This is a genomic window from Desulfurobacteriaceae bacterium (assembly GCA_039832905.1).
In the GTDB taxonomy this organism is placed as follows: Bacteria; Aquificota; Aquificia; order Desulfurobacteriales; family Desulfurobacteriaceae; genus Desulfurobacterium.
In genome coordinates, this window is the sequence record JBDOLX010000112.1 from 806 (window position 1) to 42,131 (window position 41,326).

47 protein-coding genes are annotated in these 41,326 nt (G+C 36.7%); 32 read left to right on the forward strand and 15 right to left on the reverse strand.

Annotated features, from left to right (window positions below; translation table 11 throughout):
- Positions 1-112: 112 nt before the first annotated feature.
- Genes ABGX27_08510 through ABGX27_08525 form a run of 4 tightly spaced genes read left to right on the forward strand, consistent with a single transcriptional unit; the run spans position 113 to position 2,835 of the window.
- Complete coding sequence (locus tag ABGX27_08510; protein MEO2069529.1) at positions 113-619, forward strand: hypothetical protein; 507 nt, start codon at positions 113-115, stop codon at positions 617-619.
- 14 nt (positions 620-633) lie between these two features.
- Positions 634-1,434 carry a hypothetical protein gene (locus ABGX27_08515; protein ID MEO2069530.1) on the forward strand — a complete coding sequence of 267 codons (801 nt, stop codon included), beginning with the start codon at positions 634-636 and terminating at the stop codon, positions 1,432-1,434.
- Between the two features lie 2 nt (positions 1,435-1,436).
- Positions 1,437-2,162: a hypothetical protein gene (locus ABGX27_08520; GenBank protein MEO2069531.1), complete on the forward strand. Its 726-nt coding sequence runs from the start codon at positions 1,437-1,439 to the stop codon at positions 2,160-2,162.
- Positions 2,155-2,835: a hypothetical protein gene (locus ABGX27_08525; protein ID MEO2069532.1), complete on the forward strand. Its 681-nt coding sequence runs from the start codon at positions 2,155-2,157 to the stop codon at positions 2,833-2,835. Before ABGX27_08520 ends, ABGX27_08525 begins: the two co-directional genes overlap by 8 nt.
- Here the strand turns inward: ABGX27_08525 and ABGX27_08530 are convergent.
- Genes ABGX27_08530 through ABGX27_08540 form a run of 3 tightly spaced genes read right to left on the reverse strand, consistent with a single transcriptional unit; the run spans position 2,832 to position 6,507 of the window.
- The gene (locus ABGX27_08530; protein ID MEO2069533.1) at positions 2,832-3,680 is read right to left on the reverse strand and encodes a CoB--CoM heterodisulfide reductase iron-sulfur subunit B family protein; all 849 of its coding nucleotides are present in this window, start codon (positions 3,678-3,680) and stop codon (positions 2,832-2,834) included. The two genes, ABGX27_08525 and ABGX27_08530, sit on opposite strands and share 4 nt — an antisense overlap.
- Entirely contained in the window at positions 3,673-4,794 is a 1,122-nt protein-coding gene (locus tag ABGX27_08535; protein MEO2069534.1) for a succinate dehydrogenase/fumarate reductase iron-sulfur subunit, read from the reverse strand. Before ABGX27_08535 ends, ABGX27_08530 begins: the two co-directional genes overlap by 8 nt.
- An 18-nt stretch (positions 4,795-4,812) precedes the next feature.
- Entirely contained in the window at positions 4,813-6,507 is a 1,695-nt protein-coding gene (locus ABGX27_08540) for an FAD-binding protein (protein MEO2069535.1), read from the reverse strand.
- A 197-nt stretch (positions 6,508-6,704) separates the two neighbouring features.
- Here ABGX27_08540 and sdhA point away from each other — a divergent pair, with 197 nt between their 5' ends.
- The 16 genes from sdhA (at position 6,705) to hypB (ending at position 22,107) form a co-directional block, all read left to right on the forward strand.
- Positions 6,705-8,405: a succinate dehydrogenase flavoprotein subunit gene (gene sdhA / locus ABGX27_08545; GenBank protein ID MEO2069536.1), complete on the forward strand. Its 1,701-nt coding sequence runs from the start codon at positions 6,705-6,707 to the stop codon at positions 8,403-8,405.
- A gap of 12 nt (positions 8,406-8,417) precedes the next feature.
- Positions 8,418-9,383 (forward strand): succinate dehydrogenase/fumarate reductase iron-sulfur subunit, encoded by a 966-nt coding sequence (locus tag ABGX27_08550; protein MEO2069537.1) that lies wholly within the window; start codon positions 8,418-8,420, stop codon positions 9,381-9,383.
- A complete protein-coding gene (locus tag ABGX27_08555; protein MEO2069538.1) occupies positions 9,383-10,252 on the forward strand; it encodes a CoB--CoM heterodisulfide reductase iron-sulfur subunit B family protein in 870 nt (289 codons plus the stop codon). Before ABGX27_08550 ends, ABGX27_08555 begins: the two co-directional genes overlap by 1 nt.
- A 64-nt stretch (positions 10,253-10,316) precedes the next feature.
- Entirely contained in the window at positions 10,317-12,578 is a 2,262-nt protein-coding gene (gene hypF, locus ABGX27_08560) for a carbamoyltransferase HypF (GenBank protein ID MEO2069539.1), read from the forward strand.
- A complete protein-coding gene (locus ABGX27_08565) occupies positions 12,562-13,734 on the forward strand; it encodes a nickel-dependent hydrogenase large subunit (GenBank protein ID MEO2069540.1) in 1,173 nt (390 codons plus the stop codon). Before hypF ends, ABGX27_08565 begins: the two co-directional genes overlap by 17 nt.
- An 18-nt stretch (positions 13,735-13,752) precedes the next feature.
- Positions 13,753-14,493 (forward strand): 4Fe-4S binding protein, encoded by a 741-nt coding sequence (locus ABGX27_08570; GenBank protein MEO2069541.1) that lies wholly within the window; start codon positions 13,753-13,755, stop codon positions 14,491-14,493.
- 12 nt (positions 14,494-14,505) lie between these two features.
- Entirely contained in the window at positions 14,506-15,408 is a 903-nt protein-coding gene (locus ABGX27_08575; protein MEO2069542.1) for a Coenzyme F420 hydrogenase/dehydrogenase, beta subunit C-terminal domain, read from the forward strand.
- 1 nt (position 15,409) lies between these two features.
- Positions 15,410-15,700, forward strand: a complete 291-nt coding sequence (locus ABGX27_08580) for a metalloregulator ArsR/SmtB family transcription factor (GenBank protein MEO2069543.1) — start codon at positions 15,410-15,412, stop codon at positions 15,698-15,700.
- Positions 15,701-15,925: 225 nt separating this feature from the next.
- The gene (locus ABGX27_08585) at positions 15,926-17,005 is read left to right on the forward strand and encodes a hydrogenase small subunit (protein MEO2069544.1); all 1,080 of its coding nucleotides are present in this window, start codon (positions 15,926-15,928) and stop codon (positions 17,003-17,005) included.
- A gap of 34 nt (positions 17,006-17,039) precedes the next feature.
- Positions 17,040-18,770: a nickel-dependent hydrogenase large subunit gene (locus ABGX27_08590; protein MEO2069545.1), complete on the forward strand. Its 1,731-nt coding sequence runs from the start codon at positions 17,040-17,042 to the stop codon at positions 18,768-18,770.
- A 45-nt stretch (positions 18,771-18,815) separates the two neighbouring features.
- Entirely contained in the window at positions 18,816-19,457 is a 642-nt protein-coding gene (gene cybH, locus ABGX27_08595; GenBank protein ID MEO2069546.1) for a Ni/Fe-hydrogenase, b-type cytochrome subunit, read from the forward strand.
- 78 nt (positions 19,458-19,535) lie between these two features.
- A complete protein-coding gene (locus ABGX27_08600; protein MEO2069547.1) occupies positions 19,536-20,069 on the forward strand; it encodes a HyaD/HybD family hydrogenase maturation endopeptidase in 534 nt (177 codons plus the stop codon).
- Complete coding sequence (locus tag ABGX27_08605) at positions 20,070-20,318, forward strand: HypC/HybG/HupF family hydrogenase formation chaperone (GenBank protein ID MEO2069548.1); 249 nt, start codon at positions 20,070-20,072, stop codon at positions 20,316-20,318.
- Complete coding sequence (locus tag ABGX27_08610) at positions 20,311-20,667, forward strand: hydrogenase maturation nickel metallochaperone HypA (GenBank protein ID MEO2069549.1); 357 nt, start codon at positions 20,311-20,313, stop codon at positions 20,665-20,667. Before ABGX27_08605 ends, ABGX27_08610 begins: the two co-directional genes overlap by 8 nt.
- Positions 20,664-21,362, forward strand: a complete 699-nt coding sequence (locus tag ABGX27_08615; GenBank protein MEO2069550.1) for a class I SAM-dependent methyltransferase — start codon at positions 20,664-20,666, stop codon at positions 21,360-21,362. Before ABGX27_08610 ends, ABGX27_08615 begins: the two co-directional genes overlap by 4 nt.
- A gap of 1 nt (position 21,363) precedes the next feature.
- A complete protein-coding gene (gene hypB / locus ABGX27_08620) occupies positions 21,364-22,107 on the forward strand; it encodes a hydrogenase nickel incorporation protein HypB (protein ID MEO2069551.1) in 744 nt (247 codons plus the stop codon).
- 15 nt (positions 22,108-22,122) lie between these two features.
- On the opposite strand, the gene ABGX27_08625 is transcribed toward hypB, so the two are convergent.
- Genes ABGX27_08625 through ABGX27_08680 form a run of 12 tightly spaced genes read right to left on the reverse strand, consistent with a single transcriptional unit; the run spans position 22,123 to position 31,515 of the window.
- Positions 22,123-22,479 (reverse strand): NifB/NifX family molybdenum-iron cluster-binding protein, encoded by a 357-nt coding sequence (locus ABGX27_08625; protein ID MEO2069552.1) that lies wholly within the window; start codon positions 22,477-22,479, stop codon positions 22,123-22,125.
- A 10-nt stretch (positions 22,480-22,489) separates the two neighbouring features.
- Positions 22,490-24,319, reverse strand: a complete 1,830-nt coding sequence (locus ABGX27_08630) for an HDOD domain-containing protein (protein MEO2069553.1) — start codon at positions 24,317-24,319, stop codon at positions 22,490-22,492.
- Between the two features lie 17 nt (positions 24,320-24,336).
- Positions 24,337-25,380, reverse strand: coding sequence for a hydrogenase formation protein HypD (gene hypD, locus ABGX27_08635; protein ID MEO2069554.1), 1,044 nt, complete (start codon positions 25,378-25,380; stop codon positions 24,337-24,339).
- Position 25,381: 1 nt separating this feature from the next.
- Positions 25,382-26,140, reverse strand: coding sequence for an ABC transporter permease (locus ABGX27_08640; protein MEO2069555.1), 759 nt, complete (start codon positions 26,138-26,140; stop codon positions 25,382-25,384).
- The gene (gene hypE, locus ABGX27_08645) at positions 26,140-27,129 is read right to left on the reverse strand and encodes a hydrogenase expression/formation protein HypE (GenBank protein MEO2069556.1); all 990 of its coding nucleotides are present in this window, start codon (positions 27,127-27,129) and stop codon (positions 26,140-26,142) included. The genes ABGX27_08640 and hypE overlap by 1 nt, the downstream gene beginning before the upstream one ends.
- Positions 27,126-27,878 carry a phosphatidate cytidylyltransferase gene (locus ABGX27_08650; protein MEO2069557.1) on the reverse strand — a complete coding sequence of 251 codons (753 nt, stop codon included), beginning with the start codon at positions 27,876-27,878 and terminating at the stop codon, positions 27,126-27,128. Before ABGX27_08650 ends, hypE begins: the two co-directional genes overlap by 4 nt.
- Positions 27,875-28,558 (reverse strand): polyprenyl diphosphate synthase, encoded by a 684-nt coding sequence (gene uppS / locus ABGX27_08655; GenBank protein ID MEO2069558.1) that lies wholly within the window; start codon positions 28,556-28,558, stop codon positions 27,875-27,877. Before uppS ends, ABGX27_08650 begins: the two co-directional genes overlap by 4 nt.
- Positions 28,559-28,567: 9 nt before the next feature.
- Positions 28,568-29,455, reverse strand: a complete 888-nt coding sequence (locus ABGX27_08660; GenBank protein ID MEO2069559.1) for a methylenetetrahydrofolate reductase — start codon at positions 29,453-29,455, stop codon at positions 28,568-28,570.
- Entirely contained in the window at positions 29,452-30,096 is a 645-nt protein-coding gene (locus tag ABGX27_08665; protein MEO2069560.1) for a methylenetetrahydrofolate reductase C-terminal domain-containing protein, read from the reverse strand. The genes ABGX27_08660 and ABGX27_08665 overlap by 4 nt, the downstream gene beginning before the upstream one ends.
- A 3-nt stretch (positions 30,097-30,099) precedes the next feature.
- Positions 30,100-30,966 (reverse strand): peptidylprolyl isomerase, encoded by an 867-nt coding sequence (locus ABGX27_08670; GenBank protein MEO2069561.1) that lies wholly within the window; start codon positions 30,964-30,966, stop codon positions 30,100-30,102.
- Entirely contained in the window at positions 30,966-31,214 is a 249-nt protein-coding gene (locus ABGX27_08675; protein ID MEO2069562.1) for a hypothetical protein, read from the reverse strand. Before ABGX27_08675 ends, ABGX27_08670 begins: the two co-directional genes overlap by 1 nt.
- Entirely contained in the window at positions 31,165-31,515 is a 351-nt protein-coding gene (locus ABGX27_08680) for a SurA N-terminal domain-containing protein (protein MEO2069563.1), read from the reverse strand. Before ABGX27_08680 ends, ABGX27_08675 begins: the two co-directional genes overlap by 50 nt.
- 114 nt (positions 31,516-31,629) lie before the next feature.
- On the opposite strand from ABGX27_08680, the gene ABGX27_08685 reads away from it, so the two are divergent.
- The 12 genes from ABGX27_08685 to ABGX27_08740 form a co-directional block, all read left to right on the forward strand.
- Positions 31,630-32,157: a DUF177 domain-containing protein gene (locus ABGX27_08685; protein MEO2069564.1), complete on the forward strand. Its 528-nt coding sequence runs from the start codon at positions 31,630-31,632 to the stop codon at positions 32,155-32,157.
- A gap of 3 nt (positions 32,158-32,160) precedes the next feature.
- Complete coding sequence (rpmF, locus tag ABGX27_08690; GenBank protein ID MEO2069565.1) at positions 32,161-32,340, forward strand: 50S ribosomal protein L32; 180 nt, start codon at positions 32,161-32,163, stop codon at positions 32,338-32,340.
- On the forward strand, positions 32,341-33,354 hold the full coding sequence (plsX, locus tag ABGX27_08695) for a phosphate acyltransferase PlsX (protein MEO2069566.1): 1,014 nt from the start codon (positions 32,341-32,343) through the stop codon (positions 33,352-33,354).
- Complete coding sequence (locus ABGX27_08700) at positions 33,344-34,285, forward strand: beta-ketoacyl-ACP synthase III (protein ID MEO2069567.1); 942 nt, start codon at positions 33,344-33,346, stop codon at positions 34,283-34,285. The genes plsX and ABGX27_08700 overlap by 11 nt, the downstream gene beginning before the upstream one ends.
- Positions 34,286-34,303: 18 nt before the next feature.
- On the forward strand, positions 34,304-35,251 hold the full coding sequence (gene fabK / locus ABGX27_08705; protein ID MEO2069568.1) for an enoyl-[acyl-carrier-protein] reductase FabK: 948 nt from the start codon (positions 34,304-34,306) through the stop codon (positions 35,249-35,251).
- Between the two features lie 18 nt (positions 35,252-35,269).
- On the forward strand, positions 35,270-35,731 hold the full coding sequence (gene ribE, locus ABGX27_08710) for a 6,7-dimethyl-8-ribityllumazine synthase (protein ID MEO2069569.1): 462 nt from the start codon (positions 35,270-35,272) through the stop codon (positions 35,729-35,731).
- Positions 35,728-36,150 (forward strand): transcription antitermination factor NusB, encoded by a 423-nt coding sequence (gene nusB, locus ABGX27_08715; GenBank protein ID MEO2069570.1) that lies wholly within the window; start codon positions 35,728-35,730, stop codon positions 36,148-36,150. The genes ribE and nusB overlap by 4 nt, the downstream gene beginning before the upstream one ends.
- On the forward strand, positions 36,147-36,941 hold the full coding sequence (gene lpxI / locus ABGX27_08720) for a UDP-2,3-diacylglucosamine diphosphatase LpxI (protein MEO2069571.1): 795 nt from the start codon (positions 36,147-36,149) through the stop codon (positions 36,939-36,941). Before nusB ends, lpxI begins: the two co-directional genes overlap by 4 nt.
- Before the next feature lie 75 nt (positions 36,942-37,016).
- Positions 37,017-37,889 (forward strand): nitrate- and nitrite sensing domain-containing protein, encoded by an 873-nt coding sequence (locus tag ABGX27_08725; GenBank protein ID MEO2069572.1) that lies wholly within the window; start codon positions 37,017-37,019, stop codon positions 37,887-37,889.
- Between the two features lie 114 nt (positions 37,890-38,003).
- Positions 38,004-39,314: a sigma-54 dependent transcriptional regulator gene (locus ABGX27_08730; GenBank protein ID MEO2069573.1), complete on the forward strand. Its 1,311-nt coding sequence runs from the start codon at positions 38,004-38,006 to the stop codon at positions 39,312-39,314.
- Positions 39,311-40,426 carry a HAMP domain-containing sensor histidine kinase gene (locus ABGX27_08735; protein MEO2069574.1) on the forward strand — a complete coding sequence of 372 codons (1,116 nt, stop codon included), beginning with the start codon at positions 39,311-39,313 and terminating at the stop codon, positions 40,424-40,426. Before ABGX27_08730 ends, ABGX27_08735 begins: the two co-directional genes overlap by 4 nt.
- Positions 40,427-40,645: 219 nt before the next feature.
- The coding region (locus tag ABGX27_08740) for a DUF2202 domain-containing protein (GenBank protein MEO2069575.1) at positions 40,646-41,326 on the forward strand (681 nt) is incomplete at its 3' end.

The window sequence follows — 41,326 nt, forward strand, 5'->3', positions numbered from 1 at the left end:
ACCCTTTCTGGAAAAGTAACAATGTGCAAATGTAAAAAGTGTGGTCATGAATGGGAGTGTGTAAAAGTTTCTTCCGTTTAAAGCTTAGATCTTTAACCACAAGGAGGTAACGGTGAAACAAAAAAATCATGATGATATCTACCAAGCAATAGAAGAGATCATTTCAGAAAAAGAAAAAGAGTGTAAAATCTTTGAAGAAGCAATAACTAAGAAAAACCCGACAATCATCGTCGGAAACGAAGATTATAAGAAGAAACAGAAAGCCTCTGAATTCCTAACAGGTCTTTTGTCTGCAGAAAGCATTCAAGGAGCTAAAGAAGTTGTAGAAATTTACAAGGGAATTAGAGAAGCTGATGCTAAGCTTGCCCAGATTTACAAAGAACTAGAATTGGAAACTAAAAAATTAGAGGTTAGAAAGTATTCCATAGAAGAAAAATCAAAAACTTTTAGAGAACTAATTCAAAGCCATCAAAAACAGGTAGAGTTTCTTATTCAGTTTATCGAAAAGCTTCCTGTTGAAAGTGAAAAAGATTTTGAAAGGCAGTTAGAACTTATTAACCGTTTAACTAATCTTCTAGATAAGATGTTATCACTTACGCTCAAATACCTTTCTATCTAAAATGGGGGAAGTAAATGCCATTAGCTACTGAAAAGGTCGAAAATCTCTTTAAGGGAGAACTGAACGAAATAGATGAGTTTATGGATCAAATTCGTGAAGTTATAGATAACAATTTGGAAATTCTTAGAAATAGTGTAGAAAACGTTCAAGGGGAATTTTCAGAAGTTATAAGGGAATATAATTACTTAATAAATAGGTCAAAGGAAATGTTAAATGAAGCTTTAACATCATTAGAAAGTGCTGCTAAAGGTGAGAAAAGTTTAATTTATGCTGCTGGAGAATCTTTTCTCAAATTAGTTGGTTCTGGTTGGAACTTCGTAAAGGCATGGTATACAAAGAAAACGGGAATGAGTGCTGTTATAAGCAAAATTGAAGAAATAAAAGCTTTAAGGTTAGAGATAATCGCTGAGAAGGTTGAACAGTTCAAGGAAGTTAGAGAGGATATCCTTCCTGAAATAAGAAAAAACATATACAGAATTTTTATTGTCTTAAACTTCTTAACAAATAAAAGCGAACAACTTGCAAAGAGAAGACTTATTAGGAAGGAAAATGTGGTTCCCCTAATAAAAGAAAGGATAGAAGATCTTCTCCTACTTTATTTGAAAACGGAAATGGTGGATTTTCTAGTATATCAACTGTTTTGCGCCTTTGAAAACGCTTTAGAAGGGAAGCTTTTTCTCTTCAATGAAAATATTACAGAGGATCTTCTTCTCGTTCCTAAGAAGGTTAGAGATGATATAGAAAGGTACGGTTGGATTAAGAATCCAATAGTGGCTTCTATTGTGTCCCAATCTTCCATTTTTGGAGGGAAGTAACAATGGAGAGTAAGCTTGACAAATTTTACAGAGAGGACTTTTCACAACTTTACGAACTTTTCGATAGAGAGGAAAAAGAAAGAAACAAAACAATTGAAGCTTTAATTTCTTCTAAAAAGGAACTTGATTCTCTCTACAAACACCGCTTTTTCTTCATGCCAGCTAGTGAGATACCAACATGGTTTGAATATATGAAAAGTTACGTTCACAAACTATTAAACAGTAGCAACTTAAAAATTGAAGATGGAGTTCTTATTAAACAGCTAAACAGTTTTTCTATTGATACAAACCAGTATAAAAAACTTGTGGATGAGAATCTGCAAAAGTATTCTTTTTCAATCTTATTGATGATCCCTATACTTTTCTATCTAAATAAATACCTCTTGTTGCATGGTCATTTCACTATCTTCCTAGTAATCAATGCTATCCTGTATTTCTTTAATCTCCAATCTCCTCCTCTACGAAAACTCGTTTTCTGGATGTTTACATTAACATTTTTGGCGTTTCACTTTCCGCCTACTTCAAACTCAGAAAATTTTTTGATAAAAAAAACCTTTGAATATTGGGAAAATCTAAGTATTGCCTACAAAGTAGTTTCACTTATAGGTATTTCTATCATTTACGCTATAATTTCTGCATTTAGGGAAGCAAAATATGACGCATTATCTTTAAAATATCAATTACTTTACAACTGGTTTAGGGAGTTAAAGGAAAAAATAAATGGCTGAAAAAGAAGCTATTCTCAAGAGTATAAGAGAGATCGATACTGAACTTAAAAAACTTTTCCCAATTCCACACCGTCCAAGTAGAACTCCTTTGGAACAGATGATTTTTACAATACTTAGTCAAAATACTACCGATAAAAATGCAGAAAAATGTTTAGAGAACCTAAAAAAAATTACTGACAATGACCTTCGCAAACTCTTATCTATACCGAAAGAAACACTTATTTTGGCAGTCCGTTCATGTGGAATGTACAGACAGAAAACACAAGCTATTTTAAATGTGCTGAAAGACTGGGATAGTTTAGAGAGAAAACTACATAAACTTTCTCCTAAAGAGGGAATAGAACTTTTAAAGAGTTATCCCTATATTGGTTCTAAAACGGCAAGGGTTGTTCTAACTTTTGCTTTTAATAAAAATACTTTCCCAATTGATACCCACTGCTGGAGAGTTTTAAATAGGTTGGGGATTTTTCCAAAATCTTGGAATAAAGATAAGATTTCTGAGTTTATGGAAGAAAATTTCAGTTCTGAGTTTAACCAAAGATTTCACTACAACCTTATAAGGTTCGGAAGAACTGTGTGTAAAGCTATTAAACCTAAATGTTCAGAATGTCCCCTCATAAAGAAATGTTCTTTCAATAAAGAATGGGAAGCTAACGCTTCCCAAAAATCTTAATCTTTTTTAACTTCAACCAAGTGGTGAGAAAGGCCTGAAACTTCCTTACTTAAACCAAAAGCGTAAGCCATTAGTTCTGGTAAAAAGCTTGCAGGTATCATAGGAGGTTTTTCCATCTGTGGCTGATAGATGTCAAAAGCTTTAAAACATAGAGGACAAGGGGTTGCTATTATGTCAGCTTGAGTTTTTTTAATGTTGCAAAGAATTCTACTGAGTTTCTTCATTGTCATGCTTTTATCTGTAAAGAAAGAGTGGTAACCACAGCAAGCATCCCTTTCTTCGTAATCATCAATCACCTCTGCTCCAAGAGCTCTAAGTATCTCTTGTAATGATGAGGGGTTATCGCTATTGTCTATTGCTATTTCTTTAGGATACAGGACATGACAGCCATAAAATGCAGCTACTTTCCAACCTTTAAGTGGTCTTTTAACGGCTTTCTTTATTTTTTCATAGCCAACCTTATCCCTAAAGAAATCTAAAAGATGCCATATTTTGGAGGTTCCTCTGTATTCTAAGCCCTCTTCTTTTAAAAGTTGATTTATTTCATCTCTTAGTTTTTTGTTTGTGTCGAGTGCTTTCTTCGCTTTAGCTATTACCATGTAACATGTATTGCAAGAAATTAGAAGGTCTAATTCTTTACTTTCTGCAATTGCAATGTTTCTTGCATTTATCGTATAGGAAAGTTTTCTGCTTTCCTCATCTATTGTATTTCCGCCACAACATGTGGTCTCTTCAAGTAAAAGAAGATCAACATCTATCATTTTAAAAGTTTCTTTCATTGTTTCAAACATGTGAACATCTTGTCCTTGAAAACAGCATCCTTGGTAAAAACCAACCTTAATCATCTTTTCCCCCTGAGATAAGCTCCTTCAACTTGTCAATGAGCCCTTTGCTCTTTTCACTTTCGTGAGCTTTATCAATAATCGTACATATATCAGCTTTGAAGATTTCACTAACTTTCTTGTCTATTCTTCTAACGTGGGAGAAATCGAGTTCTAAAGGTTTATCCTCTTTTGAGAGAACTTCTAAGTAAATATCTCTAAACTTTAAAAGACCTTTTACAGGTTTTGGAACTTCCCAAACTTCTACTCCCATTGACTTGTAAGTTTTTGTAAGTTTATCCTTAGCTTCCTTATTACCGTAAACCTCTTCTGGTAGATACAGTCTGTTTATCTGACCTGTAGCGTATATCCAGTCAACGTAATGTTTAAGCTTTTTCGCCCCAGGTTTGTCGGTAAACCCTTTCTTGATTGACTGTCCTCTTAAGTTCTGAATGTCTTCCGCAGGCCTAACTCCTTTTGGACAAACATAGAGACATTTTTGGCACTGAACACAGCTCCAAAGTCCTCCCGAAATTGAGTATCTAATTCTCTTTTCTTTGGCGGTCTCTATATCCCTTCTATCAACCTGAAATCTGTATGCCCGTGAAAACGCAAAAGGCCCTCTGTATTTTTCATTGTCTTTTACCGCTTCACAAGTGGAATAACAGGAAAAGCAAAGCATACAGTCAATCTGCTTTTTATACTTTTCCATTTCCTCGGGATAGATAATGCTTTCGTGCCGAGGATCTTGAGGAACAACGTGGGGGTCAGGAACAAGCCAAGGAATAAGAGTCTTCATCTTTTCTATAGGTTTATCAATATCTACAACTAAATCTCTTATAACGTTTAAGTGGTTCAAAGGATCTATTTTTAAAGGTTTTCTATTCCAAGTTTTAACAAGAGTCTCCATTGGCGTTTTACAGGCTAGTTTCGTTTTTCCGTTTACTCTAACAGAACAAGAACCACAGACTTCACTTCTACAGAAGACCCTAAATGAAAGAGTAGGGTCTAATCTTTCCTTTATGTAAAGGAGGGCGTCAAGAAGAGTACCTTCTACTGGAACTTCGTAATCTTGGTAGTAAGGAGATTTATCAACTTCAGGATTAAACCTGAAAACCTTTAGAACAACAGTTTTCATTTTTTCCTCCTAAACTATCTAATACTTTCTTTCTTCTGGAGGGAACTTCTTAATTACAACCGGTTTCCAAGAGAGTTCGTAATCGTTATCCTCTTTTAGTGTGATTATTGAGTGTTTTAAGAAGTTCTTATCATCTCTTTGAGTATAGTCCTTTCTTGCGTGAGCTCCTCTGCTTTCTTTCCGTTCAATAGCAGGAATTGCAATTGGTATTGCAAGGTCTAATAGGTTTAAAAATTCAAGGGTTGAGATAAGTTCTGTATTAAACCTTTTGCTTGTATCGTGAACTTTGATATGTCTAGCTCTTTCTTTTAATTTCCAAAGTTTTTCCAGTCCTTCTTTCATTGAACTCTCTTCACGAAAGACTCCAAAATGTTTAATCATGATTTTTCCAAGTTCTTTTCGGAGCTCTGCCATGTTTTCTTTACCATCAGCTTCCATAAGCTCAAGTATCTTTTTCTCATCGTCTATAGCTTTTACCAGAGAAGGCCTAGGTTCAGGAGCTTCATCTGCATATTCAACAGCTCTTAAAGCGGTAAGCCTTCCGAAAACCAAAATATCAAGTAGTGAATTACCACCCAGTCTATTTGCTCCATGGACAGATACACAAGCACACTCTCCTGCAGCGTAAAGTCCTTTTATAGGTGTTTCACCAAATTTATTTGTGTCGATACCTCCCATTGAGTAGTGGGCAGTAGGAGCGACCGGTATTGGCTCTTTTACAGGATCTATCCCTTCATAGAGGATTGCATGCTCTCTTGTCTGGGGAAGTCTTTCGTTGATCTTTTCTTCTCCAAGATGGGTAAGGTCTAAACAAACGTAGTCTCCGTTCGGCCCACAACCTCTTCCTTCATCTATTTCTGTTTGAATTGCTCTTGCAACAATATCTCTTGGAGCAAGTTCCATTCTTTCTGGAGCGTATCTTTTCATAAACCTTTCACCATCTCTGTTTCTCAAGAACCCCCCTTCCCCTCTAGCACCTTCAGTAACGAGAATTCCAGTCTTTGCAAGTCCCGTTGGATGAAACTGAATGAATTCCATATCTTTTAGAGGAAGACCTGCTCTTAAAACAGCAGCAGTTCCGTCTCCAGTGTTTCCAAGGGCGTTTGAAGTTCTGTTCCAGTAAACTCTTCCGTGTCCACCTGTAGCTAAAATTACAGCTTTTGTTTTTATAAGATGGACACCTCCATTCCTAATGTCCCAAGCGGTAACACCCTCCACTTTTTCACCGTTATGGATTATGGAAAGTAGGAACCACTCATTTAAAAATGTCACGTTGTTCTTTAGACATTGCTCGTAAAGGTTTTGAAGGATGTAGAAACCTGTTTTATCTGCAGCGTAACAAGTTCTAGGAAAAGAAGCTCCTCCAAATGGTCTTTGTGCTATTCTTCCATCTGGTCTTCGTGAGAAAGGAACGCCTCTGTTGGCAATGTCATAAATAACAGCAGCTCCCATTTTACACATGATATCTACGGCGTCTTGATCAGCTAAAAAATCACTTCCCTTGACTGTATCGTAGGCGTGAGCTTCTGGACTATCTCCAACGGAATGGGTAAGAACAGCGTTTATTCCACCTTCTGCTGCACCTGTGTGGGAACGCATGGGATAGACTTTTGTCATTACTGCAACTTTTAAGATTGTGTTTTCTGCAGCCCAGAGCGCTGCATAGAGTCCTGCACCACCTCCACCTACTATGAGTATGTCGTATTCAAGCATAAGAACCCTCCTGGAAATATTAAACAGACTTAATTTTATTAAATTAGGAAACTGGTTAATATTTTACAATTTTTTTACAGAATTTTTACAACTTTGATAAACTTTCTGTGCAAAAGAGCAATGGAACTTTTCTTCATTGACTAGATGTTAAAATCTTGTAAACAGAAATCCATTATATAAACGTATTAGGAGGAGAAATGCTTCAGTACGACATACTTATCGTTGGAGCAGGAGGTGCTGGTCTTTACGCAGCACTTGAAACAAGTAAAAGAAAAGGTCTAAAGGTTGCTGTCATTTCTAAAGTTTTCCCTACCCGTTCTCATACAGGTGCAGCTCAAGGTGGAGTAAATGCAGCTCTTGGAAATGTTGCTCCTGATAGTCCTGAAAAACACGCTTACGACACAGTGAAAGGTAGTGACTTCTTAGCTGACCAAGACGCAGTAGAGCTTATGTGTGAAATGGCTCCAAAGATAATCAGAGAAATGGAGCACATGGGACTTCCTTTTTCAAGACTTGAAAACGGAAAGATTGCTCAAAGACCTTTCGGTGGAGCATCCTTCCCAAGAACCTGTTATTCAGCAGACAAAACAGGGCACGTAATGCTTCAAACCCTTTATGAACAGTGTATTAAGAACAACGTAACCTTTTTAAACGAATGGTTTGCTCTATCTCTTGTTCATAACGGAGAAAGAATTGCTGGAGTCGTAGCTCTTGACCTTAGAACTGGAGAAATCCATGGAATGAGAGCAAAGGCTGTAATCCTTGCAACTGGTGGACACGCTCGTATTTACTGGAAGAGAACTTCAAACGCTCTTGGGAATACTGGTGATGGTCCAGCAATGGCTCTAAGGGCAGGTGTTCCTTTAAAGGATATGGAGTTTGTTCAATTCCACCCAACAGGTTTGAGAAGAACCGGTATTCTAGTTACAGAAGGTGCAAGGGGTGAAGGTGGATACCTAATTAACAAAGACGGCGAAAGATTCATGAAAAGGTATGCTCCAGAGAAGATGGAGCTTGCACCGAGAGACCTTGTTTCAAGAGCTATCGAAACAGAAATAATGGAAGGTAGAGGATTTAAGGACAGTGAAGGAAACGAGTTTGTTTACCTTGACCTGAGACACCTTGGAAAGAAGAAAATCCTCGAAAGACTTCCTCAGATTAGAGAGCTTGCAATAGACTTTGAAGGAGTTGATCCAATAGAGGAACCAATTCCGATTAGACCTACGGCTCACTACTCAATGGGTGGTATAGATACAGACATTTACGGAAGAACAATTATCAAAGGTCTTTATGCTGCTGGAGAGTGTGGCTGTGTTTCTGTTCACGGAGCAAATAGACTTGGGGGAAACTCGTTACTTGACATAGTTGTATTTGGAAAACTTGCAGGAGAAGATGCTGCCAACTTTGTAGCTGAAAACAGCTTTATCCCATTTGACGAATCTGAAGTCAGAAAAGAGGAAGAAAAAATTAAAGCTCTTTTTGACAACGATGGAAAAGAAAGACTTGTTGACCTTAGAAACGAACTTAGTGATGTAATGACTTATGGTGCTGGAATCTTTAGAGAAGAGAAGAAAATGAAGGAAGCTCTTGAAAAGGTTAGAGAAATTAAAGAAAGAGCCAAGCATATTAAAGTTTATGATAAGGATATGACATTTAACACAAACTTACAGCAAACTCTTGAGTTCTTAAACATGGTTGAAGTGGCTGAGACAATCGTTCTTGGAGCTCTTGAAAGGAAAGAAAGTAGAGGAGCTCATTCTAGAACAGACTATCCAAAGAGAGATGATGAAAACTTCCTCAAGCACTCAATAATTGAAAGAACTCCTGACGGTGATCTCAAGATAAGCTGGAAACCAGTAAAGATTACCAAGTTCCAACCTGAGGAGAGAAAGTATTAAGGGAGGAAAAGAATGGAAAGTAGAAAGGTTATTTTTAGAATAAAAAGATTTAATCCAAAAAAGGATGAAAGGCCTTACTATAAGGAATATGAAATAGATGTTCCAAAGGGAATGACCATTTTGGAAGCCCTCCAGTACATAAAAGATAACATTGATCCAACTTTAGCCTTTAGGGCTTTCTGTAGAAGTGCTATCTGTGGTTCCTGTTCCGTAAAGATAAACGGATATCCAAAACTTGCTTGTAAAACACAAGTTTTCAATGAACTTGACGTATATAACACGAACATTCTCACCATAGAACCTATAGACAATATGGAAGTAATTAGAGACCTTATTGTTGATTGGGACAGTGCTATTCAAAAGATGGAGAAAATGAGACCATACCTCATTCCTGATCCTGAAGTTGTTCCAGAGACACTTGATGAAGAGTGTAAGGTATATCCTCATGAACTAAAGAAATTTGATAAGTTTACAGACTGTATTCTCTGTACTACTTGCTACTCTGCCTGTGGAATAGTAAGAGTTGACAGCAATTACGGTGGACCTTTCCCACTTGCGAGAGTTTACAGATTTGCCGTTGATCCTAGGGATTCTTTAAAGAAAGAAAGGGCAAAGATTGGATTCTCCTTTGACATGTGGAACTGTGTTAGATGTAACAAGTGTGCTGATGTGTGTCCAAAACACATAGCACCTGTAGATGGAATAATGAAGCTAAGAGGTCTTTCTATAGAAATAGGTCTAAGAAACAACCCTGGAGCTCGCCACGTCATGGCGTTCTATAAGTCTTTACAGGAATCTGGAATGCTCAACGAAGTTCTACTACCTCTTAGAACAAAAGGAATTAAGGGAGTTCTTGAAAACCTCTCAATTGGTATTAAGATGATTCTAAAAGGAAAGGCCCATTCCCCAATTATGAAACCAATTAAAGAACATGAAACTCTCAAAGAAGTTATGAAACGTGCTATGGAGGTTGAATAATGGGAAAGTATGCATTTTATCCAGGGTGTGCTGCTAAAGGGGCATCAAAAGAACTATATGAAGCAACAATAGCCGTTTCAAATAAACTAAATCTTGACATGGTAGAGCTTCCAGAGTTTAGCTGTTGTGGAGCAGGTGTTCTTGAGGAGATAAAAGAAGTTCTTGATATTGCAGTAAATGCAAGAAACTTAGCTTATGCTGAGAGAGAAGGTAGAGATATCGTTACAGTTTGTAGCACATGCCTTTTGGTTTTAAGAAAAGCAAAATATCTTCTTGACAACGATGATGAATTAAGAGAAGAAGTAAACGAAATACTAAAGGAATCTGGCCTTGAATATAAAGGAACTGTTGATGTTAAGCACTTTCACTGGGTTCTTCTTGAGGAGTTCGGAGAAGAAGGATTAAAAGAAAAAGTTGTTAAACCGTTAACAGGACTAAAAGTTTATCCGTACTACGGTTGTCATACAGTAAGACCAAAAGACATAATAGGATACGAACCCTCTGAAAATCCTCAGTCTCTTGAGAAAATAATTAGGGCTCTTGGGGCCACTCCTGTTTGTGGTGAAAGAAGACTTGAATGTTGCGGTTTCCACGCTTTTTGGCCAGCTCCAAATATATCAATGAAACTTACGGGTTTAAACCTTAAGGATGCTAGAAAGGAAAGTGCTGACTGTATTGTTACACCTTGTCCACTTTGCCACATGAACCTTGATGCTAACCAAGAGAGAGCTCTAAAAGAGGTTGGAGAGAACTTCAAAATGCCCGTTTTACACGTTCCGCAACTTGTAGGTTTAGCTCTTGGAATCTCTCCAAGGGAACTTGGAATCCATAGAAACATTACACCTGTTAACTGTGTTCAAATTTCTTAAATTAAATATCTTCGGAGGGGAATTTTCCCCTCCTTGATAAAAATAAAATCCCCTAAAGGATAAGATGGTTTTAGTTTTAAAAGTTCAAATAACAGGAGTTGTTCAAGGGGTAGGTTTTCGTCCCTTTGTCTATAGACTTGCCAAAAAACTTGGACTCAAAGGATACGTCTCAAACACAGAGTTTGGCGTAATAATAGAAGTAGAAGGGGAAAAAGAAAAACTTGAGGAGTTTCTAATAAGACTTCAAGAAGAAAAGCCTCCAATCTCAAAAATTTACGGTTTGGAATATAAATTCCTTTCAGAAAAAGGTTTTAAAGATTTCCAAATAAAGAAAAGTAAGAAGGAAGGAAAAGTAAAAGTATCCATTTTGCCAGATATCGCTACCTGCGAAGATTGTCTACAGGAACTTTTTGACAAAAATGATAGGAGATATAGATACCCTTTTATAAATTGCACAAATTGTGGTCCTCGGTTTACGATTATAGAAAAGCTTCCTTATGATAGAGAAAATACGACGATGAAAATTTTTAAAATGTGTTCTTCTTGTAAAGAGGAATATGAAAATCCTGAAGATAGACGTTTTCACGCCGAACCCATTGCCTGTCCAGTTTGCGGTCCAAAAGTCTCTTTTGTAGACGAAACTCAAAAGATCGTTGCAGAAAAAGAGGAAGCTATAAAACTTACCGTTTCTTACTTAAAAAAAGGAAAAATAGTAGCAGTAAAAGGGATTGGAGGTTTTCACCTTATCTGTGATGCCACAAACGAGGAGACGGTAAAAAGTCTCCGTTTACGAAAACATAGAGAAGAAAAGCCTTTTGCTGTAATGTTTCCAGACTTGGAAACCCTAAAAAAATATGCAGTGGTTTCTACCTTAGAGGAAAGGGCTTTAAAGTCTCCTGAGGCCCCAATAGTTATTTTAGATAAGAAAAAAAACACAAGATTAGCCGAAAGCGTTTCTCCTCAGAATTCAACAGTTGGTGCTTTTCTTCCTTACTCTCCCCTTCACCACCTAATTTTAAAGGACTTTGGGAAGCCTGTAGTTGCTACAAGCTTTAACATAACAGACGAACCTATCATAAAAGATAACGAAGAAGCTATAAAGCAGATTGGGAAGATCGTAGATGCAGTTCTTATTCACGATAGACCAATAAAAAGAAGGTGTGATGATTCTGTCGTAAGAATATTGGCGGGAAAACAGGTTCCAATAAGACGATCGAGAGGTTTTGCTCCTCTACCGGTAGTTTTGCCTTTTTCGACAGAAAGAACTGTTTTAGCTCTTGGCGTTCATATGAAGAATACTGTGGCAGTTTTGAAAGGGAACAAGGTTTACATTTCTCAACATATTGGTGATATAGATAATCCAAAAGCAGAAAGTTTTTTTGAAGAAGTTGTAAGTGATATGTTATCTCTTTTTGAAGTTCAGCCGGACGTCGTTGTTTGTGATTATCACCCTCATTACTATTCCACAAAATTTGGAGAGAGATATTTTAAAGATAAGCTTCTAAAAGTTTACCATCACCATGCACACATAATTTCAGTAATGGCGGAAAACGAGATTCCGAAAGAAGAGAAGGTTATAGGTTTTGCATTTGATGGAACTGGCTATGGAAAAGACGGAACAATTTGGGGAGGAGAGGTTCTAATAGCGGACTATATCGACTTTGAAAGAGTTTTCCACCTTGATCCTTTTCTTTTACCAGGTGGAGAAAAAGCTGTAAAAGAACCTTACAGAGTTGCAGTTTCACTATTAGTAAAATCCGGTATAGAACCGGAAGATATTCTAAAAACCGAAAAAAGGAAAGTTAGATTTGTAAAACAAATGGTAGAAAAAAAGATAAATTCTCCTATAACTTCAAGTATGGGAAGGTTATTTGATGCGGTAGCAGCTATTCTTGGTATAAGAGAAACCGTTTCTTACAATGCCCAAGCTGCAATCTTGCTTGAACAGTATGCATTAAAATCAAAAGAAAAAGATTTTTACCAGTTCTCAATAGAAGGTGGAAAAATTAAGTGGAATGAAATAATTAAAGGAATAGTTAATGACCTATTTGCAGAAAAGCCAATTTCTGACATAGCGAGAAAATTCCATAACACGGTAGTAAGGATAATTGCTGAAATTTCTAAAATCCTTGGAGAAACTTACTTAATTAATACTATAGCACTTTCAGGTGGCGTTTTTCAAAACAGAATTCTGCTAGAAGAAAGTGTAAAAGAACTAGAGAATTTAGGTTTTAGGACTCTAATTCACCAAATCGTTCCTTCAAATGATGGGGGGATTTCTCTAGGACAGGCAGTTTACGGGGGACTACTTGAGAAAAGTAGTTAATATAGAGGGGATTTCTCTTACTGAAGGACATTCTGGACTTCACCTTGAAGTAGAAGATGGGATCATTAAACAAGGTTACTACTATGCCCTTGTTCCTGTAAGGGGTTTTGAAACACTTTTACTTAATAAAGAAGCTGTTTTGGCTCCTATCCTTTCTTCTAGAATTTGTGGACTCTGTCAGATAACTCACTCAATAGCTTCAGCAAGAGCAGTAGAATCTGCTGCCAACATTGATGTTCCTGAAGAAGCTCAAAAACTTAGAGAAGTTCTTGGTCTTGCTGTAAGAATTTACAACAATCTCCTTCATCAAATAGTGATTTCTGAAGACCTTTTCTTAGATGAAGAAGAAAGGTTTGCCTTTATCAGAAAAGTCCAGAAGGTGAGAAAATTTACAGGAGAAGTTTTGGAGTCTATCGGAGGAGAAATAGTTCATTCTCCAAACATCAGAGTTGGGGGTATTTCAGAACCTCTGGAAGATTTTGTTAGAGATAAAATTCTTTCTTCCTGTGAGGAAATTGAACCTATTTTAAGAGAAATCTTTGAAGAGTTTAAGGAGAGAATAGATCTTCTATGGAAAAGGGAAGGACTGCCTGAAGATTTTGGAAAACACGACTTTCCATTCTTTGCCACAGATACTTTCTATGGGAAAAGCGTTGACTATAGTCGTATATCCTTTAAGTATCCTCAAGAAATTTTTGACTATCCCTTAAAAAGGGAAGTTGCGAACTTATTCCCATTCATAGACGGAAAAGTTTTTGAAACAGGTCCTAGGGCAAGGAAAGTTCTTTTTGAGGGTTACAAGCCTAAAGGGGGGGTTAAAGAACTTCACATTTTACGGGCTTTGGAGACTTTGGAAGCTCTCATAAGGATAAAAGAAATCCTTGAAAGTTCCTCTTTTGAAGTCGATATGTGGAATAGAACTTTTCCGACCTCAGATGGAGAAATTAAAGGAGTAGGAGTTCACGAAGCTCCAAGGGGAACAAACATACACATTGCAAGTTTAGACAAGCGAGGAAAAATAGTGTACTATAAAATAATAGTACCAACTGAAATAAATTTTTCAGTAATAGCAAAAGCTATTGAGGGCGTACATATATCAAAAGTGGAACTCTTAATAAGAGCTTATGACCCTTGTGTTGTATGTGCTGTCCACTGAAAGAGTCAGAGGAAAAAAATGTTTTTCTTTCATGAAGGTTGGGAATTTGATGATGACTTTAAGGTAAAACTTGGCTTTTTCCACTTTTCAAGTTGTTCTGGATGTCAAGTGGCTTTTTTAGATATATTTGATGACTTTGTAGAGATACTTGATACTGTAGAACTTGCTTATGCTAACATGTTAACTAAGAAAAAAGAAATTCCTAAGCTCCATATTGCTTTTGTGGAGGGTGCTTTCTGTATAGAGGATAGAAGACATATTGCTCTTGCAAAGGAACTTGCTGAAAAAGCCAACATTCTTGTTACAGTCGGTGGATGCGCTTCTTTTGGTGGAATTAGAAGATTAAGTGTAGGAAGTCAATCTCCTCAACCCTCCCATCAATCATTTGTTCCACTAACAGAAGTAGGTATACTGAGGAAAAAAATAAAGTATGCAATTCCAGGATGTCCACCCAATCCTTCTTTACTCTACAACTTTATAATAGCTCTTTTGGAAGTTAACGAAGATTTTCTTCAGCCATTTGAGTTTATGGCAAACTCACAAGATGCTAGCGGTTTTGATATAGTAAAAGAAGTGATAAATAAGGGATTGTGTGTTGGTTGTGGAACGTGCGTGATGGCTTGTTCTTCGAGAGCTATGAACTTTAATCAACTTGTTAATAGACCAACTTTCAATCCTTCTCTTTGTATACATTGTGGTTCTTGTTTGGCTGCTTGTCCTCAAAGTTTTAAACCTTATCCTCAACCTACTTATACTTAAAAGGGGACTTTGATGTTAAGACTTGATAAGAAGTTCCTTTTTGGAAAGTATAAGGTGTTATATAAAGTCGAGTGTCAGGGAATCAATCCTTTAGAGTTTATCCTTAAGAAAATGATGGATGAAGATTTAATAGACGGTGTTATAGCTCCCTCACAAACAGGAACAAAAATAGAACCTAAACTCTTTACCCAAGTAGAAGACATAAGACTTGCAAGGCTTTTTTTCTATTCAGGACAGAACACTCTACTTAAAAAGGCAATTCAAAAGTATAGGTTAAATAAAATTGTAGTGGTTGCCCCTTCATGTATCTTGGACGGTCTTAATAAAACCCAATATTATGGAATAGGGTGCAATTGGACAAAAACTGCTGTTGCTCTTAAGGCTGGTATTCTATGTTTAGGTATTCTTTCTCCAGCTTCTGTTGAGTCTTTAAGTATAGACATAACAGGAAAAAAACAAAAAATTACAAGAAACTTCTTATCTCCCGATGGCTATTTTTTTGAAACAGAAGAGAAAGAAAAGGTGAAAGTTGATATAGAGATTTACCACCATTACATAAATTCAGGTTGTAGATACTGTCTGAACTTATCAGCAAAAGGATCAGACATTACCTACGTTCCAATGGAAAGAGAAGAAAGTGGAATTTTGATAGTTAGAAGCGAAAGAGGACTTAGAACTTTAAGTATTCTTCAAAAGAAATTTATGAAATCGTTTCACTTTAAACCATTGAGTTCTAATGATCTAGATTACATAGAAAGATTATTGAAAGAAAAACTCTTACTTAATATTGATCAAATTCTAGAAAGAGTAGAAGTTGGTCTACCAGTTCCTAAGTGGAATGGAAATAAATTTCAAAAATTTTACAGCCTTTGGAACAGTATAAATAGCACTAACATAGAAGAGGAGGTATTCTAAGATGATTTCTGGTCTTTTCGTGGAGGAGAGGGAACTTCTCACAAAAGCTGAGCTACTAAAAGTTCTTGGGCATCCAGAAAGGTTAGCTATCTTACTTCTGGTTTATGATGAAGAAATGTGTGTGAAGGATCTAATGGAAGCTCTTGGTATTTCACAGCCAAAAGTTTCTCAGCACGTAGGACTTATGAAGGAACTGGGTATTTTATCCTGCAGGAAGGAGAGGACAAAGGTTCTTTATAAACTTTCTAATCCTGTGGTCAAAGAAATAATGGATATTCTTTTTAGACAATAGTTTATAACAATCTAGGGGGGATAAACAGTTTGTATTCGTGCTGTAACTTGAAGATGGACTTTTTTTCTTGTAAAATGCAAAAAATCTTATATTAAAGAACTTGAGAAAAGCTAAACCATTCGAGATATAGAAAATAAAATTTTTATGATACTCTTGACGAATAATTAAATATCCTCTAAAATCCAAAATTGAGGTTGGTATACAACCAGATGAAAGGAGGACAAGATGGATAGAAGCATTTTTATGGGGGGAATACCAGGAACAACCTCCCGTAGAGGGTTCTTAAGGGCTTGTGCCATTGCTACAGCTGCTATGGGTCTTCCTATGGAAATGGTTTCTAAAGTTGCTGAGGCTGCTAAAAGTCCTGAAAGACCTAGAGTTGTCTGGCTTCATTTTCAAGAATGTACTGGATGTTCTGAATCATTATTAAGGGCTTCTCATCCAGATTTGGCATCTCTTATTCTTGATCTTATTTCTTTAGACTATCACGAAACCCTAATGGCTGCTGCTGGTAAGCAGGCTGAAGAAAACCTTGAAAAGGCTATAGAGGAAGGAAACTATCTCCTCGTTGTCGAAGGTAGCATTCCACTAAAGGACGATGGGATCTACTGTAAAGTTGCAGGAAAAACTGCAAAGGAAATCTTGGAAAAGGCTGCAGAAAAGGCAATAGCGATTATAGCTATTGGAACCTGTTCTGCTTACGGTGGAATTCCTGCAGCAAAACCAAATCCAACCGGAGCTGTTGGAGTTCAGGATATAATCAAGAATAAACCAATAATAAACGTACCTGGATGTCCTCCAAACCCACATAACTTCCTATCAACTGTTCTTTATTACCTAACTTTCAAAAAACTACCCCCAACAGACAGATGGGGAAGACCTCTCTTTGCTTACGGTAGAAAGATTCACGACCACTGTGAAAGAAGACCTCACTTTGACGAAGGTAGATTTGTTGAACAGTTTGGAGATGTTGGACACAGACTTGGATACTGTCTATATAAAGTTGGATGTAAGGGACCAGAAACTTACTCTAACTGTCCTGTGATTAGATTTAACGATGTAGAAGTATGGCCAGTTTCCGTTGGAAACGGTTGTTATGGTTGTACAGAACCTAACTTCTGGGATACTATGACTCCATTCCGTAAAAGACTTCCAAACATTGAGATACCTGGTAGTGGTATTCAAGCAAGTGCTACACAGGTTGGAAAAGTTGCTCTCGGAGTTACCGCAGCAGCCCTTGCAGCTCACGCTACAGTTGGTATAGCTAAAAAGGTAATTACAGGTGGAAATAAGGAAGAAGAATAATTTAAAAAACCTTGATCGCAAGGAGGTTTAGACAATGGCTAAGAGAATAGTGGTTGACCCTATTACAAGAATAGAGGGTCATCTTAGAATAGAAGTTCTTCCTGAAAATGGTTATATCAAAGATGCATACTCTTCTGCTCAAATGTGGAGAGGAATAGAAATTATTATGAAAGGAAGACATCCAGATGATGCATGGATGTTTGTTCAAAGATTTTGTGGAGTTTGTACAACAGTTCACGCTTTGGCTTCAGTTAGATCTGTGGAAAATGCCCTTCAGCTTGAAATTCCTTTTAACGCTCAAATGATAAGAAACATCATTGTTGCTGCTCATGCACTCCACGACCATATCGTTCACTTCTACCATCTCTCAGCCCTTGACTGGGTAGATGTGGTTTCTGCTTTAAAAGCTGATCCTCACAAAACTGCCAAGATAGCTGAAAGTATTTCTGATTGGAAATTAAACGGAGCGTCTGTATTTAAAGCTGTTCAGGAAAAACTTAAAAAGTTTGTAGAAAGTGGGCAGCTTGGACCTTTTGCCAACGGATACTGGGGACACCCAGCAATGAAACTACCACCAGAAGTTAACCTGCTTGCAGTAACCCATTATTTACAAGCTCTTGATTACCAGAGAAAAGCCGATATGGCTATTGCTATTTTGGGTGGTAAAAACCCACACATTCAGAACCTTGCTGTAGGTGGAGTTTCTACAGCTATCAATCCAGACAATGAAGCAACTCTCAACATGGAAAGACTTTACTACATTAAACAACTCCTTGAGGAAGTTAGGGAATTCGTTCACAAAGTTTACCTACCAGACGTTCTTGCAATTTCTGCACTCTACAAAGAGTGGCTCTCTTACGGTAGAGGAGTTGATAACTACCTTGCAGTTCCAGAACTTCCACAAGATACAAAGGGAGAGGTCTTTGATCTCCCAGGTGGAACTATCATTGGTGGAGATCTTAACACAGTTAAACCAATTAAGGGCTTCAACGATAAGTACTTCATTAACAATGTTGTTGAAAATATTACTCATGCTTGGTATAAAGGAGATTGGACAAGACATCCATGGGAAGAAGAAACTGTTCCTGAGTACACAGGCTTTAAAGCTGATGGAACAGTCGATGAAAAAGGAAAGTATTCTTGGTCTAAGGCACCAAGATTTAAGTACGAAGGGGACACAATACCAATGCAAGTTGGACCTCTTGCTCAAGTCCTTGTCGGATACGCTCAAGGACATAAACTTACAAGAAAATACGTTGATGAAGCCCTCTCTACTCTTAGCAGCTTAGTAGGAGAAAGAGTAGGTGTTGAAGTTCTCCAGTCTACAATGGGAAGACACATCGCAAGGGCAATTAGAGCTAAAATGCTTTCAGACCTTGTTATCAAGCAATGGGAACAACTTGTTGATAACATTGGAAGAGGAGATCTTGAAATCTTCAATCCACCATCCTACCCAGCTGGAGAAGTTAGAGGATGTGGAATGTTCGAAGCTCCAAGAGGAGCTCTTTCCCACTGGATAGTTATAGAGAACGGAAAAATCAAGAACTACCAAGCTGTTGTTCCATCTACATGGAACTCCGGTCCAAGAGACGCTAAAGGACAAATGGGACCATATGAAGCATCTCTTATCGGAAACCCAATAGAAGATCCTGAGAAGCCCCTTGAAGTTCTAAGAACTGTTCACTCCTTTGATCCATGTATCGCTTGTGCAGTTCACATGATTGATCCAGAAGGAAAGGAAATAGTTAAAGTTAAAGCTTTGTAGGGGGTGGCACCTCCCCCTTTTTTAAGCCTATAGAAGGAGGGCGAAATGGCTATTTATGAAAAGAAATACGTTTGGAGTATTCTCCTTAGACTTTTCCACTGGTCATTTGCAATTTCAATATTTACTCTTGTAGTAACAGGGCTTTACATAAATTGGCCTTGGACAAATACCTGGATGGAAGGAAGCCACCAGTGGACAATGGCTATCATGAGATGGATACACTTCATAGCAGGTATGATCTTCTCCTGTGCAGTTCTTGCTAGACTTTACCTGTGGTTCTTTGGAAATAAATACGAAAAAGTTTGGGACTTTTTACCAATTACGGGGAGAAATATAAAGAACCTTTTCTCAACTCTTCTCTATTACGCCTACCTCACCGACCATCACGAAGAAAGACTTGGACATAATGCTTTAGCGGGAACAGCTTACTTTTCCACCTTAATTTTAGCTGTAATTCAGTTAATTACAGGTTTCTACCTCCTTTACCCTGAGAATGAGTTCTGGACTTCTCTTGGTTCTATCTTTGGAACCCAACAGGAAGCAAGGTTTATCCATCACATTCTCAACTGGTACTTTGCATGGTTTGCTTTAGTTCACATTTATATTGTTGTTTGGAACGATATTAAGAACCCAGAGGGTCTTATTTCTTCTATCTTCGATGGATACAAGTTTGCCCATAAAAAATAAGTAGAATACATAAATTAGTAAATTAGCATAATGAGGGGGAGCTTATCTCCCCCTTTATTAATTTATAAGGGGTTAAAAATGGAAAAAGTAGGCATTCTTGGTGTAGGAAACATCTTATTAAGAGATGAGGGTTTTGGAGTGAAATTAATTTATACTCTGAAGGCAAAGTACGATTTCCCAAAAAATGTGGAACTAATAGATGGTGGGACTGCGGGAATTCTTCTATCTCCAGAAATAGACGGACTCGATAAACTGCTTATAATAGACGTTGTTAATGCAGAAGGAAGTCCTGGAGAAATAAAGATTTATGAAAAAGATGATTTCTTTATAGATAGACTTCCTTTAAAACTTTCCCCTCATCAAATAGGACTTCAGGAGGTTCTGTTACTAAATGAAATGAAAGGTACCTGTCCAAAGGAAATAAAGTTAATAGGAATTATCCCTAAGTCTATAGAGACAGGAACATCTCTTACACCTGAACTTGAAGAAAAAGTAGAAGAGGTAGAAAAGCTTGTAATAGAAACTCTAAAAAGCTGGGGAATAGAAGTAAGAGAAAAAGAAAATCCAGAGATCCCGAACCTTTGGTGGGAAAAGGAAATAAAGGAGGCGTAAATGTGTGTTGGCGTTCCTATGAGAATAGTTGAAATAAACTATCCAATGGCTGTAGCAGAAGCAAAAGGTGTGAAAAGGACTATAAGCCTTATGCTTTTACCGGAAGACGAGGTTAAGGTAGGCGATTATGTTATGGTTCATGTTGGAAACGCCATAGAGGTAATAGATGAAAAAGAGGCAGAAGAAATCTGGGAAGTTCTTGATGAGATAATGGAAACTATCGATACAGAGGAAAGTAAAGATGCATGAAACCTCTATAGCTTTTGGACTACTCCAATCTTTGACTAGCCTCGCAGATAAAGAGAATGCAAAGAAGATAACGAAGGTAAGGGTAAAGATAGGGAAACTTTCAGGAATAGTAATCGATTCTTTTGTTTTTGCTTTCGATGCTTTAAAGGGAGATTTTCCAAAGTTAAAAGATACAGAATTAATAGTGGAAGAAGTTCCAATTAGATACAGGTGTAACTCGTGCAAGACAGAATTTGAAACCGATTCAATATACTTTCCTGAATGTATGAAGTGTCAATCTATTGATCTAACTTTGGTAAGCGGGGAAGAACTTGAAGTAGTAGATGTGGAGATTGAGGTTGGCAAATGAAGGCGAAAGAAATTTTTAATAGCCGTTTTGCCATATACTATGAAAAAGTAATAAACAGATTTTCAAGCCCTATTCAGATAGACAGATGGAGAAAAGAGTTAGTAAAAGGTGCTCTAGACTTTTGTCCCAGTGCTTCCGTTATTCTCGATTTTTGTTCTGGTGCAGGAAACGTTGGAAAATTCTTTCTAAAGGAAAAACCGGAAAGCATACTGATAAACTGCGATATCAGTAAACCCCTTTTAGGTCTTGCTAAGGAAAATTTCAAGAAAGAGAGAAATGTTTATTATGTATGTTCGGATAACAGATTCTTTCCAGTAAAGGAATGTTCAGTTGACGTAATTTTCTCTTCTTTCTGTGTTAGAAACTCTCCAGAACCTTTACTAACCATCAAAGAAGCGAAGAGAGTCCTAAAGAACAAAGGAGTGTGGGCAATTTTGGATTTTTTCAAGATAGAAAAGGGAAATTTCTGTACTGTTACAAATAACGTAATCTTTAAGTCGTTTATGAAGCTTAACAAACTGTTTCTGCCTTCCAATTCGGAAGCTATAAATTACCTTTTCGAATCTATTGAGAAGTTTTACACAGTCAATAGATTCAAGGAAATACTTTCGTCCTATGGTTTTAAGATAGTTAGGTTTAGAAACTTCATGGGTGGAATTGCAAGTGTTTTAATAGCAATAAAAGAGGAGGTGTAATATGTGTGATGTTTGTGGATGTGGAAATCATGATCATACTAACTCTCACTCCCATTCTCACGAAATAAGGAAAGTGGAACTAAATCAGAGTTTACTTCGCGAGAATGAAAGAGTTGCTGAATCAAATAGAAAACACTTTGATGAAAAAGGAATCTTAGCTGTAAACCTTATTAGTTCTCCTGGTTCTGGAAAGACAACACTTCTTGAAAAAACAATAGAAGCTTTAAGAGATGAACTTAAAATAGCAGTTCTTGAAGGAGACATTGAGACAGAAAGAGATGCTGAGAGAATAAGAGCAAAGGGCGCTAAAGCTATCCAGCTTACGACAGGAGGATCTTGCCATCTAGAGGCTTCCTTAGTTCACAAAGGATTCCACGCTCTAGAAAAGGAAATGGAAGGAGAAACTCCGGATATTCTATTTATTGAAAACGTAGGTAACCTTGTATGTCCATCCTCTTTTTACTTGGGTGAACATGTAAGAGTGGTTCTCGTTTCTGTTCCTGAAGGACCGGATAAACCCGCCAAGTATCCAAAAGCTTTTAAAACTTCAAACGTGTTCATCATCACAAAGGCAGATCTTCTACCTTACTTTGATTTTGACGTTGAAAAAGTTAAAAAAGAAGCTTTGTCAATCAATCCTAACCTTAAAATATTTGTTGTTTCTGCAAAGACAGGCGAAGGTCTAAATGAATGGTTTGACTATTTAAAGGAAATGGTAGCAAGGAAAAAGGGAATAAAGGTTTAAGGGGGAGATGTCCCCCTAACCTTTAGAGTTTAAGTAGAAAACTTTTAGCTTTTTTTCCTCTAAAAGTTTTAAGGCAAAGTTTACATCATTGGTTGTCGGAGGTAACTGATATACAACAATTCCTTTTGTTAAAAGCTTCTTTAAGGGAGCTTCTGGTATTTGTTCTATAAGGAGTGCTTCTACTCCATTTTCAGCAAGAAGATCAGCAGGACTTTTACCTCCACTACATCCAACGCTGCATCCACCACAGCTGTTAAGGTTAGAAACAACTTTCTTTTCTCCACTCTCTGTATTAATTACCAAGAAAGAAGGTGCAGAACCAAACATACTGACAACATTACCTCTTTCGTCTATCGGAAGAGCAACTATCACTTACAACCTCCTAAAATTTAAAAGTCTTAAGATAAGAATAAAGAACACTCTCCATATTGTCATTAACAAAAGTCAAACTTTTATCGAAAGTTTCTTTCCCTAGAACTTCCTCTAAATCTTCTCTAACCTTTTCAACCATAAAATCGAAGCTTTTAGTTTCGTACAAAAAGGAAGGAACATCTACTACGTATTCTCTTAGAATGCTGTAAAGGTCAGGATTTTCCCAATCCAAGAAAGAGTATGTTGAATATGTACAAATAATTATGCCGTCAAAATTTTCCCAAACTTTCTTAAAGTCATTGAGCAATTCCTTGTCAAGAAGATCTACATCTTTAAAGACCAAAATGTTAAATGTAGAGAAATCTTCTATTTCAAGTTCTGTATCTTGAAGGTTCTTACAAGGAATTACGCAAAAAGCTTTATTCCTGAACTCAAACTCCTCCGCGTTTAAGATGACATTTAGAACAAAACCGGTAAAAGTTCTATCTTCGTGCCTTAAGACAAGTCTTTTCTTTACGGAGGCCACGGTGTCAACTAAGTACTTGAAGTAAATGTTGTCTCTTACCGGGAATATCCTCTGCGCTCTTATTGAACGGCTCGGATATGAAAACATTCTAAGACTTCTTCTTAGTCCCATATGGTATAGTGCATCATTCGCATTATCTACAACATTTGAAAGGAACTTAATGGCTTTTTCAGTATTCATTCCAAGTTTTCTGAGTCTACCTAAAAGGATGTAAGCACTTTTTTTATCTTTTCCTACTATCGAGAGAACTGTTAAAAACATAAGGTAGGTTATGTAACTAAAATCCAACTTTCTTCTGCTAAGGGAAATCTTTAGGTTCTCAGGAATGTCTAAGAAAGGTGAAAGGTAGAGGTGAGCCAAGATATATCCATCATAAAGATATTTGAAAAGGTCAGAGTACTCAACTATGAATTCCTTTCCAAGCTGTAAAAAGTCTGTTCCAAAGTGAACTCTTTCTAGATATCTTGAATATGGAGAATAGAATCTATTTACGGAAGTGTAATAGTTCTTAAACCTTTCATTTACTTTCGTAAAAAATGAAAGCGGAGTAGTCTCACTTGTAAATAAAAGCCTAGCTTCGTTCCCGGTATCCTTAAAGGTTGTGTATGGGAGTATTTCTGTTAAAAAAGTTGTTTTTAGTACACTAAAACTTTCAAAACCTTCAAAATTTGAAAGATCTTTGTTTTCAAAGGATAAACTTTTTACTATTGTATTTCTTACAACCTCTTTAAGTCTTTCAAAACCTATTCTTGCTATTGCAGTAGTTAAGGATGTAATTTTTTCCTTTGCAGCGGATTCTACACTGTTTGCAACTGTTAAAACCGCTTTTTTAACTTTTGGAATTTTCTCTATGTAATTTGTTAATTTTTCGGTAGTTGTATTTGGATTGTTTATTTCTGAAAGCAAGTTTATGATTACCTTAAACTCTGTGTTCTCTGATTCGAAACTTTCAAAATCTATTTCAAGTTTCTTCTTGTAATCCTTGAACTCCTTTAACTTTTTAATATGTTTCTTTAAAAGTTCTTTATCTTCAAATTCTTCTAGAAATTTTAGATGAACACAGGTTGCCCTATCTTCAACAACGACGGATTTTATCTTTTTTCCACCTATTTCTACTTCTAAAAATTCACTCTTTATCTCCTCCGGTGCATCTTTTTTTAACTCGCAACCTCCCTTAGAGATATTAGTAATAGATCCTAAATCTTCTAAAACATATCTATCGTAACTTCGTCTATTTAGCGGTTTTTCTTTAACCTCTTCTTTTGTCTTTTTTTCCCCGTTTTTCTTTCCACCAAAGCCAAAAAATCCAAACATACTTACCCTCCCAATTTCTAATTAAATCTGTACCAAATATTACAAGCCCCCTCCATAGAGACCATACAAGGTCCCTTAGGGTTCCTTGGAGTACAAACTGTGCGGAACAGCTTACAATCGGTTGGATAAGCTTTTCCAAGTATAATCTTGTCACATATACAACCAGCAACTTTTTTCTCTTCAACCTCTTTTAGTTCGAAAACTTTTTTTGCGTCCAAGTAGCTATATTCTTCCCTCAATTCAAGCCCAGATTTCGGAATTAAACCGATACCTCTCCAGTTGACATCTGCCTTTTCAAAGTATTTGTACATAAGTTCTAAAGCTTTCTTGTTTCCTTCAGGTTTAACAACTCCTCTGTAAACGTTTTCTAAAGTGGCTTTTCCTTCTCTTAACTGCTTAAGAATTTCAAGAATTGCCAAAAGAACATTTTCAGGTTCAAAACCTGCAACAACAGTGGGTATTCCGTATTTTTCAGGAAAAACTTTCCAAGCATTTGCTCCAACAATGGCTGAAACGTGTCCAGGAGCTATAAACGCATCGACTCCAACTTCTTGGTCTTTAACGAGAATCTCCATTATTTCTGGAGTTAACTTTTGGGAAGTAAGAATAAAAACATTCTCCGGAACTCCCATCTCTAAAAGGGCAGCTGTTGGAGCTGTTGTTGTTTCAAAACCTATTGAGAAAAAGACAATTTTCTTATCTTTATTTTCGTTTGCAATTTTCAAAACCTCAAAAGGGGCAGATACCATCTTGTAATTTCCACCGTTTGACCTTATTGAACCAATTTGAGTTGGAACTCTTAACATATCACCGTACGTTACTAAAATTGTGTCGTTTCTTTTTGAAAGATTTATCGCGTTCATTATGTCGCTTTCAGAACAAACACATACTGGACAGCCAGGTCCGGGAACAAGTTCTATTTCTTTTGGAAGTAGTGAACGCATACCACTATGAGTAATGGTATGCTCATGAGAACCACAAACATTCATTATTTTTATCTTCTTTCCTTTTGGAGTAAGTTCTTTGATTAACTCTAAAAGTTTTCTTATCCTCTCTCTCATACTACCCCTCAATCTTTATCCCGTAGAGTTTTATTAAAGTGTAAAAAGCTATTGCTGGAACGAAGGTAAATTGAAATATCATAGTAGATAGGATAGCAAATTGAATTACTGCTGCTTTAAGGGGCAAAACCCCTGCAATAAGCAGACCTACCATTACTCCCGGAATGTGGACTATACCAGAAGAACGAAACATATCTCTAACGGGAGTAGTAATATCTAAGATAAGTTCTCTGAATATCGGCTTGAATATCTCCACACTGTTTGCTCCAAGAGCTGCCATTCCTAAGATTAAGTCTTCAACATCCTTAAGCCTTCGCTTGTAGTAGCTAAAAGAAAGGGACAAACTCCTCATTCCAGAAGCAGCTATTATTCCTGCAAGGGGGATTATGCTGTTTGCTTTCAAAGTTAAAATGCCAACGGTGTAAAGAACAAAAAGTGAAATGGTAGAAATGATGGAAATCGAAAAGAGAATAGTCAGAAAGACTTTAAACTTACTGTAAGAGGTGAACTGAAACCTTCGCAAAGTTATAAGGGAAGCGTTTACGAAAAAAAGAATTGTCAACAAAAGATTTATGAGTTCCTGCTTTAAGTCTAAAAGGAAAAGTATTACAAATCCAACACCAACAAGCTGAATAATTGAAAGAAAAGAAGAAAAAAGCAGATCTTTCCAAAAACCTATTCCATTTTTTATGTCAAAAAAGACGGTAGCAAGTATTAAGAAGTAAGCAAAGAGAACGATGAGAAGCTCGTGTTCACCCATTAGCATATCCTTGGAAGGGGATCTTCCTCAAGAAGTTCTAGTCTTCTTTCTCCACCAATGGAAGTAATTAAATGAACTCCTTGAAATTCATCTGTAACTTCTCCGATAATTTTTGCTTCTTTTCCAAGAGGATTCTGACGAAGTTTCCCTAAGACTTTTTCTGCTTCCCTTTTATCAACAATAATTACTGCTTTTCCCTCGTTTGCCAAGTATAAAGGATCGTATCCAAGCATATCGCAAACAAAACGAACCTCTTCCCTAATGGGAAGTCTTTCTTCAAATAGTCTAACTCCAAGTTTTGAGTGTTCAGAAAACTCTATTAAAACTGTTGCTACGCCGCCTCTTGTTGGGTCTCTCATCCATCTAATACCTTCTACTTCAAAGAGAGGAACAAGTAGATTATTGAGTGGTGCACAGTCACTTATTACACCTGACTCAATCTCAAACTCTTCCCTTGCTAAAGAGACTGCTATTCCATGATCCCCTATATATCCTGAGACAATTACAACGTCTCCAGGTTTTGCAAAGGTGGGAGAAAAAGTTCTAACAATTTCTCCAACTCCGGTTGTATTTATGTAGATACCGTCACACTTTCCTTTTTCTACAACTTTTGTATCTCCCGCGACTATTTTAACGTTTGCTTTTTTGGCAGTTTCTGCCATACTTTTTACAACTTTTTCTAGGTCTTCGAACGGCAATCCTTCTTCCAAGATAAAACCAACAGAAATAAAAGAAGGTATAGCGCCACTTACCGTTAAATCGTTTACTGTTCCTGAGATGCTTAGCTTACCAATATCTCCCCCAGGGAAAAAGTAAGGACTAATTACGTAAGAGTCAGTTGTCATAGCTATTTTGTTGCTATTTATCTTTAAATAGGAGGCATCCCGTAAAGATGTAAGCTCAGGAAATGAGAAGTGTTTTAAAAAGAGTTCTTCTATTAGCTCCCTGGTTAACTTTCCTCCACTTCCGTGCCCGATTTCTATCCTCAACTTACACCTCCAAGAGCAAGTAAAAACGGGGCTACAGCTATACTACTATCAAGTCTATCAAGAACCCCACCGTGTCCGGGTATGATGTGACCGGAATCTTTGACATCAAAAACTCTTTTTATATAACTTTCAATTAAGTCTCCAATTTGGGAAATAAAAGTAAGTACAAAGAGAATAAAAACATAAAAGAAAGAAATTTCCAGTATTCCAAGATGGTTTCCTATTATTAAGGAAGTTATTACTCCTCCGATAGCTCCTCCAATAGCCCCAGCAACAGTCTTTTTGGGACTTATTTCAGGAATGAGTTTCTTTTTCCCAAAGTATTTACCTACAAGATAGGCAAAGGTATCGGTAGACCAGACAATGCTTAAAAGGAGAAGAAAATAGGGCTTAGGAAGTTTAGCAATCGCCACAATTCCAATAAGCAAATACACAAAAAAACCAGTTATTCCTAAAAATCTCTCAGGCACTTTGCCTTCAATTATAACGAAATAGCTAAAAAGAAAAACTACGGCAACGGTAGGGAGAATAAAGTTAAAAGTTTTTAGGTGAACCCCTATGAAAAAAAGAATAGAAAAAATAACTGTTACTGCTGTTTTGTTATCCTTGAAAGGTGTAAACTCACAAAGTTCAGAAACCATCCCAACACCAAGAAGGTAAACCAAAGAAACATAAAAACTTTTTGGAGAAGCAACCATAAAAGAAGCGTAAAGAACTACTAAAATGGTACCTAAGATCCTCTCTCTCATTTGATACCGCCAAACCTTCTTTCTCTTTTCTTAAAGTCTTCTATTGCTCTTTTGAATTCTTCTTCTGTAAAGTCTGGCCATAAAGTTTTTGTAAACCAAAGCTCTGTGTAGGCAGACTGCCACAGGAGAAAGTTTGAAATCCTAAGCTCTCCACTTGTTCTTATAAGAAGATCAAGGTCTGGAAGTTCTGGAAAGTAGAGATACTTTCTAATAACTCCTTCTGTGATATCCTTTTCTCCAGCTTTTATAGCCCTGTTTACAGCGTCAAGAATTTCTTGTTTTCCGCCATAATTTACTGCAAACACAGTCACCATTTTATTGCAGTGAAGGGTCTCCCTTTCTAAACGTTTAAAACCTTCTTGAAGGTATTCTGGAAGTTGCCAAATCCTTCCTATCACCTTGAAACGAATGTTGTTCTCAAGAAACATAGGAAGTTTGGTTTGAATGTATTCGTACATTAAATGAAAAAGAAAGTTTACCTCCTCTTTAGGTCTTTTCCAATTTTCAGTAGAAAAAGCATAGAGAGATAGGTACTTTATTCCTAGCTTTGCTGCAGCAATTATTATCCTTTCTGTTGTTTTCGCACCTTCTTCATGTCCTTTTATTCTTGGAAAACCTCTCTTAGTAGCCCATCTACCGTTTCCGTCCATTATTATTCCAACATGAACGGGAAGATTCATAGTTTCTCCTTAGAATCTGTGGTTGTAGGGACTATCGTTTCGTAAATAATCTATAAAGTTAGCAAGTTCCTGCGTCTTTCCAACAAGCATAAAGTGGATTCCCCTTCCGAATTCCAAAACTGCATGGGCAATGTCTATGATATAGTCCCAACCATACTGAGCAGGATCCATAGCTTTCTCTAGACCTTCTATAAGTTTGTCCGGAACAGAACTTGGATTTAGACTTTTCATAAAGTTAGCCATTTTTAGACTTTTTATGGGAAGAAGACCTATTATCGGAACTGCTCCAAATTCTTCTACTAAATCATTCACCTCTTCTGCAACTTTCACATCGTAGATGGGCTGAGTTTGAATAAAAGAAGCCCCAGCGTCTATTTTCTTCTTAAGTTTTATTTCTTGTAAAACTTTTGGACCTGCAAAAGGGTTATAAACTGCTCCAACCGTAAATTCCAATTTACCCTTTACTTCTTTTCCATTTAAAAGTTTTCCGCTTTCTAAAATCTTTGCAATTTCAATAAGCTGAACGGAGTCTACGTCGAAAACGGGTTTAGCTTTTGGTTCATCTCCTAAGCTTGTAAAGTCTCCAGTCATAAGACAAATGTTCTTCACTCCGAGTGCTGCAGCTCCCAAAAGATCCGATTGTAGTGCTATCCGGTTTCTGTCTCTACATGTAAGCTGCAAAATAGGATCGAATCCATAGTCAAGAAGGAACTTTGCCATTACCAATGAGGACATTCTTACCATAGAACGTTGGTTGTCTGTTATGTTAAAAGCATCAACTTTGCCTTTTAAAGGTTCTATTCCTTTAATTACTGATTTCCAATCTGTTCCTCTTGGAGGGGCTATTTCTGCAGTTATTATGAACTTTCCATTTTTCAACTTTTCTGAAAAGTTCAAGTTGTTTCCTCCACTTCCAGTTTTCTTGGGTAAACAGCCAGTCTATAATCTTTAAAAGGAGCTCTTTCTCTTAAGACTTCTAACTTTTGTAAACCCTCTAAACGCTCGGCAATTTTATACCAGATACAAGGAATAGAGGAGTCAACTTCGCACTTTCCGTTTATTGCTCCGCCACATGGACCGTTCACCAAGGACTTAGGACACCTTGCTACTGGGCAGATACCCCCAGTATCCGAAATAATACAATCACCACAGGCTATACAGTACTCGTCAAAGTATTTTCCTTCTTTTTCTGCTCCTATAAACAGAGTACTTACTCCTGTGATTACAGGAAGATTGGTGTTCTCTGCTATAACCTGTGTTCCTGCTCCACAAGCTAAGGATATTACAACTTCACAACCTTTTTCAATTTCAAGGAGAGGCTTTGAAACTTTTTCCAAAATACACGTTCCACCTGGACTTTTTACACTGATAACCTCAAAACCTTCCTTCTCCAAACTATTTTTAAGTTGGAGTGCTTCCTTTAGTCCTCCGTTCTTACACCTTGCAGACCCTAGCTCACACCCAAAAATGGCGATTTTTTTGAAACCTCTTAAGTTTTTTAGGATTTCACTTAAAGGTTTGATCTTAACAACTACCACTTCTTACTCCCCGTGGAAGTAGATTTTCACGCTTGCCTTTTTCTTGATGGAGTCAAGGTACTCTTTAAGAGCTTTTCTAAATCTCTTCATGTAGAGTTCTTTCCTTATTTCATCTTTATTGCATCCTTCCTTTTCTTCTTTCTTGACGTACACTAGGTAGTATCCGTTATCTCCTTTAACAACTTTGTACTTTCCCGGTTTTATAGACCAAACTGTAGAGTCAACAGGTTCTATTAACATTCCTTTCTTAACTTTTCCTACATATCCACCACGTTTTGCAGTAACGGGATCTTCTGAAAACTCTTTTGCAACTTTTTCAAAGGGCTTTTGTGATGCTAGAAGTTTCTCTATTTCCTTTAATTTTTCAGAGGAAGTCACAAAAATATAGTAAACTTCCCTTAAAACGTTACCTTTCTTAGCTCTGCATACTTTTTCCACCTCTAAACCAGAAACTCTAACTTTTGACCTTACATTCTTTCCGATAAGTTTGGATATCAAGATCTGTTCTTTAATCTTTTCTTTAACTTCCTCGAGGGTAAGTCTTTCCTTCTCCAAGGCTTTTATAAACTCTTTATCAGAGATAAATCCATTACTCTTTTTCAAATCTTTTAAGGCATCCTCTATCTCTTTGTCGGAAACTCTTATTCCCTCACTCTTGGCTTCAGTTAAGAGCATCTTTTTCTCTATTAAGGAGTTTAAAGCTACCTTTAAGTCTGTAATTCCGTTTTCCTTAGCATAGCTCTTAAGCTCGCTGTAAAGAACTGGTTCGTCATTTACAACAGCTACAATGTAGTCAACAACCTTAGCCTTTAATGGCAGGAAGGGAATAAACAGAAGAAAAAGGAGAACGACTACTTTCCTCCATACCATCAGTAGAACACCTCTACCTTGTTTCTTTTCTTTAGATCCTCTATAAACCTGTTAAAAGCAGCCATAAGAGCTTCCCGTCTCTTTTGCTCTTTTAGAGTTTGAATTATAAACGGTTTTAAGGATTCAAAAGGTATTTGTTTACCATTTGCATCGATAAACCGAGTTTTGTTTCTTTCATAAAAAGCTCTTGCTTCTTTCTCAGAGATATTTATTTCTTCTAAATTTAAGATGTTTCTTGAGCAAGGCATTGATTATTATCTTTTTTTTAGCTTCTTCAATTTGTTTTCTTACCTTAGGATTTTGAGGAATACCTTCTTTTTGAGCTTCCTGAAAGAGAAGTTCCTGATTTATTAAAGTCTCTAAAACTCTTTTCCTGAATTCAGTATTTCCTTTTACGGAAGAATATTTTTCGGGTAGGCTATTTAGAGCCTTGTTTAAATCCGATTCTGTGATAGGCTTTCCGTTAACCTTAGCCAATACCTTGTCTCCGGCAAGAGAGTTTGAACTTACTAGTGCTATAATTGCAGTTGCCAAGACTAGCTTTTTCATGGAATCCTCCAATATAGTGAATTCTTGTTAAACTTATTGAAGGTTTCATAGATTTGCAAAGTAGGTTAAATTTTCATAATTTACCAACGCAAACTTTATCTTGCAGGTTAAAAGATGAAAAGGAGAATCAACCTTAATGAGATAACCCAGAAAGAGCCTATGAAGGTTGATACGGAAATTCAACCATCAATCATGGATTTGCCGAAAGAGGAGGTTATTTCATCTACGCCTTTTAAACTTCGCATAGAGGTTTACAAAAAGCCTGTTGGCTACGATGTTTATGGGAAGATTGAGGGTGAAGTAGAACTTCTCTGTAGTAGATGTAACAAAAAGTTTAAGGAAAAACTTAATAAAAACTTTTACTACCAACTTATACCGACGTCAGAGATTGCTGGTGGAGAGATAAAATCTTCCGATCTTGATATAAAATTCTCTGACGAAAATTTCTTGGATCTTGCAGAGGTTGTAAAAGAGCAGATTTTGCTTAATCTTCCTGTAAAACCTTTATGTAGTGAAAACTGTGAGTATTCAACTTTTGAAGTTGGAGAAAAACCAGAGACTTTTGAAGAGGAAACCCAAGAGGTCGATAGACGCTGGGAAAAACTAAAAGCTCTTAGAGATAAACTTAAGAGGAAGGAGTGAAAGATGGCAGTTCCAAAGAGGAAAGTATCAAGGACAAGAAGAGACAAAAGGAGAACACACTGGAAAGCACAAAAACCAGCACTTTCAGTATGTCCAAACTGCTACAGCCCTAAGCTTCCTCATAGGGTTTGTAAATCCTGTGGCTATTACAAGGGAGAAGTTGTTGTAGAGGTAGAGGAATAAATGAAAGTTGTTCTGGATGCTATGGGGGGAGATTTTGCCCCCCAAGTTCCAGTTGAAGGGGCTATTCAAGCAGCTAAAGAGTTTAACATTTCTGTTATCTTAGTTGGAGATGAAGGAACTATAAAAAAGGAACTATCTAAATATTCTTATCCTAAGGGAAAAATAGAGATTGTCCATGCTGAAGATCAGGTTTTAATGGACGAACAGCCATCAAAGGCTCTGAAAAAGAAAAACTCTTCTATTCATATTGGAACTAAGCTTTTAAAGGATGGACTTGCAGATGCTTTCTTAAGTGCAGGAAATACCGGTGCAGTAATGGCTATATCCCTTTTTACTCTTGGAAGAATTAAAGGAGTGGAAAGACCGGCGATTTCAACGATACTTCCTAATCAGAACGGGAAAACTTTCCTCCTCGACGTTGGTGCAAACGTTGACTGTAAGCCCTATCATCTTCTCCAATTCGCAATAATGGGTGAAGCATACGCGAAATATGTTCTAGGAGAAAAAAATCCTAGAGTAGGACTTCTGAATATTGGAGAGGAAGAAACTAAAGGGAATGAATTGACTAAAGAAGCGTATAAACTTTTAAAGGAAGCTAGAAAAAAGGGATTAAACTTTGTTGGAAATGCTGAAGGTAGGGATATTTATTCTGGAAAGTTTGATGTTATAGTATGTGATGGCTTTGTAGGAAATGTAGCATTAAAACTTAGTGAAAGTCTTGCGAAAATTTTAGCTCAAATCCTAAAGGAAGAGATTGAAGGACATTTTATTTCAAAAATAAGTGCTATTACTTTAAAACCTGCAATAAAAGGGTTTAAAAAGAGAACGGATTACGCAGAATGGGGTGGAGCACCCCTTTTAGGAATCAGAAAGCCTGTAATAATATCACATGGAAGTTCAAATGCAAAAGCTATAAAAAATGCCATTAGAGTCGCTTCTCAATTTGCTAAATCCAACCTTGATGAGCACATAGAGAAAAATATTGAAAAGTACGGGAAACAGGATGGGTATTAAGATAGTCTCTACAGGATCTTACGTTCCATCTAAGGTTCTCACGAACTTTGATCTTGAGAAGATGGTAGACACATCTGATGAATGGATAACAACTAGGACTGGAATAAGAGAAAGGAGAATTAGCGATAAGGAAACAACTTCTAGCCTTGCGGTAAAGGCATCATTGAAAGCCTTAGAAGGTAGAAACCCTCAAGAGTTGGATTTAATAGTAGTAGCAACTGCTACTCCTGACGCTTTTTTCCCTTCTACTGCCTGTAAAGTTCAAGCAGAACTAAACAATAAGAAGGCAATTGCCTTTGATGTTTCTGCTGCCTGTACTGGTTTCATCTATGCCCTTTACATTGCAGATTCAATAATGAGGAGTAAAAAACTGAAAAAAGCTCTTGTCATTGGTGCGGAAAGGTTTTCAAAGATAGTTGATTGGGGTGATAGAAGTACATGTATCCTTTTTGGTGATGGAGCAGGATCTGTTTTACTCGAAAAGGACGAGGAAGAAGGAATATTAGGTTTTGACCTTGGATCAGATGGTTCTTATGGAGAATTTCTTTACGTTTCATCCGTTGGTTCAAATGAAGAGTATCCTTTTTACGTAAAAATGAAAGGGAATGAAGTCTTCAAAGTAGCAGTTAGAACTATGGTTGAGTCGGCAAAGAGAGTTCTTGAAAAGACGGGGATATCCTCGAAAGAAATAAAACTGCTTATCCCACATCAGGCAAACCTCAGGATAATAAATGCTATAGCAGAGAGACTAGGAATAGACAATGGAAAGATATTCGTAAATTTAAATAAATACGGTAATACAAGCGCAGCTTCCGTTCCTCTTGCTTTGGATGAGGCTGTAAAAGAAGGTAGAGCGAAGAAAGGTGATCTTGTTCTACTTGTAGCTTTTGGTGGTGGTTTTACGTGGGGATCGTGTGTTTTACGTTTATAACTTGAAAGTGGAGGGAAGATGATAAAGACGAGAGTTTGTGAACTTTTAGACATAGAGTATCCTGTACTACAGGGTGGGATGGCTTGGATAGCGGATGCAAAGCTTGCAGCTGCCGTTTCGAACGCAGGAGGACTTGGAATAATTGCTGGTGGAAATAGAAGTGCGGATGAGCTTAGAGAAGAAATTAGAAAATGTAAGGAGCTTACAGATAAGCCTTTTGGCGTTAACATAATGCTTATGATGCCTAATGCCGAAGAAATTGTTAAAGTTTGTTTAGAAGAAGGAGTCTCTGTTGTAACAACAGGAGCGGGAAATCCTGGAAAGTACATTCCAGCCTTTAAAGAGAAAGGGATAAAAGTTATTCCTGTCGTTGCTAGCGATGCACTTGCAAAACGTATGGAAAGAATAGGCTGTGATGCTGTGATTGCAGAAGGTATGGAAGCTGGAGGACACATAGGTAAGCTTACAACTATGGTGCTAATTCCTTCCATTGTAAGGGCTGTAAACATTCCCGTAATTGCTGCAGGTGGCATTGCTTTAGGAGAACAAGCGGCTGCTGCATTTGCTCTAGGGGCTGAAGGTATTCAAGTTGGAACAAGGTTTTTAGCCGCAAAAGAGTGTAACGTTCATCCAAACTACAAGCAAAAGGTTTTAAAGGCAAGGTTTAACCAGATTACTGTAACTGGGCTTACTACAGGACATCCTGTTAGACTTATTGAAAATAAGCTTACGAAGAAGTTTGCAGAACTTGAGTTCTCCGGAGCTTCAAAAGAAGAACTAGAAGAACTTGGGAAAGGAAGGTTAAGACTTGCTGCTGAGAAAGGTGATGTTGACTGGGGTTCTGTAATGGCAGGACAGGTTGTTGGATATATAAATAAGGAAGAAACAGCAGAAGAAATAATTAAAGACATTATGGAAGGAGCTGAGAAAGTTCTAAAAGAACTTTGTAATCGTTACGCAGAATAAGAAAGCGAGGTTAGAAAGGTGAAGTTAATAGAAGGAAAGCTAAAAGCAGAAGGGATAAAGTTTGCAATAGTTGTTAGTAGATTTAATTCTTTTATTACAGAAAGGTTATTGGAAGGTGCAATAGACTGTATAGTTAGGCACGGTGGGAAGGAAGAAGATATAACAGTTGTAAAAGTACCGGGAGCTTTTGAACTACCATTGGTTGCTAAAAGACTTGCAAAGATGGACTTTGATGCAGTTATAGCTCTTGGGGCAGTGATAAGAGGAGAAACTCCTCACTTTGACTACGTTGCAGCAGAGGTTAGCAAAGGTATTGCAACTGTATCCTTAGAAGCTGAAAAGCCTGTAGCTTTTGGAGTTCTCACAACCGATACAGTAGAACAGGCAATAGATAGAGCTGGAACGAAAGCTGGAAACAAGGGGTGGGAAGCGGCTCTATCTGCCATAGAAATGGTAAACGTTCTGAGGGAGATCTCATGACCAACAAAGATAAAATGAAGGCAAGGGAACACGCTTTTTTAATGATGTATCAATACGATCTTGGAAAATTGTCTCCAGAAGAAGTTATTCTTAACTATTGGGAAGATAACAAGGAAAAAGAAGAAGTTAAACAAATGGCAAATAGACTTTTTGAAAAAGCGGTGAAGAATCAAAAGTCTATTGATATGGAAATATCTAAGTACCTTAAAAAAGGTTGGTTTATATCAAGACTCTTACCTATGGATAGATCTATTTTGAGAGTGGCTACATATGAAATACTAAATGAAAACTACTCTCCAGTTGAAGCAGTCATAAACGATGCAATAGAGCTTGCTAAGGTTTTTGGGGAAGACCCTAAATCTTCCAAATTTATCAATGCTATCTTAGATAAAATAGCAAAATCCAAGGCAAATCAATGAAATTAGGTCTTCTTGCTGGTAGTGGAGAACTTCCTTTAGAATTCCTTAAATCTGCCAAAAGCAAAGGTCATGAAGCAATTACTTTTGCCCTTGCAGGAATTACATCTCCTGAGGTAGAAAGATTATCTTACAAGGTTATTTGGATAAAACCTTTTAAACTTGGAAAATTCCTAAAAGAACTTTCAAAAGAAAAGGTAGAAGAAATCGCTATTTTAGGGAAGGTAGAACATAAGAATGCTCTTTCAATTACAGGTTTAGACCTAAAGGGTATTTCTTTTTTATTCTCTTTAAAAGAGAAAAAGCCTGAAACAATATTAAGAGGAATAATTAAAGAGATTGAAAAAGAAGGTGTAAAAGTTATAGATCCAACTCCTTACCTTTCCCATCTTTTATGTGAAAAAGGAGTTATTTTTGGGAAACTTACTCAAGATTTAGCTGAAGAAGCAGAATTTGGAATGAAGGTAGCTAAGGAAATTGCTTCCTTAGATATTGGACAAACGGTTGTTATTAAAGACAAAGCTGTAATTGCTGTTGAGGGAGTAGAAGGAACGGATAAGTGTATAGAGAGAGGGGCAGAACTGGCAGGGAAGGATTTTATCGTATGTAAAGCTGCTAGAAAGAAACAAGATATGAGAATAGATGTTCCAACAGTTGGAGAAAAGACAGTAGAACTTGTCGGAAAGTTAGGGGGAAAAGCAATATTTTTTGAGGCCGGAAAGACGTATTTTCTTAATAAAGAAAAGATAAAGATTCTTGCAAAGAAATATAACCTTGTTATAGCTTCTGTTTAGTTCTTTAAATACCTTCAACATTAAAAATTTGTAAAATAATGTTCACTTAATATCAAATTCCTAAGGAGGTGAGTGGTGACGCTTGAGAAAAAATTAAGAAAAAATTTTCTATTTTCATTCTTTGCGCTGTTTGTTCCCGTTTTGGTCTTAGCGTTTTTACTAATTACAAATGCTTACAAACAGTATGAAGAGGCGAATTCTCTAGAAAAAAGCATAATTCTTTCTACAAAAATTTCTGCTGTTATCCACGAGCTTCAGAAAGAAAGGGGAAGAACTGCTGGTTTCTTAGGAAGTGGGGGTAAAGAATTTATTGAAGAGCTTAGAACTCAAAGAACTATTACAGATGAGAAAATAAGGGAACTTAAGAACTTCTTTGATATAAGATACTTATCTTCCTTACCTGCTAAATCCCAGCAAATAATTAAAGAAGTAATTTCAACAGAATTAAACTCTTTAACAGAAATAAGACTGAAAGTTGATAAACAAAAGATTTCTGTAAAAGAAGCTATTAATTTTAACCTTTTAAACTCTATAGGCATGATTGCTAAATATGCTTCAGATGCTAAAGTTTCTCGGGAACTTATTGCTTATACAGACTTGATTCTTGTTAAGGAAAAAATGGGACTTGAAAGGGCTATTTTGTCAATTGCTTTTACTAAAGATATATTTACAAAAAAACTTTTTGAAAAATTTCTCTATTTCAAAGCCGAACAGTTAGCTTTTATAAGAGCTTTTAAACTGACAGCTCCTGAAGAGGTAGTGAAGTTTTATGAAAAGACTTTGAAAGGGGAAGCTGTTGATGAAGTTGATAGAATGGAAAGGTTAGCCCTAGCAACACCATTCACCGGAAACTTTAACGTTGATCCAAACTATTGGTTCAATACAATAACCAAGAAAATTAACCTCGTGAAAAAAGTTGAGGATTTTGTATCTCAGAAGCTAATATAAAATCAAAATTGAGAAGAAAAAAGAACTAGCTGTAACGATTGCTATTTCTGTATTCGTTTTTCTTATAATCCATTTAATAAATTATCTACAGATTAGTGGTTAGGTCCACAAAAGATGGAAAAGTGTAAGGTTTTAGTAGTAGAGGATGATGATATTCAGAGAGAACTTTTAAAGGAGATTTCAGAGGAGGCAGGATTTTCTGTCCTTGCTTCCTCTACTGCTGAGAATGGACTAAAAATGGCGTTAAAAGAAAACCCTTTGGTTGTTGTTAGTGATGTAAGACTTCCCGGAACGGACGGTCTTGAGTTTCTAAAACAGTTAAAAGAAAAAGTTGAAAATGTGGAAGTAATAGTAATTACTGCTTTTAGTAGCGTTGAAGATGCAGTCAATGCAATTAAAGCCGGTGCATTCCACTATATTACCAAGCCCTTTGACCCCGAAGTGTTGATAAACTTAATAAATAAAGCTTGCCAACTTGCAAAATTAAGAAGTTTCCCAAAGATAGAAAAAGATGTAGTATTTGCCTCAAAGGTAATGGAGGAAATCTTAAAAAAAGCGTTCCTTTTTGCAAAAACAGAAGCTCCTATCTTAATCTTAGGAGAAAGTGGAGTAGGTAAGGAAGTTCTGGCAAGGTTTATTCATAAGGAAAGTGGAAGAAAAGGAAAATTTGTTTCTGTTAACTGTGCAGCAATTCCATCTGAACTTTTTGAAAGTGAGCTTTTCGGATATGAGAAAGGAGCCTTTACAGGAGCTCTACGTTCAAAACCAGGACTTTTTGAAGAAGCTGATGGAGGAACCATATTCTTAGACGAAATAGGAGAACTTCCTCTACACCTTCAAGTAAAGCTTTTACGGGTTCTTCAAGAAAAGGAAGTTAGAAGAGTGGGGTCTACCAATTGTAAGAAAGTAGATGTAAAGGTTATCGCTGCTACAAATCAGAATTTAGAAAAACTTGTTGAAGAAGGAAAGTTCAGAGAAGATCTTTACTATAGATTGAACGTTTTAACTTTAAAAGTTCCTCCATTAAGAGAGCGGCCTGAAGATATCTTAGAACTTACAGGATATTTTCTTAAAAAATATGAAAAAAAGTATGGCAAGAAAGTGGAAATAACTCCTGAGGCATTAGAGATACTTTTAAACTATAACTTTCCTGGAAACGTTAGAGAACTTGAAAATTTAATTCACCGTTTAGTTATTACAACCTCTAAAATAGAACCTAAGGATTTAGAGGATCTTAAAAATAAAGAGAAACCTTGTGAAGAAATAGATTTTTCCAAACCTTTGCCAGAAAAACTCAGAGAGTTAGAAAAAAGAATGATAGAGGAAGCTCTTAAAAGAACGAACTATGTTCAATTGAAGGCTGCAAAGCTACTTGGAATAGACGAAAAGTCTCTAAGGTACAAAAGGAAAAAGTACGGAATATGAAAAAATATCTTGTCCTTATAGGTTTACTTCTTGGTCTATTTGTAGCAGTTCTTTCAAACCTATATTTTTTGGGGCAAGAGTTAAAAAGCTTTTACCTAATAGTGGTAAAGGAAGAAACCTCGAGGGTAAAGTCGGTAATAGAGGGAACAATAGCTGGTGGTGGAGACCCTGTTGAGGCTTTATCCTCCTACATGGAGAACTCGAAATTTCTGAAGGGAGCCACTTTTAAACTGGAAGGTAGAGAAGTAATCGTTCCTGGTTCAGATATATCGAAAGATTACTACTCTGAGTCGTTAAAGGTTTCTCCTTTCTATTTTACTCTTTATTTTGACTTTTCCTATGTCAAGGAATTCAATAGGCATCTCACTTATACGGTCGTCACCCTTTTGTTTTTCAGTCTGTTATTCACTCTTATTACAGTTTTACTTGTTAGAGAATATTTTAGGGAAAAACTTCTCTTTGAAAAGGAAAAACAGGAAAGAGAGAAACTTGAGAGTATCAATCTAGTAATACATTCTTTAATTCACGAAGTTAAAAATCGACTCAATGTTTTAAGGCTTCTTGTTTATAGGCTAAAAAATACTCTTGATAAAGTCTACTTAGATAAGCTACAAGGGGAAATAGATAAACTTGGTAAATACGTTGAAGAAACAGCTAATCTGAGAAAACCCATTACCATTTCAAAGAGTACGGTAAGTACAAAAGACCTTATAAATGAAGCTGTTTCTAAATTTGAGGAATTATTGGAAAACAAGGAAATTATTCTGGAGATTACTGTTGAAGATAAAAAGTTAAGAGTTGATTATGAAAAAATGGTTTCTGTTCTCATAGACCTTCTGAAAAACGCTATAGAAGCTTTAGGGAAAAAAGAAAACAAGAAGATAAAGATAGTAGGAAGGGAAGAAAAAAATTTCTTTACCATTTTGGTGATGGATAGTGGAGGAACTTTAGACAGTAAAAATCTTTTTAAACCTTTTTACTCGACTAAAGAAAAAGGATTTGGTCTTGGGCTTTACAATGCTAAAAGAATTGTAGAAGCTCACGGAGGACAAATAGAAGCTTTTACCGAAAAAGGGTGGACAGTTTTTAAAATTTCTCTTCCAAGTTCTTAAGTTTCGGAAAAATTTCCGACCTTATCCATCTATTTCGGAAAAAGCTCCGAATTATTCTCTCAGAACATGTTGTCTCTTTTACTTTTAAATTTGGCACGAAATTTGCTTAAAGTGTGTTAGAAAACAGTTTTAGGAGGTAAAGCCTTAGCTTTACCGGTAGTACTCTTAACTTTTGGAGGTGACAAGAAGGCAAATTCTCAAAATTTTAAGACTTACGGAATGTATTACGTGGAGAACCTTCCAAAGCAAAGCTTATCAGAAGAAGAAATAAGAGATCTTCTCTATATGAGAGAGGAAGAAAAGCTTGCTAGAGATGTGTATTTAACACTATCAAAGATTTACCCTATACCGGTATTTAGAAACATTGCCAAGTCTGAACAGCAACATATGAACATGGTAGGGGTTCTTATCAGAAAGTACAACTTAGAAGATCCAGTTAAAGAAACGGGAAACAGAATTGGGGTATTTAAGGATCAAAAGCTACAAAAACTTTATAACCAGCTTGTAGAAAAAGGAAAAAGATCTTTAATAGACGCTTTGCAGGTTGGGGCAACTATTGAGGATGTTGATATTAAGGATCTTGAAGATGCGATAGAAAGGACAGACAACAAAGATATTAAGGTCGTTTATCAGAATTTGATGAAAGGTTCAAGAAACCATATAAGAGCTTTTGTCAGGATTCTTAGAAGGTTTGGAGGAGATTACAAGCCCCAGTTTATTTCTGAGAAAGAATTTAAGAAGATACTTTCTACTAAGCACGAAGCAGGATTTTATGGAGTAAACGGTTCTCTATATCCTTCAATTTCCATAAATAAGATAGAAGGAACGGTGAAAAAAGTTAAAAAGGTTCCAGGTTGGGGAAGGAAAAGGATAGATTGGTGGGTTTTAGAAGTTGAAACT

Bases quoted from the DNA above. Each gene is read 5' to 3' on its own strand.
- ABGX27_08650 (MEO2069557.1), bottom strand. From the start codon at position 27,878: ATGAGAGAGAGGATCTTAGGTACCATTTTAGTAGTTCTTTACGCTTCT.
- ABGX27_08600 (MEO2069547.1), top strand. From the start codon at position 19,536: ATGGAAAAAGTAGGCATTCTTGGTGTAGGAAACATCTTATTAAGAGAT.
- ABGX27_08610 (MEO2069549.1), top strand. From the start codon at position 20,311: ATGCATGAAACCTCTATAGCTTTTGGACTACTCCAATCTTTGACTAGC.
- ABGX27_08525 (MEO2069532.1), top strand. From the start codon at position 2,155: ATGGCTGAAAAAGAAGCTATTCTCAAGAGTATAAGAGAGATCGATACT.
- lpxI (MEO2069571.1), top strand. From the start codon at position 36,147: ATGAAATTAGGTCTTCTTGCTGGTAGTGGAGAACTTCCTTTAGAATTC.
- ABGX27_08685 (MEO2069564.1), top strand. From the start codon at position 31,630: ATGAAAAGGAGAATCAACCTTAATGAGATAACCCAGAAAGAGCCTATG.
- ABGX27_08615 (MEO2069550.1), top strand. From the start codon at position 20,664: ATGAAGGCGAAAGAAATTTTTAATAGCCGTTTTGCCATATACTATGAA.
- ABGX27_08700 (MEO2069567.1), top strand. From the start codon at position 33,344: ATGGGTATTAAGATAGTCTCTACAGGATCTTACGTTCCATCTAAGGTT.
- ABGX27_08580 (MEO2069543.1), top strand. From the start codon at position 15,410: ATGATTTCTGGTCTTTTCGTGGAGGAGAGGGAACTTCTCACAAAAGCT.
- ABGX27_08735 (MEO2069574.1), top strand. From the start codon at position 39,311: ATGAAAAAATATCTTGTCCTTATAGGTTTACTTCTTGGTCTATTTGTA.
- ABGX27_08605 (MEO2069548.1), top strand. From the start codon at position 20,070: ATGTGTGTTGGCGTTCCTATGAGAATAGTTGAAATAAACTATCCAATG.
- cybH (MEO2069546.1), top strand. From the start codon at position 18,816: ATGGCTATTTATGAAAAGAAATACGTTTGGAGTATTCTCCTTAGACTT.
- ABGX27_08520 (MEO2069531.1), top strand. From the start codon at position 1,437: ATGGAGAGTAAGCTTGACAAATTTTACAGAGAGGACTTTTCACAACTT.
- ABGX27_08555 (MEO2069538.1), top strand. From the start codon at position 9,383: ATGGGAAAGTATGCATTTTATCCAGGGTGTGCTGCTAAAGGGGCATCA.
- nusB (MEO2069570.1), top strand. From the start codon at position 35,728: ATGACCAACAAAGATAAAATGAAGGCAAGGGAACACGCTTTTTTAATG.
- plsX (MEO2069566.1), top strand. From the start codon at position 32,341: ATGAAAGTTGTTCTGGATGCTATGGGGGGAGATTTTGCCCCCCAAGTT.
- ABGX27_08630 (MEO2069553.1), bottom strand. From the start codon at position 24,319: ATGTTTGGATTTTTTGGCTTTGGTGGAAAGAAAAACGGGGAAAAAAAG.
- ABGX27_08675 (MEO2069562.1), bottom strand. From the start codon at position 31,214: ATGCCTTGCTCAAGAAACATCTTAAATTTAGAAGAAATAAATATCTCT.
- ABGX27_08585 (MEO2069544.1), top strand. From the start codon at position 15,926: ATGGATAGAAGCATTTTTATGGGGGGAATACCAGGAACAACCTCCCGT.
- ABGX27_08530 (MEO2069533.1), bottom strand. From the start codon at position 3,680: ATGATTAAGGTTGGTTTTTACCAAGGATGCTGTTTTCAAGGACAAGAT.
- rpmF (MEO2069565.1), top strand. From the start codon at position 32,161: ATGGCAGTTCCAAAGAGGAAAGTATCAAGGACAAGAAGAGACAAAAGG.
- hypF (MEO2069539.1), top strand. From the start codon at position 10,317: ATGGTTTTAGTTTTAAAAGTTCAAATAACAGGAGTTGTTCAAGGGGTA.
- ABGX27_08515 (MEO2069530.1), top strand. From the start codon at position 634: ATGCCATTAGCTACTGAAAAGGTCGAAAATCTCTTTAAGGGAGAACTG.
- uppS (MEO2069558.1), bottom strand. From the start codon at position 28,558: ATGAATCTTCCCGTTCATGTTGGAATAATAATGGACGGAAACGGTAGA.
- sdhA (MEO2069536.1), top strand. From the start codon at position 6,705: ATGCTTCAGTACGACATACTTATCGTTGGAGCAGGAGGTGCTGGTCTT.
- ABGX27_08680 (MEO2069563.1), bottom strand. From the start codon at position 31,515: ATGAAAAAGCTAGTCTTGGCAACTGCAATTATAGCACTAGTAAGTTCA.
- ABGX27_08575 (MEO2069542.1), top strand. From the start codon at position 14,506: ATGTTAAGACTTGATAAGAAGTTCCTTTTTGGAAAGTATAAGGTGTTA.
- hypD (MEO2069554.1), bottom strand. From the start codon at position 25,380: ATGAGAGAGAGGATAAGAAAACTTTTAGAGTTAATCAAAGAACTTACT.
- ABGX27_08550 (MEO2069537.1), top strand. From the start codon at position 8,418: ATGGAAAGTAGAAAGGTTATTTTTAGAATAAAAAGATTTAATCCAAAA.
- ABGX27_08535 (MEO2069534.1), bottom strand. From the start codon at position 4,794: ATGAAAACTGTTGTTCTAAAGGTTTTCAGGTTTAATCCTGAAGTTGAT.
- ABGX27_08730 (MEO2069573.1), top strand. From the start codon at position 38,004: ATGGAAAAGTGTAAGGTTTTAGTAGTAGAGGATGATGATATTCAGAGA.
- ABGX27_08570 (MEO2069541.1), top strand. From the start codon at position 13,753: ATGTTTTTCTTTCATGAAGGTTGGGAATTTGATGATGACTTTAAGGTA.
- ABGX27_08540 (MEO2069535.1), bottom strand. From the start codon at position 6,507: ATGCTTGAATACGACATACTCATAGTAGGTGGAGGTGGTGCAGGACTC.
- ABGX27_08670 (MEO2069561.1), bottom strand. From the start codon at position 30,966: ATGGTATGGAGGAAAGTAGTCGTTCTCCTTTTTCTTCTGTTTATTCCC.
- ABGX27_08590 (MEO2069545.1), top strand. From the start codon at position 17,040: ATGGCTAAGAGAATAGTGGTTGACCCTATTACAAGAATAGAGGGTCAT.
- ABGX27_08640 (MEO2069555.1), bottom strand. From the start codon at position 26,140: ATGGGTGAACACGAGCTTCTCATCGTTCTCTTTGCTTACTTCTTAATA.
- hypB (MEO2069551.1), top strand. From the start codon at position 21,364: ATGTGTGATGTTTGTGGATGTGGAAATCATGATCATACTAACTCTCAC.
- fabK (MEO2069568.1), top strand. From the start codon at position 34,304: ATGATAAAGACGAGAGTTTGTGAACTTTTAGACATAGAGTATCCTGTA.